This window comes from Rhizobium bangladeshense (assembly GCF_017357245.1).
Taxonomy (GTDB): domain Bacteria; phylum Pseudomonadota; class Alphaproteobacteria; order Rhizobiales; family Rhizobiaceae; genus Rhizobium; species Rhizobium bangladeshense.
This window is the reverse complement of sequence record NZ_CP071612.1, coordinates 346,298-403,511: the sequence shown is the minus strand read 5'-3', so window position 1 is coordinate 403,511 and position 57,214 is coordinate 346,298. Positions and strand designations below refer to the sequence as shown.

The 57,214-nt window shown below is 62.7% G+C and carries 54 protein-coding genes (1 of these 54 only partly in view); 39 read left to right on the top strand and 15 right to left on the bottom strand.

The features are described from left to right. The first annotated feature begins 88 nt into the window (after positions 1-88). Positions 89-421 carry a LapA family protein gene (locus J2J98_RS01965; RefSeq protein WP_064707777.1) on the top strand — a complete coding sequence of 111 codons (333 nt, stop codon included), beginning with the start codon at positions 89-91 and terminating at the stop codon, positions 419-421. 20 nt (positions 422-441) lie between these two features. Here the strand turns inward: J2J98_RS01965 and J2J98_RS01960 are convergent, their stop codons facing one another. Beyond that, on the bottom strand, positions 442-876 hold the full coding sequence (locus J2J98_RS01960; protein ID WP_207602218.1) for a GNAT family N-acetyltransferase: 435 nt from the start codon (positions 874-876) through the stop codon (positions 442-444). A gap of 62 nt (positions 877-938) precedes the next feature. After that, a complete protein-coding gene (locus J2J98_RS01955; RefSeq protein WP_207602217.1) occupies positions 939-1,394 on the bottom strand; it encodes an SRPBCC family protein in 456 nt (151 codons plus the stop codon). A gap of 354 nt (positions 1,395-1,748) precedes the next feature. On the opposite strand from J2J98_RS01955, the gene J2J98_RS01950 reads away from it, so the two are divergent. The 5 genes from J2J98_RS01950 (at position 1,749) to olsB (ending at position 7,522) form a co-directional block, all read left to right on the top strand. Continuing rightward, complete coding sequence (locus J2J98_RS01950) at positions 1,749-2,843, top strand: class I SAM-dependent methyltransferase (protein WP_207602216.1); 1,095 nt, start codon at positions 1,749-1,751, stop codon at positions 2,841-2,843. Further along, complete coding sequence (locus tag J2J98_RS01945) at positions 2,840-3,700, top strand: TrmH family RNA methyltransferase (protein ID WP_207602215.1); 861 nt, start codon at positions 2,840-2,842, stop codon at positions 3,698-3,700. The genes J2J98_RS01950 and J2J98_RS01945 overlap by 4 nt, the downstream gene beginning before the upstream one ends. Next, entirely contained in the window at positions 3,697-4,200 is a 504-nt protein-coding gene (gene lspA / locus J2J98_RS01940) for a signal peptidase II (protein WP_064711757.1), read from the top strand. The genes J2J98_RS01945 and lspA overlap by 4 nt, the downstream gene beginning before the upstream one ends. A 55-nt stretch (positions 4,201-4,255) precedes the next feature. Next, positions 4,256-6,535, top strand: a complete 2,280-nt coding sequence (locus J2J98_RS01935; protein ID WP_207602214.1) for a PAS domain-containing hybrid sensor histidine kinase/response regulator — start codon at positions 4,256-4,258, stop codon at positions 6,533-6,535. 108 nt (positions 6,536-6,643) lie between these two features. Continuing rightward, the gene (gene olsB / locus J2J98_RS01930; RefSeq protein WP_064707770.1) at positions 6,644-7,522 is read left to right on the top strand and encodes a l-ornithine N(alpha)-acyltransferase; all 879 of its coding nucleotides are present in this window, start codon (positions 6,644-6,646) and stop codon (positions 7,520-7,522) included. Between the two features lie 268 nt (positions 7,523-7,790). On the opposite strand, the gene J2J98_RS01925 is transcribed toward olsB, so the two are convergent. After that, positions 7,791-10,073 (bottom strand): NADP-dependent malic enzyme, encoded by a 2,283-nt coding sequence (locus J2J98_RS01925; RefSeq protein WP_138394286.1) that lies wholly within the window; start codon positions 10,071-10,073, stop codon positions 7,791-7,793. 113 nt (positions 10,074-10,186) lie between these two features. Between J2J98_RS01925 and mutS the strand changes: the two genes are divergently transcribed. The 4 genes from mutS to murJ all read left to right on the top strand — a co-directional run bounded on the left by mutS (position 10,187) and on the right by murJ (position 17,820). Beyond that, complete coding sequence (gene mutS / locus J2J98_RS01920; protein WP_207602213.1) at positions 10,187-12,913, top strand: DNA mismatch repair protein MutS; 2,727 nt, start codon at positions 10,187-10,189, stop codon at positions 12,911-12,913. An 11-nt stretch (positions 12,914-12,924) separates the two neighbouring features. Next, complete coding sequence (locus J2J98_RS01915) at positions 12,925-13,200, top strand: hypothetical protein (RefSeq protein WP_064707767.1); 276 nt, start codon at positions 12,925-12,927, stop codon at positions 13,198-13,200. 122 nt (positions 13,201-13,322) lie between these two features. Further along, positions 13,323-16,229, top strand: coding sequence for a [protein-PII] uridylyltransferase (locus tag J2J98_RS01910; protein WP_207602212.1), 2,907 nt, complete (start codon positions 13,323-13,325; stop codon positions 16,227-16,229). A 10-nt stretch (positions 16,230-16,239) separates the two neighbouring features. Continuing rightward, entirely contained in the window at positions 16,240-17,820 is a 1,581-nt protein-coding gene (murJ, locus tag J2J98_RS01905) for a murein biosynthesis integral membrane protein MurJ (RefSeq protein ID WP_207602211.1), read from the top strand. 4 nt (positions 17,821-17,824) lie between these two features. Here the strand turns inward: murJ and J2J98_RS01900 are convergent, their stop codons facing one another. Further along, positions 17,825-18,253, bottom strand: a complete 429-nt coding sequence (locus J2J98_RS01900) for a YcbK family protein (RefSeq protein WP_064707764.1) — start codon at positions 18,251-18,253, stop codon at positions 17,825-17,827. A gap of 191 nt (positions 18,254-18,444) precedes the next feature. On the opposite strand from J2J98_RS01900, the gene J2J98_RS01895 reads away from it, so the two are divergent. The 16 genes from J2J98_RS01895 to trmB all read left to right on the top strand — a co-directional run bounded on the left by J2J98_RS01895 (position 18,445) and on the right by trmB (position 32,573). After that, positions 18,445-18,843 (top strand): VOC family protein, encoded by a 399-nt coding sequence (locus tag J2J98_RS01895; RefSeq protein WP_207602210.1) that lies wholly within the window; start codon positions 18,445-18,447, stop codon positions 18,841-18,843. Between the two features lie 193 nt (positions 18,844-19,036). After that, entirely contained in the window at positions 19,037-20,101 is a 1,065-nt protein-coding gene (gene trpS / locus J2J98_RS01890; RefSeq protein ID WP_207602209.1) for a tryptophan--tRNA ligase, read from the top strand. A gap of 108 nt (positions 20,102-20,209) precedes the next feature. Next, positions 20,210-20,701: a universal stress protein gene (locus J2J98_RS01885; RefSeq protein ID WP_004679831.1), complete on the top strand. Its 492-nt coding sequence runs from the start codon at positions 20,210-20,212 to the stop codon at positions 20,699-20,701. Positions 20,702-20,810: 109 nt separating this feature from the next. Beyond that, on the top strand, positions 20,811-21,377 hold the full coding sequence (locus tag J2J98_RS01880) for a NifU family protein (protein ID WP_064707761.1): 567 nt from the start codon (positions 20,811-20,813) through the stop codon (positions 21,375-21,377). 87 nt (positions 21,378-21,464) lie between these two features. Continuing rightward, on the top strand, positions 21,465-22,127 hold the full coding sequence (tsaB, locus tag J2J98_RS01875; protein ID WP_207602208.1) for a tRNA (adenosine(37)-N6)-threonylcarbamoyltransferase complex dimerization subunit type 1 TsaB: 663 nt from the start codon (positions 21,465-21,467) through the stop codon (positions 22,125-22,127). Positions 22,128-22,129: 2 nt separating this feature from the next. Next, on the top strand, positions 22,130-22,624 hold the full coding sequence (locus J2J98_RS01870) for a GNAT family N-acetyltransferase (RefSeq protein ID WP_064707759.1): 495 nt from the start codon (positions 22,130-22,132) through the stop codon (positions 22,622-22,624). An 81-nt stretch (positions 22,625-22,705) separates the two neighbouring features. After that, complete coding sequence (locus J2J98_RS01865) at positions 22,706-23,134, top strand: Fur family transcriptional regulator (protein WP_064707758.1); 429 nt, start codon at positions 22,706-22,708, stop codon at positions 23,132-23,134. Positions 23,135-23,161: 27 nt separating this feature from the next. Continuing rightward, positions 23,162-23,959 carry a lyso-ornithine lipid O-acyltransferase gene (gene olsA / locus J2J98_RS01860; RefSeq protein WP_207602207.1) on the top strand — a complete coding sequence of 266 codons (798 nt, stop codon included), beginning with the start codon at positions 23,162-23,164 and terminating at the stop codon, positions 23,957-23,959. 48 nt (positions 23,960-24,007) lie between these two features. Next, positions 24,008-25,429 (top strand): tRNA (N6-isopentenyl adenosine(37)-C2)-methylthiotransferase MiaB, encoded by a 1,422-nt coding sequence (gene miaB / locus J2J98_RS01855; protein ID WP_207602206.1) that lies wholly within the window; start codon positions 24,008-24,010, stop codon positions 25,427-25,429. Between the two features lie 18 nt (positions 25,430-25,447). Next, complete coding sequence (locus tag J2J98_RS01850) at positions 25,448-26,500, top strand: PhoH family protein (protein WP_064707756.1); 1,053 nt, start codon at positions 25,448-25,450, stop codon at positions 26,498-26,500. Beyond that, a complete protein-coding gene (gene ybeY, locus J2J98_RS01845) occupies positions 26,500-27,015 on the top strand; it encodes an rRNA maturation RNase YbeY (protein ID WP_064707755.1) in 516 nt (171 codons plus the stop codon). Before J2J98_RS01850 ends, ybeY begins: the two co-directional genes overlap by 1 nt. After that, complete coding sequence (locus tag J2J98_RS01840) at positions 27,012-28,157, top strand: hemolysin family protein (RefSeq protein WP_064707754.1); 1,146 nt, start codon at positions 27,012-27,014, stop codon at positions 28,155-28,157. Before ybeY ends, J2J98_RS01840 begins: the two co-directional genes overlap by 4 nt. A gap of 111 nt (positions 28,158-28,268) precedes the next feature. Next, entirely contained in the window at positions 28,269-29,873 is a 1,605-nt protein-coding gene (gene lnt / locus J2J98_RS01835) for an apolipoprotein N-acyltransferase (RefSeq protein ID WP_207602205.1), read from the top strand. A gap of 150 nt (positions 29,874-30,023) precedes the next feature. Next, positions 30,024-30,443 (top strand): helix-turn-helix domain-containing protein, encoded by a 420-nt coding sequence (locus tag J2J98_RS01830; RefSeq protein ID WP_064707753.1) that lies wholly within the window; start codon positions 30,024-30,026, stop codon positions 30,441-30,443. Between the two features lie 178 nt (positions 30,444-30,621). Beyond that, complete coding sequence (gene metK / locus J2J98_RS01825; RefSeq protein WP_064711766.1) at positions 30,622-31,875, top strand: methionine adenosyltransferase; 1,254 nt, start codon at positions 30,622-30,624, stop codon at positions 31,873-31,875. After that, positions 31,872-32,573, top strand: coding sequence for a tRNA (guanine(46)-N(7))-methyltransferase TrmB (trmB, locus tag J2J98_RS01820; RefSeq protein ID WP_207602204.1), 702 nt, complete (start codon positions 31,872-31,874; stop codon positions 32,571-32,573). Before metK ends, trmB begins: the two co-directional genes overlap by 4 nt. Positions 32,574-32,781: 208 nt before the next feature. Here trmB and J2J98_RS01815 read toward each other — a convergent pair whose 3' ends face one another. Together J2J98_RS01815 and J2J98_RS01810 are read right to left on the bottom strand one after the other, a co-directional pair. After that, the gene (locus J2J98_RS01815; protein WP_008524631.1) at positions 32,782-33,039 is read right to left on the bottom strand and encodes a BQ00720 family protein; all 258 of its coding nucleotides are present in this window, start codon (positions 33,037-33,039) and stop codon (positions 32,782-32,784) included. A 47-nt stretch (positions 33,040-33,086) separates the two neighbouring features. Beyond that, positions 33,087-33,512, bottom strand: coding sequence for an Hsp20 family protein (locus tag J2J98_RS01810; RefSeq protein ID WP_064693551.1), 426 nt, complete (start codon positions 33,510-33,512; stop codon positions 33,087-33,089). A gap of 281 nt (positions 33,513-33,793) precedes the next feature. Between J2J98_RS01810 and J2J98_RS01805 the strand changes: the two genes are divergently transcribed. Beyond that, positions 33,794-34,738, top strand: coding sequence for a nucleoside hydrolase (locus J2J98_RS01805; RefSeq protein ID WP_207602203.1), 945 nt, complete (start codon positions 33,794-33,796; stop codon positions 34,736-34,738). A 39-nt stretch (positions 34,739-34,777) separates the two neighbouring features. Here the strand turns inward: J2J98_RS01805 and grpE are convergent, their stop codons facing one another. Further along, positions 34,778-35,413, bottom strand: a complete 636-nt coding sequence (gene grpE, locus J2J98_RS01800; protein ID WP_064707749.1) for a nucleotide exchange factor GrpE — start codon at positions 35,411-35,413, stop codon at positions 34,778-34,780. A gap of 112 nt (positions 35,414-35,525) precedes the next feature. Next, complete coding sequence (hrcA, locus tag J2J98_RS01795; RefSeq protein ID WP_207602202.1) at positions 35,526-36,614, bottom strand: heat-inducible transcriptional repressor HrcA; 1,089 nt, start codon at positions 36,612-36,614, stop codon at positions 35,526-35,528. A gap of 124 nt (positions 36,615-36,738) precedes the next feature. On the opposite strand from hrcA, the gene rph reads away from it, so the two are divergent. The 4 genes from rph to hemW are packed head-to-tail and all read left to right on the top strand — an operon-like array spanning position 36,739 to position 39,735. Continuing rightward, positions 36,739-37,458, top strand: coding sequence for a ribonuclease PH (gene rph / locus J2J98_RS01790; protein WP_064707747.1), 720 nt, complete (start codon positions 36,739-36,741; stop codon positions 37,456-37,458). Next, on the top strand, positions 37,455-37,880 hold the full coding sequence (locus J2J98_RS01785; protein WP_138394296.1) for a VOC family protein: 426 nt from the start codon (positions 37,455-37,457) through the stop codon (positions 37,878-37,880). Before rph ends, J2J98_RS01785 begins: the two co-directional genes overlap by 4 nt. Beyond that, positions 37,881-38,525: an RdgB/HAM1 family non-canonical purine NTP pyrophosphatase gene (gene rdgB / locus J2J98_RS01780; protein ID WP_207602201.1), complete on the top strand. Its 645-nt coding sequence runs from the start codon at positions 37,881-37,883 to the stop codon at positions 38,523-38,525. It abuts the gene before it with no gap. Positions 38,526-38,532: 7 nt separating this feature from the next. Continuing rightward, positions 38,533-39,735: a radical SAM family heme chaperone HemW gene (hemW, locus tag J2J98_RS01775; protein WP_064707744.1), complete on the top strand. Its 1,203-nt coding sequence runs from the start codon at positions 38,533-38,535 to the stop codon at positions 39,733-39,735. 65 nt (positions 39,736-39,800) lie between these two features. Here the strand turns inward: hemW and J2J98_RS01770 are convergent, their stop codons facing one another. The 5 genes from J2J98_RS01770 to mutM all read right to left on the bottom strand — a co-directional run bounded on the left by J2J98_RS01770 (position 39,801) and on the right by mutM (position 45,604). Further along, positions 39,801-40,883, bottom strand: a complete 1,083-nt coding sequence (locus J2J98_RS01770; protein WP_207602200.1) for a saccharopine dehydrogenase family protein — start codon at positions 40,881-40,883, stop codon at positions 39,801-39,803. A gap of 174 nt (positions 40,884-41,057) precedes the next feature. After that, the gene (gene dnaA / locus J2J98_RS01765) at positions 41,058-42,608 is read right to left on the bottom strand and encodes a chromosomal replication initiator protein DnaA (protein WP_138394497.1); all 1,551 of its coding nucleotides are present in this window, start codon (positions 42,606-42,608) and stop codon (positions 41,058-41,060) included. Between the two features lie 838 nt (positions 42,609-43,446). Continuing rightward, positions 43,447-43,725: a 30S ribosomal protein S20 gene (rpsT, locus tag J2J98_RS01760; RefSeq protein WP_064693542.1), complete on the bottom strand. Its 279-nt coding sequence runs from the start codon at positions 43,723-43,725 to the stop codon at positions 43,447-43,449. Positions 43,726-43,916: 191 nt separating this feature from the next. Beyond that, entirely contained in the window at positions 43,917-44,690 is a 774-nt protein-coding gene (locus J2J98_RS01755; protein ID WP_207602199.1) for an enoyl-CoA hydratase, read from the bottom strand. Between the two features lie 23 nt (positions 44,691-44,713). Beyond that, positions 44,714-45,604: a bifunctional DNA-formamidopyrimidine glycosylase/DNA-(apurinic or apyrimidinic site) lyase gene (gene mutM / locus J2J98_RS01750; protein ID WP_064707741.1), complete on the bottom strand. Its 891-nt coding sequence runs from the start codon at positions 45,602-45,604 to the stop codon at positions 44,714-44,716. A 148-nt stretch (positions 45,605-45,752) separates the two neighbouring features. On the opposite strand from mutM, the gene ubiE reads away from it, so the two are divergent. From ubiE to J2J98_RS01710, 8 genes are all read left to right on the top strand, one after another. Beyond that, positions 45,753-46,529 carry a bifunctional demethylmenaquinone methyltransferase/2-methoxy-6-polyprenyl-1,4-benzoquinol methylase UbiE gene (gene ubiE, locus J2J98_RS01745; protein ID WP_064707881.1) on the top strand — a complete coding sequence of 259 codons (777 nt, stop codon included), beginning with the start codon at positions 45,753-45,755 and terminating at the stop codon, positions 46,527-46,529. A 48-nt stretch (positions 46,530-46,577) separates the two neighbouring features. Continuing rightward, positions 46,578-48,152: a 2-polyprenylphenol 6-hydroxylase gene (ubiB, locus tag J2J98_RS01740; RefSeq protein WP_064707740.1), complete on the top strand. Its 1,575-nt coding sequence runs from the start codon at positions 46,578-46,580 to the stop codon at positions 48,150-48,152. 194 nt (positions 48,153-48,346) lie between these two features. After that, positions 48,347-49,924, top strand: a complete 1,578-nt coding sequence (locus J2J98_RS01735) for an aromatic amino acid lyase (protein ID WP_207602198.1) — start codon at positions 48,347-48,349, stop codon at positions 49,922-49,924. 109 nt (positions 49,925-50,033) lie between these two features. Continuing rightward, on the top strand, positions 50,034-51,413 hold the full coding sequence (locus J2J98_RS01730) for a dihydroorotase (RefSeq protein ID WP_207602197.1): 1,380 nt from the start codon (positions 50,034-50,036) through the stop codon (positions 51,411-51,413). After that, on the top strand, positions 51,410-52,690 hold the full coding sequence (locus tag J2J98_RS01725; protein WP_207602196.1) for a Zn-dependent hydrolase: 1,281 nt from the start codon (positions 51,410-51,412) through the stop codon (positions 52,688-52,690). The genes J2J98_RS01730 and J2J98_RS01725 overlap by 4 nt, the downstream gene beginning before the upstream one ends. Next, positions 52,671-53,768, top strand: a complete 1,098-nt coding sequence (locus J2J98_RS01720; RefSeq protein ID WP_207602195.1) for a thiohydantoin desulfurase — start codon at positions 52,671-52,673, stop codon at positions 53,766-53,768. Before J2J98_RS01725 ends, J2J98_RS01720 begins: the two co-directional genes overlap by 20 nt. A gap of 3 nt (positions 53,769-53,771) precedes the next feature. Next, entirely contained in the window at positions 53,772-54,101 is a 330-nt protein-coding gene (locus tag J2J98_RS01715; protein ID WP_207602194.1) for a TfoX/Sxy family protein, read from the top strand. Between the two features lie 62 nt (positions 54,102-54,163). Further along, positions 54,164-55,825, top strand: coding sequence for a thiourocanate hydratase (locus J2J98_RS01710; protein WP_207602193.1), 1,662 nt, complete (start codon positions 54,164-54,166; stop codon positions 55,823-55,825). A 14-nt stretch (positions 55,826-55,839) separates the two neighbouring features. On the opposite strand, the gene J2J98_RS01705 is transcribed toward J2J98_RS01710, so the two are convergent. After that, on the bottom strand, positions 55,840-56,226 hold the full coding sequence (locus J2J98_RS01705) for a VOC family protein (protein WP_138394307.1): 387 nt from the start codon (positions 56,224-56,226) through the stop codon (positions 55,840-55,842). Further along, positions 56,223-57,214 carry the 3' portion of an MFS transporter gene (locus J2J98_RS01700; RefSeq protein ID WP_138394308.1) on the bottom strand. Its footprint extends 259 nt past the window's final position, so 992 of the gene's 1,251 nt are visible here — the last part of the coding sequence; its start codon lies off the right edge, out of view — the gene reads right to left on this strand; it ends in the stop codon at positions 56,223-56,225. The genes J2J98_RS01705 and J2J98_RS01700 overlap by 4 nt, the downstream gene beginning before the upstream one ends.

The following is a 57,214-nucleotide window of genomic DNA, read 5'->3' as shown; positions in this document are numbered from 1 at the left end:
CTGCTACAGCGTCCTTTGCGCATGTTGCATGCGTGGCGCTGGCGCAGGAACGCGCCCGGTATAACAGGCGCAAGCGTGGAGACCTGAAATGGCCAAGAAGATCGTCAACCTTTTGATTCTGCTGCCGCTCGGCGTCATCCTCATCGTCTTCTGCGTCGCCAACCGACAGAGCGTCACGCTCGCCTTCAATCCGTTCCGGCCAGACGACCCGGTGCTCGCGGTCTCCGCGCCCTTCTTCGTCTTCCTGTTCATCGCGCTGATATCGGGCATGCTGATCGGCTCGGCCGCCACCTGGTTCAGCCAGGGAAAACACCGCAAGCGCGCCCGTACCGAGGCCAAGGAAGCCATTCGCTGGCAGGGCGAGGCCGACCGCCACAGGACCCGTGCAGAAGACATCGCCAGCCAATTGCCGTCGCGGTAAGATTGCCTTTCACAGGCGCGTCAAACCGGGTGGAAGCTCAGCTCCTCATAATCACCTTCCGGCGAGGCGCCGTTGCCGGTCACCGCAAAACCGCGGGAAAGGTAGAAGGCCTTCGCGCGCCGGTTCTTCACCAGGCATTTCAGCCGGTACTTATGTTGCGGCCATTCCGGCAGCGCCTGCAGCAGGGCCGTGCCGGCGCCGAGACCCTGGAATTCCGGCCTTATATAGAGCATGTGGATGAAATCGTCCTCCGGCCAGAGTGACAGGAAGCCGGCAAGGCCGCCATCGGCATGGTCGCAGACGAAGATCGTCTCACCATTGGTATGAGCGGAAAAATCCTCGCGGTGGAATTTGCCGGGATCGACCCAGACGAATGTCTGGCGCCGCACGGAAAGATAGATATCCGCGAGCATTTCCTGGTCTTCCGCCCGCGGCGGCCTGATGTTCCATGTCATGATGCCGGGATAACAAAGGTTCCTGCCCGCGCCAAGCCTAAAGCCGAGGCGCTCGGCGGCATTCAGCCGGTCGCAGCCTTCGCGACGACGGCGGCGTTGAAATCCGAAAAGAACCCCACGGCGAGCTTCTGCGAAGTCGAATCGAGCAGACGCGCGCCGAGCTGTGCGAGCTTGCCGCCGAGCTCGGCCCTGGCGCGGTAATACAGGATGGTCTCGTCGCCCCTCTCCTCGAGCACGATATCGGCGCTGCCCCTGGCGAAGCCGGCAATGCCGCCCTTGCCTTCCGCCGACAGCGTATAGCTCTTCGGCGCATCGACATTGGACAGCGTCAGCAGCCCATGGAAAGTGGCGGACAGCAGACTGAACTTCACTTTGATCGTAGCCTCGAAAGCGTCTGGCGACAGCCGCTCGATGCGCTGGCAGCCCGGGATGCAGCCGCGCATGATTTCGGGATCGTTGAGCGCTGCCCAGACGAGGTCCCGCGGCGCGGCGATCAGTTCTTCGCCGGTGAAATCCATTCGATGGTCCTATCTCGATTCGGTCGATTTATCCCAAGGGGAAAGCCTTTTGCCAAGGCGTGAGAAAATGATATCCGGCCGGCTTGCGATCCGGTGCGTGGAATTGGAGGGTGCTACAAGTCCAACGTCCTCATCCTGGGCCGCGGTTCGCATCCGCTGCGCTTCCGTACCTTCGCCGCCGGCCACAGCTATGTAGTGACAATCGGTTGCGCGCGCAGGCCTCCGGAGTTTGAAATAAAGCCCGCGCCCCTGCGCAGTTGATCCGGTACGGTTTTCTGGGCTACTGCATAATTCCAGGTCCTGCCGAGGACGCAGCCCTATCACGCCACCCCGAAAGAGACGCGGAAGAGCACGTTGAAACAGAGAGAGAGCCGGCCGGGCCAGAAGAAGACATCAGCCCCCGCCGGTGAGGGCCGGAGGGACGCTCGGGCCGGCCGGCCGCCGAAGCCGGTCGCGCCTGCCGCTGCTCGCGGGTCGGCGCGCGAGGCTTTAGCCCCTGTCGCAGCCGGGCGTTTGTTGATGACCCGCACCGGCGAGCGACCGGTGGAACGCGTGCCTGTCATTCTCGAATCACTCGGCGCCGGCGATTTCCACCTGATCGACAGCGGCGACGGCCAAAAGCTGGAGCAATACGGCCCCTATCGCATCATTCGCCCGGAAGCGCAGGCGCTGTGGCGGCCTTCGCTGGCGCCCCAAATCTGGGAGAAGGTCGATGCCGTCTTCACCGGCGATCCCGATGAGGAAGGCACCGGCCGCTGGCGCTTCCCGAAGGCCGCACTCGGGGAGACCTGGCCGCTCAATCTGCTCGGCGTCGATTTCCTCGGCCGCTTCACCTCGTTCCGACATGTCGGCGTCTTCCCCGAGCAGATCGTCCACTGGAGCTGGATGAAAGAGGCGGTCGAAAAGGCGGGCAGGCCGCTGAAGGTACTCAATCTCTTCGGTTATACCGGCGTCGCTTCGCTGGTCGCCGCCGCAGCCGGCGCCGAGGTCACCCATGTCGACGCGTCGAAGAAGGCGATCGGATGGGCGCGTGAGAACCAGGCGCTCGGGCACATGGAGAAGCTGCCGATCCGCTGGATCTGCGAGGATGCGATGAAATTCATCCTGCGCGAGGAGCGCCGCGGCAGCCATTACGACATCATCCTCACCGATCCGCCGAAATTCGGCCGCGGCCCGAATGGCGAAGTATGGCATCTGTTCGAGCATCTGCCGCTGATGCTCGATGTCTGCCGCGAAATTCTCTCCCCGAAGGCGGCCGGCCTGGTGCTCACGGCCTATTCGATCCGCGCCAGCTTCTATTCTATCCACGAGCTGATGCGCGAAACGATGCGCGGCGCCGGCGGCGCGGTCGAATCCGGCGAGCTGGTCATTCGCGAGGCTGGCCTCGACGGCAAGACGCCGGGCCGCGCGCTTTCCACCTCCCTCTTTTCCCGCTGGGTGCCGAAATGACCAAGGATTTCCACGATCAGGGACCGCGCAGGGTCGGCCAGGTGAAGGAAGTCACCTCGCTCGCCAATCCGATCATCAAGGATATTAAGGCGCTGACGAACAAGAAGTCGCGGGAGGAAAGCGGAACTTTCCTCGCCGAAGGGCTGAAGCTTGTCATCGATGCGATCGAGCTCGGCTGGACGATCCGAACGCTGGTCTATGCCAAGGCCGCCAAGGGCAAGCCGCTGGTCGAGCAGATGGCGGCCAAGACCGTCGCATCGGGCGGTCTGGTGCTCGAAGTCAGCGAAAAAGTGATCGCTTCGATCACCCGGCGCGACAACCCGCAAATGGTCATCGGCATCTTCGAGCAACGCTGGACGCCGCTTAGGGGCGTCCGGCTGCAGGAGGGCGAGACGTGGGTGGCGCTCGACCGGGTGCGCGACCCTGGCAATCTCGGCACCATCATCCGCACGGCCGATGCCGCCGGCGCGTCCGGTATCATTCTGATCGGCGAGACGACCGATCCCTTCTCGCTTGAAACCGTGCGGGCGACCATGGGCTCGGTGTTCGCCGTTCCCGTGGCGCGGGCGACGCCGGAGGAATTCCTGGCCTGGCGGAAGTCGGCCGGCGTTTCCGTCGTCGCCACCCATCTGGCCGGCGCGGTCGACTACCGTACGATCGACTATCGGAGGAAGCCCACAGTGCTCCTGATGGGCAACGAACAATCCGGGCTGCCGGACCAGCTTGCCGGAGACGCCGATGCGCTTGCCCGCATTCCGCAGCAGGGCCGCGCCGATTCGCTGAACCTCGCCGTCGCCACCGCTGTCATGCTTTTCGAGGCGCGCCGCCATCTCCTCTCACTTACCGAGGGCAAATGACCGAACCGACGCATGCACGCCCCGCGCTGTTTTCTCGCCCGGCGCCGATCCTCTTCTTCATCTTCTTCGCCGTTCTCATCGACCAGGCCGTCAAGATCGCCGTCGATCACTATCTGCCGCTGCAGCAAGCCGTTCCCGTCGTTCCGATGCTGGCGCTCTACCGCACCTATAATCTCGGCGTCGCCTTTTCGATGCTATCTGGCATGGACGGCTGGTTCATCGTCGGGATGCGGCTCGTCATCGTCGCCTTCGTCATCTGGCTGTGGTACCGCACGGCAAAAGACCGCTGGCTCGCCCATCTCGGCTATGCGCTGATCATTGCCGGCGCGATCGGCAATCTTGTCGACCGCTTCGCCTACGGGCATGTGATCGACTACATCCTGTTCTACACCGAAAACTGGTCCTTCGCGGTGTTCAATCTCGCCGACAGTTTCATTACCATTGGCGCCGGCTGCGTCATTCTCGAGGAGCTGCTGCTGCCGAAAAAGGCCGGCCGCTAAAATCTTATCGAATTCCTGAAGGCATTCGGAACGGGCCTCATGTTAGGCAGATAGCATGCAGAGCCTGGGACAGTTGCAGGAAAGATTGTCCGCCGCCTTCGGCGGACCCGTCGCCAAGCCGCTTGAGGAGCGGATGGGGCAGCCCTCCCCGCGACCGCGCACAGCGGCACCTGCGGAAACCGATGAGCGTCAAGGAGCGGCCCCGACACGGCGCCTCCTGTTCTACTGGCTGGGCGGCGCCGGCCTCCTTGCCGCGACGATCCTCATGCTGCTTGCTCATGCCGGCGACCCGCTGCTGCTCTCAGGCGGCCTTGTCGTTCTCGGCCTCGCGGTCATCGCCAGCTACGCCGTCCTGATGGTTCGCCGTCGGAGATCAATCAGGTCCGGCCGCCAGACCCGGCCGGAGTGGAACGACGGCGCAAAGCTGTTTGCCGATGTGCACGACGTGCTCGGCGACATCACCGTCAGCCGCAGCATGGACCGGCGCATCATCTCCGCCAACGACACGTTTCGCCGCCTGACCGGACGGCTGCGTCCGGAAGGACGCACCTGCGAGGAGATCGGCCTCGCCTTCCGGCCCGGCCCCGTCCCGCATTGTTACGATGTCGAGATTTCGACACCGGAAGGTCAGCGCATCTTCCTCTGGCGTGACGTCGTGACCCGCGATCCCGCCAATGGCCGCCTGCTGCTGCAGAGCGTTGCCCGCGACGTCACCGAAGAGCGGCTGATCGCGCAGAGCCGCGAGGAGGCTCGCCAGAAGGCCGAATATAACAGCGCCGCCAAATCCAGGCTGCTAGCCACCGTCAGCCACGAAGTGCGCACGCCGCTATCGGGCATCCTCGGCATGACGCACCTGATTGCCGAGACGCGGCTGACGCAGGAGCAGCAGAATTATCTCGCGAGCATCCGCCAATCCGGCCACGCGCTGACGCAGCTCGTCGAGGACCTGCTCGATTTTTCCACCATCGAAGTCGGACGCTTCGAGCTGCATCCGCGCTCGGAATCGCTGCGGAAGCTCCTGGAAAGTGTCGTCGAAATGCTCGCCCACCGTGCGCATGAAAAGGGTATCGAGATCGGCGCCACGGTGTCGTCCGACGTGCCGGAGAATATGAGCTTCGATGCGGCGCGGCTGCGCCAGGTTCTGTTCAACGTCATCGGCAATGCAGTGAAGTTCACCCAGGCCGGCGGCGTCTTCATCCGCGTCCTGCTCGACGCAGGCGACCTTTTGATCACCGTGGCCGATAGCGGTCCCGGCATGACGGCGGAGGAGCAGGCGCGCGTTTTCGGCGAGTTCGAGCAGGGCGGCACCATTGCCGACAAGAGCAGCGGCACCGGGCTCGGCCTTGCCATCTCCGCCCGCATCATGCGCGAATTCGGCGGCGCATTGACGGTTGCCAGCGAAAAGGGACTGGGCAGCACATTTTCGATCCGCTTCCCCGTCGACATCGGCAGCGAGCGGCCCGACCGGCGAAACACGCTGCTTGCCGGCAACAGCGTCGTGCTCTTGGCGCCGGCAGGTGCGGCGCGCACCGCCATCGCCGAGACGATCACCGCGCTCGGCGGCATCTGCCAGCTCGTTGCGGACGGCGAGACGGCACGGGCAAGGCTGCTCGGCATGGCGACCGGCGGCCGGCGGCCGACCGATATCATCGTCGACCATCGCATGTCGGCGGAGTTTTCGGCTCATCTCGCCGACCGCGCCGAAATCGCCGCCCTCGGGCTGCGCAAGGTTCTGCTCGTCAATCCGGAAGAGCGCAGCGCCCACCCGCTCGACCTGTTCGATGCCTGGCTCATCCGGCCTCTGCGGGAACAGTCGTTGATCGATGTGCTGCGCGGGCGCATGCGCGGCATGGAGAAGCGCGACGCGTTGAACGACAATCAGCCGGGCTTGGGCCCGCCCATGGCCGAGACGCTGGTTGCTGCACACGGCCTGCGCATTCTGCTCGGAGAGGACGATCCGATCAATGCAATGCTGGTGCGCGTCATGCTCGAAAAGGGCGGACACAAGGTGCATCACGTCGAAGATTTCGAGACGCTGCTCGATTGCGCCCTCGGCGAGGTAAATGAGCGGCCTGACATCATCATTAGCGATCTGTCGATGCCCGGCGGCAACGGCATCGACATGCTGGGGCGGCTGCGCGGCCACGAAAGGCGTCTTGATCTTGACCCGGTGCCGGTGATCGTACTCACCGCCGACAAGAGCGACGAATCGCGCCGCCAGGTCTTGCTCAACGGCGCCAACCGCGTCATGGTGAAACCGGTGGACCCGGTGCGGCTGCTGACGGAAGTTCAGGCGGTCGCAGCGCTTTCCGCCCGCCGGGCAGAGGCGCGGTAAGGCGCCGCCGAACCGACAGGCTTGTTGCGCCGGCAAATGCAATATGTCACTTTCCTGTCGTACAGAAGTGTTTTATGGCGTCGATAAGCCGGCAACGGGAGAATCGCCATGTCCTCCATTGACATTCTGAATCGTGACGTCACCGCAGAGACTGCACGGCCGTCGACGGCTGCCGGGCAGAAGGACGGCGACATCCTCGGCCGGATCGGCAATCTGGAAACCCGCCTTGCCCGCACGGCACGCGAGATCGATGCGGCGCAGGCCGTGCGCTACCGCGTCTTCGTCGAAGAAATGAAGGCGCAACTGCCGCCGGAGGCCATGCGCCGCGAACGCGATTTCGATGCCTATGATGCGTTCTGCGACCATCTTCTCGTTCTCGACCGTTCGCTCGAGGGCGATCCGGAAGACCAGATCGTCGGCACCTATCGACTGCTGCGCCAGGATGTGGCCACCGCCAATGGGGGTTTTTACTCGGCTTCCGAATTCGAGATCGAAAGCCTGCTCGCCAGGCATCCCGACAAGCGTTTCATGGAGCTCGGACGTTCCTGCGTGCTGCCGGAATACCGCACCAAACGCACCGTCGAGCTTCTGTGGCAGGGCAACTGGGCTTATGCGCTGAAGCACGGCATGAGCGCGATGTTCGGCTGCGCCTCGTTCCCCGGCGTCTATCTCGAAAGCCACGCGCTGGCGCTGTCCTTCCTCTACCACAATGTGCTGGCGAAGGACGAATGGGCGGTCGGCGCGCTGCCGCATCTCGCCCGCAACATGGATCTGATGCCGGCCGAGGCCGTCAACCCGAAGCGGGCGCTGATGGCCCTGCCTCCGCTGATCAAGGGCTATCTTCGACTTGGTGCGATGGTCGGCTCCAGCGCGGTCATCGACCATGCCTTTAACACGACCGACGTGCTGATCGTGCTGCCGATTTCCAGCATTTCCGACCGCTACCTGAACTACTACGGCGCCGACGCCGGCCGCTTTGCAAGCTGATCGCTTCGTCGCACTACCGTCTGGTAAAGGGCAACGGCTACCCCTCACCCTAACACTTGCCCGGGTAGAGCCACGGGTCTCGTACTGTCCTTCGGCCCCCCAAACGAGACGAGGGGACCGCCACACCAGACATGGATGGGGACGGAAAGGCCGCGGCATATCACCTCGCCCCGTTCGCCGTGCGAAGGTGGCGGCAGCCGGATGAGGGGCTGATCTCGCCGATCTGCCAGGCACAGAACACTGTCCCCTATGCGGGCGTGATAGCCCTCTACGAACCGCCATAGGCGGCGATCGCCGCCATGTTGACGATGTCGGAATCCTTGGCGCCCATCGAGGTGATCTGCACCGGCTTGTCCAAGCCGACGAGGATCGGGCCGATCACGGTGGAGCCGCCGAGTTCCTGCAGCATCTTGGTCGAGATCGATGCCGAGTGGAAGGCCGGCATGACGAGCACGTTGGCGGGGCCGGAGAGCCGGCAGAAGGGATATTGCTCCATTACCTTGCGGTTCAGGGCGACGTCGGCGGCCATCTCGCCGTCATATTCAAAATCGACGCGCCGCCGATCGAGGATCTTGACCGCTTCGCGCACCCGCTCGGAGCGTTCGCCCGAGGGATGGCCGAAGGTGGAATAGGCAAGCATGGCGACGCGCGGCTGATATCCCATGCGCCGCGCGAGGCCCGCGGCCTCTTCGGCGATATCGGCAAGCTCTTCGGCGGTCGGCATGTCGTGCACAGCCGTATCGGCGACGAAAACCGTGCGGCCGCGGCAGAGCGCCAGCGACACACCGATGACGCGATGGCCGGGCTTCGCGTCGATGCAGCGGCGCACATCCTCGAGCGCCGTCGAATAGTTGCGGGTGATCCCCGTCACCATGCCGTCGGCGTCCCCGAGCGCCACCATCGTCGCGGCGAAGTGGTTGCGATCGTTGTGGATCAGCCGCTGGGCGTCGCGGTGGAGGTAACCGTGACGCTGCAGCCTGGCATAGAGATAGTCGATATAAGCCTCGACGCGGGTCGAGATGCGGGCATTGACGATCTCGAATCCGGGCCGGTTGAGATCGATCCCGGCGCGCTCCGCCGTCGCCTGGATCAGATCCTCGCGGCCGAGCAGGATGGCGGTGCCGAGCTGCTGGTTGGCATAGGACATGGCAGCGCGCAGCACCTGTTCCTCCTCCGCCTCGGCAAAGACGATCCGCTTCGGGCGGCGACGGACACGCTCGTAGAGGCTGGCAAGCGTCGAGGCGATCGGATCGCGGCGCGCCGAAAGCTCGCGGGCATAACCGGCCATGTCGGTGATGACCTTGCGGGCGACGCCGCTTTCGATCGCAGCTTGCGCGACGGCGACCGGAATTGCCGAGATCAGACGCGGATCGAAGGGAACAGGGATGATATATTGCGGCCCGAAACGCGGCCGGTTGCCCTGATAGGCGGCGACCACGTCATCCGGCACGTCCTCACGGGCAAGGTTTGCCAGCGCCTTGACGGCGGCGATCTTCATTGCGTCGTTGATGGTGGAGGCGCGCACATCGAGGGCGCCGCGGAAGATATAGGGAAAGCCGAGGACGTTGTTGACCTGGTTGGGGTAGTCCGAGCGGCCCGTCGCCATGATGGCGTCGTCCCGGATGCGGGCGACCTCCTCCGGCGTGATCTCGGGATCGGGATTGGCCATGGCGAAGATGATCGGCCGGTCGGCCATCGAGCGGATCATCTTGGCTGAGAGGGCGCCTTTCTGCGACAGGCCGAAGATGACATCGGCACCGTTCATCGCCTCCTCCAGCGTGCGCGCATCGGTCTTTGCCGCGTGCGCCGATTTCCACTGGTTCATGCCCTCGGTGCGGCCTTGGTAGATGACGCCCTTTGTGTCGCAGAGGATGATATTTTCGGGCGCAAAGCCCATCGCCTTGATCAATTCGACGCAGGCGATCGCCGCGGCGCCCGCGCCGTTGCAGACGAGCTTCGTCGTCTTAAGGTCACGGCCGGTCAGTTCCAGCGCATTGATCAGGCCGGCGGCGGCGATGATCGCCGTGCCATGCTGGTCGTCATGAAAAACGGGAATGTCCATCAGCTCGCGCAGCCGGCTTTCGATGACGAAACAATCCGGCGCCTTGATATCCTCGAGATTGATGCCGCCGAAGGAGGGGCCGAGGAAGCGCACGCAGTTGATGAATTCGTCGACATTTTCCGTCTCGATCTCGAGGTCGATGGAATCGACGTCGGCGAAGCGCTTGAAGAGCACCGATTTGCCCTCCATGACGGGCTTGGAGGCGAGTGCGCCAAGATTGCCGAGGCCAAGGATCGCCGTGCCGTTTGATATGACGGCGACCATATTGCCGCGCGCCGTATAGTCATAGGCGGTCTGCGGATCGGCGGCGATCGCCTTGACCGGGACGGCGACGCCAGGGGAATAGGCGAGCGAGAGGTCGCGCTGCGTCGCCATCGGCTTCGTCGGATTGATCTCCAGCTTGCCGGGGCGGCCCATGGCGTGAAAGTCGAGCGCCTCCTGATCGGTCACCGAGGTCACCGGCCGGTCCTTCTTGTTGATATCGGGCATAAATCCTCCAACGTCCTGTGGGCGACGCTTCGCTCTTCCTCAAATGCAGTTGTCATCTATAGCGGCGCACGGATAGGGTTGGCACCTGTTTTTTTGGGAAAAACTGCACCTCCGTGAACGCACGAATAGACACCGGGAATGAAGCCTTTTCGGCTGCCGAGCTCGCCACGGCGGAAAGCCGCGCCTCGGCGACGCCGATGATGGAGCAATATATCGAGATCAAGGCGAACAATCCGGATTCGCTGCTCTTCTATCGCATGGGCGACTTCTACGAGCTGTTCTTCGAGGATGCGCTGGAAGCCGCACGCGCGCTCGGCATCACGCTGACGAAGCGCGGCCAGCACATGGGCCAGGATATCCCGATGTGCGGCGTGCCCGTGCATGCGGCCGACGACTATCTGCAGAAGCTGATCGCGCTCGGCTTCCGCGTGGCCGTCTGCGAACAGATCGAGGATCCGGCCGAGGCCAAGAAACGCGGCGCCAAATCCGTGGTCAAGCGTGACGTCATCCGCCTCGTCACGCCCGGCACCATCACCGAGGAAAAGCTGCTCTCGCCTTCGGAATCGAACTATCTGATGGCGCTTGCCCGCATCCGCGGCGGAGCCGAACCGGCGCTCGCGCTTGCCTGGATCGATATTTCCACCGGCGTTTTCCGGCTTGCCGAAACGGAAAGCTCGCGGCTGCTTGCCGACATCCTGCGCATCGATCCGCGCGAGCTCATCCTGCCCGACACGATCTTCCACGATGCCGAGCTCAAACCCGTCTTCGATGTGCTTGGCCGCACCGCCGTGCCACAGCCGGCGGTTCTCTTCGACAGCGCCAGCGCCGAAGGCCGGATCGCCCGTTATTTCGGCGTCTCGACCCTCGACGGCTTCGGCAGCTTCTCGCGCGCCGAACTCGCGGCGGCCGCAGCCGCCGTCGCCTATGTCGAGAAGACACAGATCGCCGAGCGGCCGCCGCTTGGAAAGCCGGAGCGGGAAAGCGCGGCTTCAACGCTCTTCATCGACCCGGCCACCCGCGCCAATCTGGAGCTTGCTCGCACGCTGTCGGGCGATCGCAACGGATCGCTCCTGAAGGCGATCGACCGCACCGTCACCGGCGGCGGGGCGCGGCTTCTCGCCGAGCGGCTGATGTCGCCGCTGACCGAACCCGGCCGCATCAATGCGCGGCTCGATTCGATCGGCTTTCTGATCGAAGAGCCCTCGCTCTGCGGCAAGCTGCGCGACACGCTGAAACATGTGCCCGACATGCCGCGCGCGCTGTCCCGCCTGGCGCTCGATCGCGGCGGACCGCGCGATCTTGCCGCCATCCGCCAGGGCCTCCAAGCCGCGGCAGGCCTTGCGCAGCTGCTCGATAGCGCGCTGCTGCCTGAAGAGCTCGGCGAGGCGCTGTCTGGTCTGAAAGCGCTTCCCGAGCCGCTGGAAGAACTGCTTGCCGAGACGCTCGCCGATGAATTGCCGCTGCTGAAACGGGATGGCGGCTTCCTGCGCGACGGCGCGAGCGCCGAACTCGACGAAGTCCGGGCGCTGCGAGACCAGTCGCGCCGCGTCATCGCCGGACTGCAATTGCAATATGCCGAGGAAACCGGCATCCGATCGCTGAAGATCAAGCACAACAATATCCTCGGCTATTTCATCGAGGTGACCGCCGGCAATGCCGGGCCGATGACGGAGACGGCGGAGGCGAAGGCCCGCTTCATCCATCGCCAGACCATGGCGAGCGCCATGCGCTTCACCACGACCGAACTTGCCGATCTCGAAAGCCGCATCGCCAATGCCGCCGATCGGGCGCTTACGATCGAACTCGAGGCCTTCAACAGGATGGCGGCGGCAGTCGTGGCGGAAGCCGAGGCGATCAAGGCCGGCGCCAGGGCGCTCGCGGTGATCGACGTCGCCGCAGGCCTGGCGCTGCTCGCCGAAGAGCAGGCCTATTGCCGACCGCAGGTCGACGGCTCGAAGATGTTTGCGATCGAAGGCGGGCGCCACCCGGTCGTCGAACAGGCGCTGCGCCGCCAGGCTGGCGGCCCCTTCGTCGCCAACAATTGCGATCTCTCGCCTAAAACCGGCGATCGCGATGGGGCGATCTGGCTGCTGACCGGTCCGAACATGGGCGGTAAATCGACTTTCCTGCGTCAGAACGCACTGATAGCGATCCTGGCGCAGATGGGTTCCTTCGTGCCGGCAACAACGGCCCATATCGGCATTGTCGACCGGCTTTTCTCCCGCGTCGGCGCCTCCGACGATCTGGCGCGCGGACGCTCGACCTTCATGGTCGAGATGGTGGAAACGGCGGCGATCCTCAATCAAGCGAGCGACCGTTCCCTCGTTATCCTCGACGAGATCGGCCGCGGCACCGCGACCTTCGACGGCCTTTCGATCGCCTGGGCCGCCGTCGAGCACCTGCACGAGGCCAATCGCTGCCGCGGCCTCTTCGCTACACATTTCCACGAGCTGACCGTGCTGTCGGAAAAGCTTGGCCGGCTATCGAACGCCACGATGCGGGTCAAGGAATGGGACGGCGACGTCATCTTCCTGCATGAGGTCGGGCCGGGCGCCGCCGACCGCTCATACGGCATCCAGGTCGCACGTCTTGCGGGGCTTCCAGCGTCGGTCGTGTCGCGGGCCCGCGACGTGCTCACCCGCCTCGAAGATGCCGACCGCAAGAACCCGGCGAGCCAGCTGATCGACGATCTGCCGCTCTTCCAGGTGGCGGTGCGCCGCGAGGACACGGCCCGCAGCCCATCGAAGGTCGAGGAGGCGCTGAAGGCGATGAGCCTCGACGACATGACGCCGCGCGAGGCGCTCGATGCGCTTTACGATCTCAAGAAAAAGCTGAAATAGGAGCGCAGCCGATGTTCATGGAGAAGCTGGTTCGCGAAACCGAGCGCCTGTCGCTCATCTGCTCCATGCTCGAAACGATGCGGCGCGCCGATGGAGACCGCAACGCGCGCGGCTGGACATCGCCAATCGGCCTGCTGAAAATCACTCACTCCTGCGCTATGATCGCTGAACTCGGAACGTCGATCGCCAAGGCGGGCTACCGCGAATGCGACAGGGCGACGCTCGAGGAGATCCAGCGCGAGACCCGGCAGGTGCTGTATTCGCTGCGTGCGCAGGTCGCAGTGTGAGGCTTTTCGGAAACGCCGCAGCTTGTGGCAAAGCTTCAGCATGACAACACCATTTCGCCAAATTTAAAGGTTCTTGCAGTATGAAGGCCCGTGTCAGTCGCCGGGCAAAGAGGTTATAGCGCATGCAGACGAAACGTGAGGCGAGCCCCAATCAGGCAGCCCGGCATGAACAGGAAACCACCCCTGTGAGCGCGACGCGCGACGTCGATTTCTCGGAGATCCTCGACGCCGAGCTGCTGCAGAAGCAGTGCGACGCCGTTGCCGAGGCAAATCGAAACCGGCCCGACATCATGCGCGCCGATCTTCTTGCCGCCCTGAAAAAGGCGAGCACGGAAGGACGGCAGAAGGCGCGCGCGGCTCTTGCAGCCGACGGAAGCGGTCTCAATTGCGCTTACCGGATTTCCTGGCTGCAGGACCAGATCATCACCGTCCTCTATAATTTCGCCACCACCCATATCTTTCCGCTACAGAAGGACAAGTTCGCGGTGACCGCCGTCGGCGGCTACGGCCGCGACACGCTGGCGCCGGGCTCCGATATCGACCTGCTCTTCCTCTTCCTGCCGAGGCCGGCGGAGGAGACGCACAAGGCGGTCGAATTCATGCTCTACGTGCTCTGGGACATGGGCTTCAAGGTCGGCCATGCCACCCGCACGGTGGAGGAATGCATCGCGCTCGCCAAGTCCGACATGACGATTCGCACCGCCATTCTTGAGATGCGCTATATCTGCGGCCTGCAGCGGCTGGAAACCGAGCTCGAGGCCCGTTTCGACAAGGAAATCGTCACCGGCACCGGCCCCGAATTCATCGCCGCCAAGCTTGCCGAGCGCGACGAGCGCCACCGCAAGGCGGGCGACACACGTTACCTCGTCGAGCCCAATGTCAAGGAAGGCAAGGGCGGGCTTCGCGACCTGCACACGCTGTTCTGGATCTCGAAATATTACTACCACGTGCGCGACCAGGCGGAGCTGGTCAAGCTCGGCGTCTTGTCGAAGCACGAATATCGCCTGCTGCAGAAAGCCGACGATTTTCTCTGGGCGGTGCGCTGCCATATGCACTTCCTGACAGGCAAGGCTGAGGAGCGTCTATCCTTCGACATCCAGCGCGAGATCGCCGAGGCCTTCGGCTATCATACCCGCCCTGGCCTTTCGGCGGTCGAGCGTTTCATGAAGCACTATTTCCTCGTGGCCAAGGATGTCGGGGATCTCACGCGCATCCTGTGCGCCGCGCTCGAAGACCAGCAGGCGAAGTCGATCCCGGGCCTCACCGGCGTCATCAGCCGCTTTACCCATCGCACCCGCAAAATTGCCGGCAGCGTCGAATTCGTCGAAGACCGCGGCCGCATCGCGCTCGCCGACGCCGATGTCTTCAAGCGCGATCCGGTCAGCATCCTCAGGCTCTTTCACGTCGCCGACATCAACGGGCTGGAATTCCATCCGGATGCGCTGAAACGCGTCACACGTTCACTCGCGCTGATCGACAACAGCCTACGGGAAAACGACGAGGCGAACCGCCTCTTCATGTCGATCCTGACGTCGAAGCGCGACCCGGCGCTAATTCTGCGCCGGATGAACGAGGCCGGTGTGCTCGGCCGCTTCATTCCTGATTTCGGCAAGATCGTCGCGATGATGCAGTTCAACATGTATCACCACTATACGGTCGACGAGCATCTGATCCGCACCGTCGAGGTTCTCTCGGAGATCGACAAGTCGCGGTCGGAGGATCTGCATCCGCTCGCCAATAAGCTGATCTCGGGAATCGAGGACCGCGAGGCGCTCTATCTCGCGGTTCTCCTCCATGACATCGCAAAGGGTCGCCAGGAGGATCATTCGATTGCCGGCGCCCGCGTCGCCCGCAAGCTCTGCGCCCGCTTCGGCCTGTCGCAGAAGCAGACGGAACTCGTCGTCTGGCTGATCGAGGAACATCTGACCATGTCGATGGTGGCGCAGACCCGCGACCTCACCGATCGCAAGACGATCATCGACTTTGCCGACCGCGTGCAGTCGCTCGACCGGCTGAAAATGCTTCTGATCCTGACGATCTGCGATATTCGGGCAGTCGGCCCCGGCGTCTGGAACGGCTGGAAAGGCCAGCTTCTGCGCACGCTCTACTACGAAACCGAGCTGCTGCTGGCCGGCGGCTTTTCGGAGGTCTCCCGCAAGGAGCGGGCCAATGCCGCCGCCGAGGCGCTGCGCGGCGCCCTCGCCGACTGGAGCCAGAAGGATCGCAACACCTATACCAAGCTGCATTACCAGCCCTATCTGCTCTCCGTACCGTTGGAAGACCAGCTCCGCCACGCCCAGTTCATCCGGCAGGCCGACAAGGCGGGCCAGGCGCTCGCCACCATGGTGCGCACCGACAGTTTCCACGCCATCACTGAAATCACCGTGCTGTCGCCCGACCACCCGCGCCTGCTCGCCGTCATAGCCGGCGCCTGTGCTGCGGCCGGCGCCAACATCGTCGACGCCCAGATCTTCACGACCTCGGACGGACGGGCGCTCGATACGATCCATGTCAGCCGCGAATTTGCCGATGATGCCGACGAGCTGCGCCGCGCCGGCACGATCGGACGAATGATCGAGGATGTTCTGTCCGGCCGCAAGCGGCTGCCCGAGGTCATTGCCACGCGCACGCGCAATCGCAAGAAAAGCAAAGCCTTCGACATTCCGCCCTCGGTCAACATCACCAACAGCCTGTCGAACAAGTTTACGGTCATCGAGGTCGAATGCCTCGACCGGCCGGGCCTCCTGTCGGAGATCACCGCCGTGCTCTCCGATCTGTCGCTCGACATCCAGTCGGCCCGCATCACCACCTTCGGCGAGAAGGTGATCGACACCTTCTACGTCACCGATCTCGTGGGCCAGAAGATATCGGGCGACAGCAAGCGTGCCAATATCACCGCCCGCATGAAGGCCGTGATGGCGGAGGAGCAGGACGAGCTGCGCGAGCGCATGCCCTCCGGCATCATCGCGCCCGCCGCCACCGCCCGGACATCGCCGGCAGCCGAAAAGAAAGCCGATTCCCCCGCATGAGCCAGCAAGCATGAGCCTCGTTAAAAAATTCGCGACCGTCGGCGGCGCCACGCTCGGCAGCCGCATCTTCGGTTTTGCCCGTGAAACGCTGATGGCGGCTGCCCTCGGCACCGGGCCGATGGCCGACGTCTTCTACGCCGCCTTCCGCTTTCCGAACCTCTTCCGTCGGCTATTTGCCGAAGGGGCCTTCAACGCCGCCTTCGTGCCGCTCTTCGCCAAGGAGATCGAGGCGAACGGCACGGACGGAGCCAAGCGCTTTTCGGAAGAGGTTTTCGGCGTGCTGTTTTCGGTGCTGCTCCTCATCACCATCGTGATGGAGCTCTCCATGCCGCTGTTGGTGCGCTTCATCATCGCACCGGGATTCGCCGACGATCCCGAGAAATTCTCGATCACGATCCGCATGGCGGCCGTGATGTTCCCCTATCTGATGTGCATGTCGCTGACGGCGATGATGAGCGGCATGCTGAATTCGCTGCATCATTTCTTCGCCGCCGCCATCGCGCCCGTCTTCCTCAACGTGGTGATGATCGGGGCGTTGTTTTATTCGCTCTACACCGGCGCCGATCCGCTGGCTACGGCCTGGTATCTTTCCTGGGGCGTTCTTGCCGCCGGGTTCCTGCAGCTCGCCGTCGTCTATGTTGGCGTGCTGGCAGCCGGCATGAGCATAGGCTTCCGCTTCCCGAAAATGACTGCGAATGTCAAGCGGCTGCTGATCCTGGCCGTGCCCGCCGCTGTGACGGGTGGCATCACACAGATCAATCAGCTGATCGGCCAGGCGATCGCCTCCTCCCGCGAAGGCGCGATCGCAGCCCTGCAATATGCCGACCGCATCTATCAGCTGCCCCTCGGCGTCGTCGGCGTCGCCGTCGGGGTGGTGCTTCTGCCGGAGCTTGCCCGGTCGCTGAAGGGCGGGGCGCTGCGCGAGGCCGCCAATCTGCAGAACCGCTCGATCGAATTCGTGCTGTTCCTGACCATCCCCGCCGCCTTCGCGCTCTGGATCCTCTCCGACGAGATCATCCGCGTGCTCTACGAGCGCGGCGCCTTCCATCAGGAAAACACCGCCGTCGTCGGCTCGATCCTGGCGATCTACGGCATCGGTCTGCCGGCCTTCGTGCTGATCAAGGCGCTGCAGCCGGGCTTTTATGCTCGCGAGGATACCAAGACACCGATGCGCTTCTCGGCGATCGCGGTCGCCACCAACTGCGCCACGGCGCTCACCCTCTTTCCCTATATGGGCGCGCCCGGCATCGCCGTTGCCGAAGCCACAGCCGGCTGGATCAGCACTCTGCTGTTATTCACCACGCTGTTGCGCCGCGGCCATCTCACATGGGAATGGACGCTGGCAAAACGCGCCGCGCTGCTGATCGTCGCTTCGGCCGTCATGGGCGCGGCGATCATCTTCCTCAAGCAATATTGGGCGCCCTGGCTCGCTTCTGACGCCTCGCTTCTGACCAAGATCGGTACGCTCGGCCTGCTGATAACAATCGCCATGCTCATCTATTTCGCCGCCGCCTTCCTGATCGGCGGAGCGGATCTGGGCATGATCCGGCGCAATCTCAACCGCAAGCCGACGCCGGCAAAGGATGCGTGAGCCCTTAACAATGGATCCATCGCCTTTGCGGCCCGATGTCGACATGGATGATGCCATTGCAATAGCTGCCGATGCCGCCAATGCCTGGCGCGCTTCTTGCCGCTGCAATGATGGTGCGTTCAGGAAGGCCCGGCACCCTGATATCGGCCGCCAGGCATTTTCCATGCAGGGAGCCGTGACGGCGAGGATGCGGCCTGTGACCGGACGTTACGATCGGTCGGCGGCCGGTCTTTACGGCGATATGCGACAGGATCGCTCGCAAGCGTATGGGAAAACAGCTGGCGCGAACGCTGACGGTCTGCACCGCGTAGGAGAGACGCGCCTCGTGGCGGGGAAGATGGGCGGCGTGCCTTTTGTCGTCTTGACTGAGGGCAGCCGTTGCTGATTGTAGGGCGAAAAGGCCTGCCATGGCGAGCAAACTGGGGTTCTGCATGGGTCCCTCCGATGGGCTGCTGCAGCGACCCCCATCGGACCGCCGGCGCCCGGCGGAGGATTTTCAGTTCAATAAAAGCTTTTCTGTGAAATTTTATACTCAATTTGGACTAAGTTAGCTGATCAATTCGGCTTAAAGATGAGCAATCCTCGCGTTCAAGGTGGAAAAAACATCCAAGTACAGGAGATCGCATGACGATCCAGTCCCTTTTCCTCGTCACCCTCGTCGTCGACGATTATGACCGTGCCAAGACCTTCTATTGCGACGGCCTCGGTTTCGATTGCCTGCAGGACGAGCCGCAACCGGAGGGAAAGCGCTGGGTGGTGGTGAAGCCCAAAGGCGGGGATGGCGCGGCTTTTCTGCTGGCGCAGGCGGCAACCGAGGCGCAGCGCGCCGCTATCGGCAACCAGACGGGCGGCCGTGTCGGGTTTTTCCTGAAGACCGACGATTTCGCACGCGATCACGCCGCAATGCTTGCAGCCGGCATACGCTTTCTGGAAGAGCCACGGCATGAGCTTTACGGCACTGTTGCGGTCTTTGCGGATCCTTACGGCAACACCTTCGATCTGATCCAGCATGCAGCAGGCTGAACCCCTTGATTGCGACCGGTTGCCCGTGCATAAGCCGCGGCGTTAGCAACACAGGCGAAATAGCCCGCTGCATAATTCCTAAATGGAATCGATTTAGGAATTATGCAGCAAATTGAAGTGTTACAGCGTCCTTTGCGCGTCTGAAAAGACGCGCGGCGCGCTGTAGGCCCTCCACCAGCCTATTGAGGACGACATGAGCGAATTCAAGAAACTCGTATTCTCCGGCGTGCAGCCGACCGGCAATCTGCATCTCGGCAATTATCTCGGTGCGATCCGCCGCTTCGTGGCGCTGCAGGAAGGCAATGACTGTATCTACTGCGTCGTCGACATGCATGCGCTAACGGCCCAGCTGGTGCATGACGACATGCCGAGCCAGACGCGCTCGATCGCCGCAGCCTTCATCGCCGCAGGCATCGATCCCGAAAAACATATCGTCTTCAATCAGTCGGCCGTGCCGCAACATGCGGAACTTGCCTGGATCTTCAACTGCGTCGCCCGCATCGGCTGGATGAACCGCATGACGCAGTTCAAGGACAAGGCCGGCAAGGACCGCGAGCAGGCTTCGCTCGGTCTCTATGCCTATCCGAGCCTGATGGCCGCCGACATTCTCGTTTACCGCGCCACCCATGTGCCGGTTGGCGAGGACCAGAAGCAGCATCTGGAGCTTGCCCGTGATATCGCGATGAAGTTCAACCTCGATTATGCCGAGCATATTCGCAAAAGCGGCTACGGCGTCGACATCACCGTCGGTGACGAGCCGGTGCATGCCTATTTCCCGATGGTCGAACCGCTGATCGGCGGACCGGCGCCCCGCGTCATGTCGCTGCGCGACGGCACCAAGAAAATGTCGAAATCCGATCCCTCGGATCTTTCGCGCATCAACCTGATGGACGACGAGGAGGCGATCTCGAAGAAGATCCGCAAGGCCAAGACCGATCCGGACGGCTTGCCGAGCGATGTCGACGGGTTGCATGGCCGGCCGGAAGCCGACAATCTGGTGGCGATCTATGCCGCGCTCGCCGACAAATCGAAGGCCGCGGTGCTGGCCGAATTCGGCGGCCAACAGTTTTCCGTCTTCAAGCCGGCGCTGGTCGATCTGGCTATTTATGTGCTGGCGCCGATCACCGGCGAGATGCGCCGGCTGATGGACGATACCAGCCATATCGACGCGATTCTGCGCAAGGGCGGCGAACGAGCCAGGGAGCGCGCCGAGGTGACGATGAAGCAGGTGCGCGACGTCATCGGCTTCCTCTACTGAAGCACATCTCCTCTTCTGCCCTGCGCCGAAGAAGAGGATCGCCCACAGGCAGTGGCGCACAAAAACTGCGCTTGCAATTTTTCCGCTTCGGGTGTCAGAGTCCGCGCCATGGTATCGAAGCGACTCTCACGGCTCGAAGGTCACCGGCGCAAATTCATGGCGGTGATCGACGGGACACCCGAATGCCAGCGCGCCGTTCATTATGCCGGCCGGCGCGCGAAGAATTCCAATGGCGGTCTGGTGCTGCTCTATGTGATCCCGAACGGCGACTTCCAGCAATGGCTCGGCGTCGAGGAGATAATGCGGGCCGAGGCGCGCGAGGAAGCCGAGGCAACCGTCGCAAAGATCGCCCAAATCGTGCGGGAGACGATCGGCATCGAACCTGAGATCGTCATCCGTGAAGGCAGCGCAGCCGAGCAGATCAACGCCGTGATCGAGGAAGACCGAGATGTCGCGATCCTCGTTCTTGCCGCCGGGTCGGCGAAGGAAGGTCCCGGACCGCTGGTTTCGTCGGTCGCCGGACGCGCGGCGGCGTTTCCAATTCCCGTGACCGTGCTGCCGGATACGCTGACCAACGAGGAAATCGACGCCCTCTGCTGAGCCTATTTCTTGAGTGCAAGTCTCTTGATTAGATCCGGCAATGGGCTTATCTTCTTTTGAAGAATTCTAAAGACGGCCGAGGTCTCGAGCCTGCCGCATGGAGAGCCAGATGTTCATTCAGACCGAAGCCACGCCCAACCCCGCCACACAAAAATTCCTGCCAGGCAAGGTCGTCATGGAAAACGGCACCGCCGAGTTCCGCAGCGCCGAAGAGGCTGAAGCCTCGCCGCTCGCCGCCCGCCTGTTCGAAATTCCCGGCGTCACCGGCGTCTATTTCGGCTATGATTTCATTTCCGTCTCCAAGGACGACGCGGAATGGCAGCATCTTAAGCCGGCTATCCTTGGCTCGATCATGGAGCATTTCATGTCCGGCAAGCCGGTGATGGGGGATGCTTCCATCCTTTCCGAGGACGCCGATGCCGGTGACGAGTTCTTCGATGAGAGCGATGAATCGATCGTGCTGACCATCAAGGAGCTTCTGGAGACCCGCGTGCGACCGGCCGTCGCCCAGGATGGCGGCGACATCACTTTCCGCGGCTTCAAGGACGGAAAGGTTTATTTGAACATGAAAGGCTCCTGCTCCGGCTGCCCGTCTTCGACGGCCACGCTGAAGCACGGCGTCCAGAACCTGCTGCGCCATTTCGTTCCCGAAGTGCAGGAAGTGATTGCCGCTTGAAAAGCACGAATTCGTCCGGCCGTCCATCCCAGGTTCGGCCGGCCAGTTTATGGTTAGGCGACAGTAGTTTTTTCGGAAATTGATGGCATGATCGTTCTGGCGCTCGACACCGCAGGTGTGGATTGCGCTGCCGCCGTTTACGACAGCGGCAGGAATACGGTGCTGGGGGAGGCATCGGACATGATCGGCAAGGGGCATGCTGAACATTTGATCGGGATCGTCGATCGCGCGCTGGATCAGGCGGGTATGACACTTTCTCAGATCGACCGCCTTGCCGTCACCATCGGCCCCGGCTCGTTCACCGGTATCCGCGTCGGCGTTGCCGCAGCCCGCGGTTTTGCGCTTTCGCTCAATGTGCCCGTCGTCGGCGTCACCACGCTCGAAGTCATGGCCGCCGCCGCGCGTGAGAAGACGCCCGGCCGCGCCGTGCTGGCGGCGATGGACGCCAAACGGGACGAAATCTATCTCCAGTCCTTCGCAGGCGATGGTTCCCCGCTTGATGCGCCGCGAGCGACAAGCGTCGCCGAGGCCCAGGCTTTCGCCGCCGGCTTCGACGGCGAGATCACCGGTTCGGCAACGCCGCTCCTGAAGGCCGGCGCCGGCGGCGATCACGCCAATGTCTTTCCGATTTCGATTGTCGCGCGTCTGGGTGCTGCCGCCCCTGCCGCTACCGGAAAGCCCAAGCCCCTTTATCTGCGCGGACCGGATGCCAAGCCGCAGGCCGGATATGCGATTGCGCGACGAGTGTGACCATGCTGGAAGCCTATCTGACGCTGAAGCCGGAATTCGAGATTATCGCCATGGAGCGCGAGGATTGCCGCGACGTCGCCCTCCTGCATGGTGAGCGTTTCGCCCGGCCCTGGGGCGACGGCGAATTCCACAGCCTGCTGTCGCAGGAGACCGTGTTCGGCTTCGTCGCGCGCCAGACCAATGCCATCCTGAAAAAGCCGCTTCCCGGCTTCATCCTTGCACGCCAAGTCGCCGGAGAGGCCGAGATCCTGACGATTGCCGTGCAGGCGAAGGTCGCCCGTGCGGGACTCGGCTGGCGCCTGATGCAGGCGGCAATGCGCGAGGCGCGGGCGCGTGGCGGCGAGAGTATGTTTCTCGAGGTCGACAGCGGCAATACCGCGGCGCTCGGCCTCTACCGCAAGCTCGGCTTTGAAAAGGTCGGCGAGCGCCAGGGCTACTACAGGCAGGAAAACGGCGCCCTTTCCACGGCGCTTGTCATGAAGCGCGTTCTTCGATAGTTCCCTGGCAGAGCATGACGTGCGGACCGGCGCAAACGCCGTACCGGCATTGTCGAAACGCGTTTATTTTGAAGGCAGGCCATGACCGACGTAGCCAAGACCCTCGAGGAGCTTTGCGCCGAACGCGGCATGCGCATGACCGAGCAGCGCCGCGTGATCGCGCGCATCCTCGAAGACTCGCAGGACCATCCCGACGTCGAAGAACTCTACCGCCGTTCGGTGAAGGTCGATGCGAAGATCTCGATCTCGACCGTCTATCGCACCGTCAAATTGTTCGAGGATGCCGGCATCATAGCCCGCCACGACTTCCGCGACGGGCGCTCGCGCTACGAAACGGTACCGGAAGAGCATCACGACCATCTTATCGACCTGAAGACCGGCGCGGTCATCGAATTCCGCTCGCCGGAGATCGAGGCACTGCAGGAGCGCATCGCCCGCGAGCACGGTTTCCGGCTGGTCGACCATCGCCTCGAGCTCTACGGCATTCCGTTGAAGAAGGAAGATCTCTGAAGCGATGGCAGCCCGGGAGTGCCGCATTTGATCGCCTGGCTGCGTATCGCCTTTGCTGCGGTCGTCATCCTTGCCGTCAGCATCGTGCTCATGCCGCTGCAGGTGCTGGCGCTGCGATTCGACTGGCGGCTGCGCCGGAGACTTCCGCGCCTCTGGCATCGCATCGTCTGCTATTGCCTCGGCATCCGCGTCCGCGTGAAGGGCAGGCTGGAAGGCCGCCGGCCTCTGATGCTTTGCTCCAACCATTCGTCCTGGCTTGACATCATGGTGATGTCTTCGGTGGCCGACGTCGCCTTCATCGCCAAGATCGAGGTGCGCGACTGGCCGATCTTCGGCACCCTCGCCAAGCTGCAGAAAAGCGTCTTCGTCGTGCGCGAGGAGAAGCGCAAGACCGGCCATCAGGCAAATGAGATCGCCGGGCGCATGGCCGACGGAGAAATCGTCGTGCTCTTTCCGGAGGGCACGACGTCGGACGGCAACCGGCTGCTCGAGGTCAAATCCTCGCTGTTCGGCGCCGCTGCGATGGCCGTGCCATATTCGCCGACCGGCACGGTCGTGGTGCAGCCGGTGGCGGTCGTCTACACAAGGGTGCACGGCATTCCCATGGGGCGCTATCACCGCCGGCTCGCCGCCTGGCCCGGCGATCTCGAGCTCCTGCCGCATCTCATCGATATCGTCAGATGCGGCGCGATCGACGCGGAAGTTTCCTACGGCGAAGCGGTGGAATATCGCGCCGATACCAATCGCAAGGAGGTGAGCGCGACGATCGCCTCGCGCATCCGCAACCTGCTGAACATAAGCCTGCGCGGTCGCGATGTGGGCTGAGCCGAGAATCCCTTTTCTCTTGCGGCAAAAACCACTAAATAGCGCGTCATGACACAGGACAGCGCCCTACTCCAGGCCCCGGAAGCAACGCCCAGCGAGGGCTTCCGCGATGGCTCCAACAGCCGCAAGGTCTTCATCAAGACCTATGGCTGCCAGATGAACGTCTATGATTCCACGCGCATGAGCGATGCGCTCGCCCGCGACGGCTACGAGCCGACGGAAGACATGGAAGAGGCCGATCTCGTCCTGCTCAACACCTGCCATATAAGAGAGAAGGCGGCCGAGAAGGTCTATTCGGCGCTCGGGCGGCTGCGCGAGATGAAAAAGAAGAAGGCAGCCGATGGCCGGGAGATGATGATCGGCGTGACCGGCTGCGTCGCCCAGGCCGAAGGCGAGGAGATCTTGCGCCGAGCGCCGGCCGTCGACGTCGTCATCGGCCCGCAGACCTATCACCGGCTGCCGGAAGCGCTGCGCCAGGCCAAGCAGGGTCGCCGCGTCGTCGATACGGAATATGCGATCGAGGACAAGTTCGAGCATCTGCCGATCGCCGAGAGCCGGAAGATCCGAGCCCGCGGCGTCACCGCCTTCCTGACGGTGCAGGAGGGCTGCGACAAGTTCTGCACCTTCTGCGTGGTGCCCTATACGCGCGGCTCGGAAGTGTCGCGGCCGGTCTCGCAGATCGTCGAGGAGGCCGAAAAGCTCGTCGAAGCCGGGGTGCGTGAAATCACCCTGCTTGGTCAGAACGTCAATGCCTGGCATGGCGCTGGGCCGCGAGGCGAGGCGTGGAGCCTCGGCGACCTGCTCTACCGCCTCGCCGAAATCCCCGGCCTTGCGCGGCTGCGGTATACCACAAGCCATCCACGCGACATGGACGACCGGCTGATCGCGGCCCATCGCGACCTCAGGGCGCTGATGCCCTATCTGCACCTGCCGGTGCAATCGGGCTCCGACCGGATCCTGAAGGCGATGAACCGGCGCCACACGGCTGCCGAATATCTCACGCTGATCGAGCGCATCCGGGCGGTGCGGCCCGACATCGCGCTGTCCGGCGATTTCATAACCGGCTTTCCGGGGGAGACAGACGCGGATTTTGAGGATACACTGAGACTTGTGGAGGAGGTGCGCTACGCGCAGGCCTTCTCGTTCAAATACTCGACACGGCCGGGCACGCCCGGCGCGGAACTGAAGGACCAGGTGCCGGAAGAGATCAAGGCAGAACGGCTGGAACGCCTGCAAGCGCTTCTTTTGAAGCAGCAGCAGGAGTTCGCCGAATCCTGCATCGGCAAGGAGATCAATCTGCTGCTCGAAAAGCCCGGCCGCATGCCCGGCCAGCTGATCGGACGTTCTCCCTGGCTTCAATCCGTGAATGTTGATGCAAAAGCATCGCAAATCGGTGACATTATTAAAGTGCGAATCACCGGAACCGGAACGAACAGCCTGTTTGCCGAACGCGCAGAGGCTGCGGTCTAACCCAAGGAGCCCGACCGCTTGAACGGACAAGAATTGGTTTCTTCTTCACCGCGCCACCCCCGCACGCCGAGCGACACCAATCACTTCGTCCTGACGTTCGAGAACAATCGGTTCGCCAGCGAACTCTTCGGCCAGTTCGACCAGAACCTCAAGCTGCTCGAGGAGCGGCTGAACATCGATGCGCGGGCGCGCGGCAATTCAGTCGTCATTTCGGGCGATGTCGTAACCACCAATCAGGCGCGGCGCACGCTCGATTATCTCTATGAAAAGCTTCAGAAAGGCGGCAGCGTGGAACGATCCGACGTCGAGGGGGCGATCCGCATGGCAGTGGCCGCCGACGACCAGCTCAGCCTTCCCACCATGGAGCGCAAGGCCAAGCTGACGATGGCGCAGATTTCGACCCGCAAGAAGACGATCATCGCCCGCACGCCGACGCAGGACGCCTATATCAGGGCCCTGGAGCGCGCCGAGCTCGTCTTCGGCGTCGGCCCGGCCGGCACGGGCAAGACCTATCTCGCCGTCGCCCATGCTGCCCAGATGCTGGAGCGTGGCGCGGTCGAAAAGATCATCCTGTCGCGCCCGGCCGTTGAGGCCGGTGAGCGCCTGGGCTTCCTGCCCGGCGACATGAAAGAAAAGGTCGACCCCTATCTTCGCCCGCTCTATGACGCGCTCTACGACATGATCCCGGCCGACAAGGTCGATCGGGCGATCACCGCCGGCGTCATCGAAATCGCCCCGCTCGCCTTCATGCGCGGCCGCACGCTCGCCAACGCCGCCATCATCCTCGACGAAGCGCAGAATACGACGTCGATGCAGATGAAGATGTTCCTGACGCGTCTCGGCGAAAATGCCCGCATGATCGTCACCGGCGACCCGAGCCAGATCGACCTGCCGCGCGGCGTCAAATCCGGCCTCGTCGAGGCCCTGGAGCTGCTGAACGGCGTCGAGGGCATCTCCATCGTGCGCTTTAAGGACACCGACGTCGTGCGCCACCCGCTGGTCGGCCGCATTGTCAGAGCCTATGACGCCACCTATCTTGTCGAAGCCGAAGACGTCGGCCGGCAGGACTGATGGCCGAACTCGACATACAGATCAGCATCGAGAACATCGGCTGGCCCGGCGAGGAAACGCTGCTGGTTTTTTGCGAGCGCGTACTCGGCGCGGCGGTGGTCTATCTCCGCGACAGTGAGAAGCAGCCCTTTCCCAAGATGCCGCCCGAGGTCTCGCTCGTTTTTACCGACGATGCCTCGATCCAGGACATCAACGCCGAATGGCGCGGCAAGGACAAGGCGACCAACGTGCTCTCCTTTCCCGCCTTTCCGGTTCAGCCCGGCAAGATGCCGGGTCCGATGCTCGGCGACATCATCATCGCCCGGGAGACGGTGGAGCGGGAAGCCCAGGAGCTCGAAAAGAGTTTCGACGACCACCTGACCCACCTTCTGGTGCACGGTTTCTTGCATCTTCTCGGCTACGACCATATGAATAATGCTGAAGCCGAAATTATGGAGGGGCTGGAGACTCGCATTTTGGCGCAGCTCGGCCTATCTGATCCCTACGAGGGTCAAGACCTTAAAATGGAACCATGAGCGACTTTACGACGAAGCCGGCGGCAGACGCCAAGGACTCCGAGCCATCCTCTTCCTCTGACGAGGCGGGCAGTAGTAGTCGGCCATCCGGCCGATCCCAATCCTTCTGGTCGCGCGCCGCCCGCATTCTCCGCCCGCAGCAAGGCTCGCGGCTGCGCGAGGATCTTGCCGACGCGCTGATGACCGATGCGGCCGGCGACGACGCCTTCTCGCCCGACGAACGGGCAATGCTGCACAATATCCTGCGCTTTCGTGAAGTGCGCGTCGCTGACGTGATGGTGCCGCGCGCCGATATCGAGGCGGTGGACCAGAACATCACCATCGGCGAGCTGATGATCCTTTTCGAGGAATCCGGCCGCTCCCGCATGCCCGTCTATGCCGATACGCTCGACGATCCGCGCGGCATGGTGCATATCCGCGACCTGCTCTCCTATGTCGCCAAGCAGGCGCGCAACAAGCGACGCGGCCCGGCAAAGCCGGCCGTTGCCGGGCCGGCGATCGAAGTCGCGCCCGAGAACATCCAGAAGCCCTCGCGCTCGGCCAAACCGAATTTCGATCTTGCCCGGGTCGACCTGCAGAAGACGCTGGCCGAGGCCGGCATCATCCGCAAGATCCTGTTCGTGCCGCCGTCGATGCTGGCCTCCGACCTCCTGCGCCGCATGCAGGTAAACCGTACGCAGATGGCCCTCGTCATCGACGAATATGGCGGCACCGACGGTCTCGCCTCGCATGAGGACATCGTCGAAATGGTGGTCGGCGACATCGACGACGAGCATGACGACGAAGAGGTGATGTTCAAGCGCGTGGCAGAAGACGTCTTCGTCGCCGACGCCCGTGTCGAGCTGGAAGAGATCGCCGAAGCGATCGGACCGGATTTCGACATTAGCGAACAGGTCGATGAGGTCGATACGCTGGGCGGGCTGATCTTCTCCGCGCTCGGCCGCATCCCCGTCCGCGGCGAAGTCGTCCAGGCCCTGCCGAATTTCGAGTTCCACATCCTCGATGCCGATCCGCGCCGCATCAAACGGCTGCGGATCACCCGCAAGCGCCATGCGATCCGCCGCCGCGCCAAGGAGGCTGGCGACATCACTCCGGGATCCGAGGCCGGCGACGACCGGCCGTCCGGATCGACCGCGAACTAGCGCATCAGCCAAAAAATGGGAATCGATTTACAGGCCGACGCGTAACAGGACAAAGAGCCGCTTTTTTGAAAGACTGCGAATGGGGTTGATTCGCAGTTGATGGGAGTGCGCATGGAGCGGCTTGCGGACAAGGTTATCCTCGTCTGGGGGTTCAAACGGCCGTTGCTAGCCGTCGCCGCCGGCGCTTTCGCCGTGCTGGCGCTGCCGCCTTTCGGCTTCTTCGCGGCGATGTTCGTATCTTTCACGCTGCTCGTCTGGCTGGTCGACGGGGCAGCCGCTTCCCCTGAAAGCGGCCTGATCGGCAGGCTATGGCCGGCTTTTACCGTCGGCTGGCTGTTCGGCTTCGGCTATTTCGTCGCCGGCCTCTGGTGGCTCGGCCATGCGTTGCTGGTCGATTCGGAGGAATTCGCCTGGGCACTGCCCTTGGCAATCCTCGGACTGCCGGCCTGCCTTGCAATCTTCTATGGATTGGCGGTCGCCCTTGCCCGGATCGTCTGGTCTGACGGCATGGGACGGATCGCCGCACTTGCGGCTAGCTTCGGCCTGATGGAATGGCTTCGGAGCGTGATCCTCACCGGTTTTCCCTGGAATGCCATCGGCTATGGCATAATGCCCGTTCCGCTGATGATGCAGTCGGCGCATGTGATCGGGGCAATGGGGGTGACGACACTTGCTGTCTTCGTCTTTTCCGCGCCCGCCCTTGCCGGAACGCGGCAGGGCGCGAAGCCAGGGATCGCGCTCGCCGCCGTGCTGTTTGCCGCCCATATCGGTTACGGTGCCTATGCGCTTTACCTTGCGCCGCGGCCAGACCCATTGCCAGAAGACAAGCGGCCGGTGGTGCGGCTGGTGCAGCCGGCCATCGACCAGTCGGCCAAGATGGACAATGACGCCGACCGCAACGCGATCTTCGAGACCCATCTGAAGCTTTCGGCGGAAGCGCCAAGAAATGGCGGACGCAGGCCCGACATCATCGTCTGGCCGGAAACCTCGATTCCCTTCATCCTCACCGACAACCAGGATGCGCTGACGCGGATCGCCGATACGCTCGATGACAACCAGATCCTGATCGCCGGCGCCGTGCGCGCCGAGGAGATGGGACCGGGCACGCCGGTGCGCTATTACAATTCGATTTACGTGATCGACGGCCGCGGCCAGATCATCGCCGCCTCCGACAAGATGCATCTCGTGCCTTTCGGCGAATATCTGCCCTTCGAGGATATGTTCACCGCACTCGGCGTCCAGAATGTCGTCGAGATTCCGGGCGGGTTTTCGGCCGCCGCGAGCCGGCACCTGCTGGCGCTACCCGGCGGCCTCAATCTATACCCGCTGATCTGCTACGAGATCATCTTTCCGGGCGAAATGACCGGCGACATAAAAGACGCCAACGCGCTCCTTAACCTCACCAACGATGCCTGGTTCGGCATCACGCCCGGACCCTACCAGCATTTTCAACAGGCCCGCGTTCGAGCAATCGAGACAGGCCTGCCGCTGATTCGCGATGCCAACAACGGTATTTCGGCGCTGGTGAATGCGCATGGGGAAATTGTTGCAGGCCTCGATCTTGGTGAGACCGGCTTTATTGATGCAACTGTTGATGGGCTCGGCAACAGGTTCGGCACCACATACCCCCACCAGACATACTTCTGGTTGACCGAAGCACTGCTGATGTTGATTGCGCTAATTTCTCGCGGAGGTTTTATTTTAGGGTTGAATTGACCAAAAACCCCTAAAATTGCATAGTGGTGTCAATCGGCGTTCTTAACGTATGTTTATCGGCGGGTTCCCGCTGCTTACAACGTGGCGTTTTGGGATGGATCAGGGGCATGCCGGTTAGAAACAGTTGAAATTCGTAGCTAGGGCACGACCATGATTGAAAACAAGAAGAAGCCGAATCCGATCGATATCCATGTTGGCAGCCGCATTCGCCTTCGCCGAACGATGTTGGGCATGAGCCAGGAAAAGCTTGGCGAGAGCCTCGGCATCACCTTCCAGCAGATCCAGAAATATGAGAAGGGTACCAACCGCGTCGGCGCAAGCCGTCTGCAGAACATCTCGAGCATTCTCAACGTTCCGGTCTCCTTCTTCTTCGAGGATGCGCCCGGCGAACATGCGGGCGCCGTCGGCGGCATGGCCGAAGCGTCCAGCTCGAATTACGTCGTAGACTTCCTCTCCTCTTCGGAGGGCCTGCAGCTCAACCGCGCCTTCGTCAAGATTTCCGATCCGAAGGTTCGCCGCAAGGTCGTGGAACTGGTCAAGGCGCTCGCTGCCGAAGCCGACGCAGACTGATCCGACGCTCGTTACAAAATGGAAAGGCGGTCGAAAGGCCGCCTTTTTTGCCTTTTTCGGGCAAAATTTGTCACTTCGCCGCAGATATAAAGATATATTTATGTCCTTGTGCGCTTGTCATCGGCGCTCGAACTGAGTACCTACTAGCTGGCTTTTATTCTTTGAGGGGAATCCCGGAATGCGCGCGAATTATCTCTTTACCAGCGAATCTGTTGCCGAAGGTCATCCGGACAAAGTGTGTGACCGCATCTCCGACGAGATCGTCGATCTGGTCTACCGCGAAGCGGCCAAGACCGGCGTCAATCCGTGGGGCGTGCGCATTGCCTGCGAAACGCTGGCGACGACGAACCGCGTGGTCATCGCCGGCGAGGTCCGCCTGCCGCCGAGCCTTATGAAGAAGGACAAGGACGGCAAGGACGTCATCAATCCCTCGAAGTTCAAGGCCGCAGCCCGCCGCGCCATCAAGGACATCGGCTACGAGCAGGACGGCTTCCACTGGAAGAAGGCAAAGATCGACGTGCTCCTGCACTCGCAGTCGGCTGACATCGCCCAGGGCGTCGACAGCGCCGCCGATCAGCAGGGCGACGAGGGCGCCGGCGATCAGGGCATCATGTTCGGTTACGCCTGCAAGGAAACCCCGGACCTCATGCCGGCTCCGATCTATTATTCACACAAGATCCTGCAGCTGCTCGCTGTCGCTCGCAAGAAGGGCGACGGTGAAGTCGCCAAGCTCGGCCCCGACGCCAAGAGCCAGGTGACCGTGCGCTACGTCGACGGCAAGCCGTCGGAAGTGACGTCGATCGTGCTTTCGACCCAGCACCTCGATGACAGCTGGGATTCCAAGAAGGTCCGCGCGGTCGTCGAACCATATATCCGCGAAGCGCTCGGCGAATTGAAGATCGCCGATGATTGCAAGTGGTACATCAATCCGACCGGCAAGTTCGTCATCGGCGGACCGGACGGCGACGCGGGCCTCACCGGCCGCAAGATCATCGTCGACACCTACGGCGGTGCCGCTCCGCATGGCGGCGGTGCATTCTCCGGCAAGGACACGACGAAGGTCGACCGTTCAGCCGCCTATGCCGCCCGCTACCTCGCCAAGAACGTCGTCGCCGCCGGCCTTGCCGACCGCTGCACGATCCAGCTCTCCTACGCCATCGGCGTCGCTCAGCCGCTGTCGATCTATGTCGACCTGCATGGCACCGGCAAGGGTGTTTCGGAAGACCAGGTCGAAGCTGCGATCCGCCAGAATATGGACCTGTCGCCGTCGGGCATTCGCCGCCACCTCGACCTCAACAAGCCGATCTACGCCAAGACTTCGGCCTATGGTCATTTCGGCCGCAAGGCCGGCCGTGACGGCTCGTTCTCCTGGGAGCGCACCGACCTTGTCAAGGCACTCAAGGAAGCCGTCAAGACCAAGGCTGCTGCATGACGGATATGGAACGCCGGGGCCGGGCGACCGAAGCCTTTTTCGGTCGCCGCAAGGGAAAGGCCCTGCGCGAGCAGCAGGCCGAAACGCTGAACAGCCTGCTCCCGGTATTCCTCGTCGATCTCTCGGCGGCTCCCCCGGAGCCGCTGACTTCGCTTTTCCCGGTTCCGGTCACCACATTGCGGCTGGAAATTGGTTTCGGCGGCGGCGAACACCTGATCCATCGGGCGCTGGAGAGGGCTTCGACCGGTTTCATCGGCGTCGAGCCCTTCGTCAACTCGATGCAGAAGCTTCTGTCACGTATCGGAGAGACGGGTGCCTCCAATATCCGGGTCTATAATGACGATGCGACGCAGTTGCTCGACTGGCTGCCGGACGGCGCGCTCGACCAGATCGATCTGCTCTACCCTGATCCATGGCCGAAACGGAAGCATTGGAAACGCCGCTTCGTCTCGAAGACCAATCTCGACCGCTTTCATCGCGTGCTGAAGCCCGGCGGGCTTTTCTGTTTCGCCTCCGACATCGACACCTATGTGAATTGGACGCTGATCAAATGCCGCGACCATGGCGGCTTCGACTGGGTGGCCGAAAACGCGGCAGATTGGCTGACGCCCTATGAGGGCTGGCCGAGCACGCGCTACGAGGCAAAGGCGCGCCGCGAGGGCCGCTCCTCCGCCTATCTGACCTTGAGGAAGATCTGAGCCCGCAACCACTCAGTGCGGGTGTTGAAGCAATGAGTGGCGGCCCGAGAAGACCGCGCGGGATAAATCCGCCGCTCCCTTCAAAGATCAGCTATGGAAACCTTGAATCAAGGTGGTGCGCAGATGTCATGGCAGGACTCTCGACCGCGGCAAATCGAATGATGCAGCGTGCCGGGCGGCGAAAAAACGCAACCGACGTAATTGACGGTCAGTGCAGACTGACCGTCTTCAATTCGTCTTCGGCAGCCTTGAAGAAGGTGCTGGAGCGGTTGTCTGTCAAAAGGATCGGCGTGCCGTCGGCGCCGAAAAGTGCCCACAGATCGACGTTCGGATCGATATCCGGCGCCTCGGGGAAGCACTTGGCGACCTCTTCGGTGCGCATCTTTCTGATGTAGGCGACCTCGCCGTTGCCGATGTGGGCAAGCTCGGATTTGGTCAAGTGAGACGTGGCTTCTTTCATCAACATTCCTGTTCCTCCGGGAGAAGGGACCAACGGTTCGACAAACCGTTGTGCTACTGTGAGACCGAAATGTTAATTTTCTTGACCATGCGGGCGGGTTCCGGACGAATTAGATCGACGGAGAGCAGACCGTTCTTGAGGCCGGCGCCGAGCACCTGCATGCCGTCGGCAAGAACGAACGTCCGCTGGAACTGGCGGGAGGCTATGCCGCGATAGAGATAGTCCCGCTCGCCCTGATCCAGCTGGCGGCCGCGGATCACAAGCTGATTCTCCTCGGTGGAGATATCAAGTTCCTCCTCGCTGAAGCCGGCGACTGCAAGGGTGATGCGCAGACGTTCCGGCGCGCCGCTATCGGCGGCGATGCGTTCGATGTTGTAGGGCGGGTATCCGTCGCTCGCCTTGGAAATGCGCTCCAGCGTCTTTTCCATGGCGTCGAAGCCCAGAAGCAACGGGCTGGCGAAAGGGGTAATACGGCTCATCTCTTTTCAAGTCCTTGATGCAAGCGACCATCCCGGACCTCAAGCGCAGCATCCGGATGCCGCTAATATGGGGACATCATCCCGGCGCTGCAAGGCGGACGCCGCCCTCCCGATTTAAACTTCTCTCACTTCTAAAAATGGCGGCGCCCGCCTCCTTGCTTGACAAAGGGCTTGCTGGCTCGCATCAAAAACATGCCCGCGCGGAATGTGTCGATTTGTGACGGAAATGAAGAGATGGTGTCGGCGGGGACAACCGGCATGGCGACGATAGGACAGTAGGAATGGCAAGCGTGAGAAAGATCATCATCGACACCGATCCCGGCCAGGACGACGCGGCTGCCATCATGCTTGCCTTCGGCAGCCCGGATGAGCTTGATGTGCTGGGAATTACGACGGTCGCAGGCAACGTGCCCCTCTCTCTCACCAGCCGAAATGCGCGCATCGTCTGCGAGCTCTGCGGCCGGCCGGAAACGAAGGTTTTCGCCGGCGCCGACAGACCGATCGCCCGCAAACTAGTGACAGCAGAACATGTACACGGCAAGACCGGCCTCGACGGCCCCATTCTCGACGAGCCGACATTGCCGCTGCAGCCCGTCCATTCCGTCGACTTCATCATCGAGACGCTGCGCCGCGAGCCGGAGGGTACAGTGACACTCTGTACGCTCGGGCCGCTCACCAATATCGGCATGGGCTTCCAGAAGGCGCCGGACATCGTCGCCCGCATCAGGGAGCTGGTCATGATGGGCGGCGGCTTTTTCGAGGGCGGCAACATCACGCCAGCCGCCGAATTCAACATCTATGTCGATCCCGAAGCCGCCGATATCGTTTTCCGCTCGGGCGTGCCGATCGTGATGATGCCGCTTGACGTGACGCACCAGCTGCTGACCCGCAAGGACAGGGTAAAGCGCATCGCCGAGATCGGCACGGCGCCGGCAAAGGCCATGGTCGAAATGCTGGAGTTCTTCGAACGCTTCGACATCGAGAAATACGGCTCCGACGGTGGGCCGCTGCACGACCCCACGGTCATCGCCTATCTGTTGAAGCCGGAACTTTTCCAGGGCAGGGACTGCAATGTCGAGATCGAGGTCCGGTCCGAACTCACCGTCGGGATGACCGTCGTCGACTGGTGGCACGTGACCGAGCGCAAGCGCAATGCCAAGGTGATGCGCCATGTCGATGCGGACGGTTTCTTCGATCTGCTGATCGAACGCTTCGCCCGCATCTGATTTTGTTTTCCTTCTCCAAGATGGAGAGGGAAAAGGACCTCAGGCGTCCTTCTCGTCGAAGACGGAATTGGTTTCTGCCTCGACCGGCTTCGGGCCGCCCTTGGCGACGCCGACCATGGCCGGGCGCAGTACGCGCTCGCCGATGGTGAAGCCGGCCTGTACGACCTGGACGACGGTATTGTTCGGTACTTCGGGGTTCGGCACCTCGAACATGGCTTGATGAAAATTCGGATCGAATTTCTGACCGACCGGCTCCAGCTTGCGAACGCCGTGGCGCTCCAGCGCAGAGAGCATTGAGCGCTCGGTCATCTCCACACCTTCGATGAGCGTGGTGAGGCCGGCATCGGCCGCGGCCTTAGCCTCCGGAGAGATAGCGTCCAGCGCCCGGCGCAAATTGTCCGAGACGGCGAGCATGTCACGGGCGAAGCTGGCGACGGAATAGGATTTTGCATCCTTCACCTCGCGCTCGGTGCGACGGCGCAGATTATCCATCTCGGCGGCAAGGCGGAGATAGCGGTCACGCAGCTCGGCGTTTTCGGCTTTCAGGAGCTCGAGCGGATCCGGCTGGCTTGCCTCCTCCTGCTCGACAGTAGCAGTCTCGACGTTGACGGCAGTGTCGGCTGCGGCATCGGCCGCAGTTGCGTCAGGTCCGTTTTTCGTCGTTTCATCGGTCATGACGGTCTCCGGTTGGTGTCTTCAGATGCGCCCGATATCGAGGTTTGGCCGGAAAAAATCAAGTCTGCGTGACGAAGAAGCGAAAAATCCGCAGCCTTCGTCAGCGATGGCGTCAAAGCGGATTGCGCGACAGGCGTGAGACGAGCTGGGCGGTGTAGTCCACCATCGGCACGATGCGGGAATAATTGAGCCGCGTCGGGCCGATGACGCCGACGGCGCCGACAATCCGGTCGTCATCGTCGCGATAGGGCGCAACGATGAGCGACGAGCCGGACAACGAGAAGAGCTTGTTTTCCGAGCCGATGAAGATGCGCACGCCCGAACCACTTTCGGCGAGACTGAGTAGCTCGATGAGGCTGTCCTTCTTTTCGAGATCGTCGAACAGCATGCGCAGCCTGTCGAGATCCTCTGCGCCGGCGAGGCCTTCGAGCAGATTGGCGCGGCCGCGGATGATCAGCTGGGCCGGCTTTCCTTCGTCGGGGCTGCCGGCCCAGACGGCGATGCCGCGCTCGACAAGATCGCGAGAGAGCGCATCGAGCTCGTGACGGACGTCATCCTTCAGTCGGCTTAGTTGCTTCCTAAGCTCCGGCAGCGTCTGACCGGACATATGCGCATTGAGGAAATTCGCCGCCTCCGTCAGCTGCGAGGTGGTGATGCCTGCAGGCAGTTCGATGATGCGGTTTTCCACCTGGTCGTGATCACCGACGAGCACGGCGAGCGCCTTTGTCGGTTCGAGCCGGATGAACTCGACATGCTTGAGCACCGGATCGCTTTTCGAGGTGATGACGAGGCCGGCCCCGCGCGAAATGCCGGAGAGCATGCGGCTTGCCTCATTCATCATGGATTCCACCGGATTGCCGCTACTCTCGGCCCGCACCTGGCGATCGATATTGGCGCGGTCCTCGGCAGAGAGATCGCCGACCTGCATGAAGGCATCGACGAAAAAACGCAGGCCAACCTGTGTCGGCAGCCGGCCGGCGCTGACGTGCGGGGAATAGATGAGGCCGAGCTCTTCGAGATCGCTCATGACGTTGCGAACCGAGGCCGGCGAGAGCGACATCGGCAGGAGACGCGACAGATTGCGCGAGCCGAGCGGCTCGCCGCTTTCGAGATAACCTTCGACGATGCGGCGAAAAATTTCTCTGGAACGCTCGTCCAGCGCAGCGACGGCATCCGAAACCGACGTCGACCTGATGCCCATGAACCTCTCGATCCTGCTGATGATGTTTCCCGAAAATATAGTCAAACTCGCCCTCGTGGCAAAAGGGAATTTGCAAATAGGCGCCGCCAATCGTAGAAGCGGTCAGCAACTCCAGGAGATAAGAATGCGGCCTTCAGGCAGAAAAACCGACCAGATGCGCAAGGTCTCGTTCGAGCGCAATTTTTCCAAGCATGCGGAAGGCTCCTGCCTGGTGAAATTCGGCGATACGCATGTGCTCTGCACGGCTAGCCTTGAGGACAAGACGCCGCCATGGCTGCGCAACACCGGCAAAGGCTGGGTCACGGCGGAATACGGCATGCTGCCGCGGGCGACCGGCGAGCGCATGAAGCGAGAGGCCGCCGCCGGCAAGCAGGGCGGCCGCACGCAGGAAATCCAGCGGCTGATCGGCCGCTCTCTGCGCGCCGTCATTGATCTGCAGGCGCTCGGCGAGCGGCAGATCACGCTCGATTGCGACGTCATCCAGGCCGATGGCGGCACGCGGACGGCGTCGATCACTGGTGGCTGGATCGCGCTTTACGACTGCCTGAAATGGATGGAAAGCCGCAACATGATCAAGGTCGACCGGGTCCTGAAGGATCATGTCGCCGCCATCTCCTGCGGCGTTTTCGCCAGTCAGCCGGTCATCGACCTCGACTATCTCGAAGATTCGTCGGCCGAGACCGACGCGAATTTCGTCATGACCGGCGCCGGCGGCATCGTCGAAATCCAGGGAACGGCCGAAGGCGCGCCGTTCAGCGAAGAGGAATTCACCTCGCTGATGCGGCTTGCCAAGAACGGCATCGGCGAACTGGTGGCGCTGCAGAAACAGGCGATTGCGGGATGAACCCCATGCTGGAAGGCATGTTGGAAACGGCGCTCTACGCGCGGGACCTCGACCGGGTCGAGGCGTTCTACGAGAACGTCCTCGGACTTGAAAAGATCACCCGCGCCGGCAACCGTCATGTGTTCTTCCGCTGCGGCCCCGGCGTTCTCTTGATCTTCAATCCGGAGGAAACGGTAAAGCCTCCGGCGCCGGAAGCGCTGCAGGTGCCGCCGCACGGCACGACCGGCCAGGGCCATGCCTGCTTTCGGGTGTCCGGTCGCAACATAGATGCGATGGCCGAACGGCTGAAGGCGGCTGATGTCGCGATCGAATCCGAGGTGCACTGGCCGAATGGCGGCCGCTCGATCTATTTCCGCGACCCTGCCGGCAACAGCCTGGAATGCGCGGAGGCAAAAATCTGGGGCATCGAACAGGATAGCTGAATGCGCAAGCTCGAAACCAAAACCATCGTCGTCGCCAGCCACAATGCCGGCAAGATCCGCGAGATCCAGGAACTGATCGGACCGCTCGGTTTCACCGCCAAATCCGCCGCCGAATTGAATTTCGTCGAACCTGACGAGACCGGTACGAGCTTCGAGGAGAATGCGACGATCAAGGCGGTCGCCTCTGCCAAAGCCGCCGGAATGACGGCGCTTTCGGATGATTCCGGCCTGGTCGTCGACGCGCTCGGCGGCGATCCCGGCGTCTACACCGCCAACTGGGCGGAGAAGGCGGACGGCACGCGCGACTTCGACATGGCGATGGCCAAGGTGGAAAAGGCGCTGCAGGATGCCGGCGCCACGACGCCTGAACAGCGCAGGGCGCGTTTCGTCAGCGTGCTCTGCCTTGCCTGGCCGGACGGGCATACCGAGCTTTTCCGCGGCGAGGTCGAAGGCAATGTCGTTTGGCCGCCGCGCGGCACGCAGGGCTTCGGCTACGACCCGGTCTTCCAGCCCGAGGGTTACGACGTCACCTTCGGCGAAATGAGTGGCGAGGAGAAACACGGTTGGAACGTCGGCAAGCCGCAGGCGCTGTCGCACCGGGCACGCGCCTTCAAACTTTTTGTCGAAACCTGCCTGGAGGCATAAGTCGGACGTGGGCAATTTCGACACGCCAAGCCTTTCACGCGATGCCGCGCTCCTGCCCGATACCGGCGAGCCCGGCTTCGGCGTCTATGTGCATTGGCCCTTCTGCGCGGCTAAGTGTCCCTATTGCGACTTCAACAGCCATGTACGGCATCAGCCGGTGGACCAGGAGCGCTTTGCGGCCGCCTTTCTGAAGGAGATGGCCGCGGTCCGGGCGATGAGCGGTCCGAAGACGGTGACGAGCATCTTCCTCGGCGGCGGCACGCCGTCGTTGATGAAGCCGGAGACGGTGTCCGCCATTCTCGACGGCATCGCGCGGCACTGGCATGTTCCCGCCGGCATCGAGATCACCATGGAGGCCAACCCGTCGAGCGTCGAGGCCGAACGGTTTCGCGGCTATCGGACGGCCGGGGTCAACCGTGTCTCGCTCGGTGTACAAGCTCTGAACGACCGGGATCTGAAATTCCTCGGGCGGCTGCATGACGTGGCCGACGCGCTGAAGGCGATCCGCCTGGCCCGCGACATCTTCCCGCGTATGTCCTTCGACCTCATCTATGCCCGGCCGGACCAGACGGTCGAAGAATGGGAAAGGGAGCTGAGGGAGGCGATCTCCTATGCCGTCGACCACCTCTCGCTGTATCAACTCACCATCGAGGAAGGCACGCCCTTCTACGGTCTGCACAAATCAGGCAAGCTGATCGTGCCGGATGGTGAGCAATCTGCCCTGCTCTACGAGGCGACGCAGGAGATTACGGCGCGCGAGGGCATGCCCGCCTACGAGGTTTCCAACCATGCGCGGCCGGGTGCCGAAAGCCGCCATAACCTCACCTACTGGCGTTACGGCGATTATGCCGGCATCGGCCCGGGCGCGCACGGCCGGCTGACGCGCGGGCATGAGAAGATCGCGACGGCGACCGAGCGCAAGCCGGAAGCCTGGCTCGAGATGGTAGAGCGCGATGGCCACGGCATTCTCGACCAGGAGCGGCTCGGTTTCGAGGAACAGTCCGACGAGCTGCTGCTGATGGGACTGCGCCTGCGGGAAGGCGTCGATCTCGCCCGCTGGCAGCAGCTTTCGGGCCGTGAGCTCGACCCGAAACGCGAGGAATTCCTGCTCGAACATAAATTTGTGGAGCGGATCGGCAATTCGCGCCTGCGCTGCACGCCATCGGGCATGCTGATCCTCGATTCCGTCGTGGCCGATCTCGCCTGCTGACTGAAAGAACCACTGTGCTTGCGGCGCGGCGGTTCGACATCTGCCGCCGCGCCTGACGGCGTTCCTCAGCGGTGGCTGGTCGCGCCCGACTTGAAAAGGCTGCCGGTCGGCGTCTTCAGGAACATATCCAGCGGTATATGCTCCTGGTGCAGGAAGCCGGTCGCCGGCAACAGGCCGTCGCGGACCATTTCAATGACGGCGACGACGGAGGCCGACGTCGTCCAGGCGATCGCCGTGCGGCGGGCGCCGGCGATCTCGATCGGGTAGTAGGCGCGCACGAACTCCTTGCGGCGCAGGCTGCCGTTCTCCGTGCCCTCGGCCGCGACATGGACGTAAACGACGTCGTCTTCGACTGGCGGCTTGGCATTGGTGAGGATCTCGCCAGCGAGCTTGCGCTTGTCACGCATCAGCAGCTCATGGAAGAAAAAGTTCATCAGCTCCATATGGCCGGGATACCGCATGGTCTTGTAATCGAGATTGTCGATCTTGCCGAGCATAGTGTCGCACATAGTGCCGAGACCTCCCGAGGTGGTGAAGGCTTCGAGCTTGACGCCGCCGACATAGATCGTCTCGTGCCACTCCATCGGTGAGACGAGCTTGCGCACGCCGCCCTCTATCACCTCGCAGTCATTCAGATATTCGTTGACGACGCCTTCCGGCGACCAGTTGAAGGCATAGCCGAGAAGACCGGTAGGATGCTGCGGCAGGGCGCCGACGCGCATGCGGATCGACCGGCAACGATCGAAGCCGTCGGCGAGGCTTGCGCCAACGACACCAACGAAACCGGGTGCGAGGCCGCATTGCGGCGCCATCAGGCCGCGGGCTGTCTTCGAGAGTTCGATGATGAAATTGGTGGTCGGGACGTCTTCGGTCAGATCGAAATAATGGATGCCGGCAAGATGGGCGGCGCGGGCCAATTCGATATTCAGGTGATAAGGGAGGCAGGACAGCACCGCCTCAACAGTTGCGAGCAGTTCGCCGATCACTTGAGGGTCGGAAATATCGCCGGTGCGGCACGTGAAGGGAACATCGCTGAGCGGCAGTTGCGCATCGACGCCGATCACCTCGAAACCGCCTTCATGCAAAAGTGTCGCCGCCAGCCGTCCAACCTTGCCGAGGCCGAGGACGGCGATCTTTCTAAAACTCATTCAATCCTCCCGCGCGCCCTTTTCGGCGCTTCTTTCGTCTTATGTCTTCGTCATCCCAAAGCCGCCGCGCCTTCGGCCGGCGTCGTTGGGTGGCTGGAGGTATAGAATAAAGGCTGGTCAAGGAAAACGGCCGGAATCGCTCCCGGCCGTCGAATCCATTGGAAAATCCGTCGACTATTCGTTGATCAGCCGCTTCAAAAGCTCGATTTCGTGCGAAAGCTTGGTATCGCCGGAAATCAGCTCCTCGATCTTACGCACTGCATGCAAAACCGTCGTGTGATCGCGCCCGCCGAAGCGGCGGCCGATCTCCGGGAAAGAGCGCGGCGTCAGCGTCTTCGACAGATACATGGCAATCTGGCGCGGCTTGACGATGACACGGGTGCGGCGATTGGAGACCAGCTCCTGGCGCGAGACGTTGTAGTGCCTGGCAACGATGCGCTGAATATCCTCGATGCGCACGCGGCGCGGCTCACCGGAGCCGACGAGATGAGCGAGCAATTCGTCGACGCGCTCGATCGACAGGTTCGGCTCGAAGGAGCGGCGGAAGATCAGCTGATTGAAGGCGCCTTCAAGTTCGCGGCCGCTGGCAGTGATGTTGCGGGCGACGTGCTGGAGCAGTTCAGCGGGAATTTCGAGCGACGGATCTTCGAGCCGGGCCGCAGCGAGACGACGCTTGAGGATCTCGAGACGCATTTCATAATCCGGCGCGTCGAGTTCGATCGCAACGCCGCCCTGCAGGCGCGAGCGAACGCGCGGGTCGAGCGACTCCAGCTCCCATGGCGCGCGGTCGGCGGCGACGACGACCTGCTTGGCGCTGTCGAGCAGCATATTCAGCAGATGGCAGAATTCATGCTGGATCATCTTGCCTTGCAGGAACTGCATGTCGTCAATGATCAGGAGATCGATATTGCGCAAGGAATCCTTCAGCGTCAGCGCGTCGTTGTCGCGGATCGCCGTGGCGAAGCGCCACATGAAATATTCGGCCGTCAGATAGACGACGCGCAGTGCCCGCGGGTTCTGCACCGCCGCGTTGGCGATCGCCTGCAGGAGATGGGTCTTTCCGAGCCCGACCGTCGAATGGACGAAGAGCGGATTGAAACGTACTGCGCCGGAGCCGGCTTCCGCGATCGTCTTGGCAGCCGCAAGCGCGACGCGGTTCGAGCTGCCTTCCACGAAGGTATCGAAGGTGAAGCGGCTATCGAGCGGCGAGCCGAAGAGCGGCGTGCCAAGGCTTGCGGGCCTTGCGGCCGCAACGGCCGAAACTGCCTGCTGGACGGCATGACCGGCCGGTTGGGCGCTTGGCGGCCGGCGCGTCTGGGCGGGAGCAGCCGGCTCGGGCTGGACCACCTCGTCGACGGTCTTCATGCCGCTGCGCGTTGCCGTGCGCACCAGGATTTCGATCTTCAGGATTTCCGGATCTTCGGCCTGGAACAGACCGGTGATGAGATCGAGATAACGATTGTTGATCCACGACTTCAGGAAGGTCGTGGGAACCGAAAGGCGAACAACGCTCTTCGATACCGAATGCAGTTTCAGCCTTGCAAACCAGCTGGCATAGACGTCAGGACCGACCTGCGCCTTCAAGCGCGCGCTGACGCGCTCAAACAAAATGCTCTGCTTCATTTCCGCCTTTGCTTCTCCCACCTCAAGGCGAATGGAGCCGAACGTCTGCGGTGCCGCATCCCCATTGTCGAGCCCGCCCGCCGTCATCGTATTCATCTGCATAATGCCGCCTTTCAATTCCATCGGCCGGCCTCCGCTAAAACAGCCGCCCGATCATTCCCCGCTTTGACGGGCTGGCGGCATCCTCATGAAGCCACTCGCCTGCCGGTTCACTCAAACACGGCACAGAAGCCCGTTGCAGGTACCGCGTTCATGCGGCGCCTTCATCGGCTTTCCGTGCCAGGCTGTCGGTCAATCCTCGTCTTCGGCCGACCAGCCCGAACGCAATATTACTATCCCCTATCCGGCGGCCGCACGTTAAACGTGTGGTTGCCGCAGGCACAAAACATCCCTGCCCGTAACAGCCACGTTACGGCCCAAATCGGTCAAGTGCTTGAAAAAACGGAAGCGCAGGGCTCCGTAACAGATGGCACAAACTTATCGCCCTGCCGACGTGGCAGTTAAGACCGAGCTCTGCAGGTGATGTCCGCGCCCTCTGTTGGACGCCATTTAGGCAGGATCAAATGGCAAGATCAACGATGAATTTTACGCAAAATTAAGAAGCGGCCATTGACTCAGCCCGCCCTTTTCGGGCGTCACACCAGCGTCAAAAAAGAATCGCTTTTGAATCAAGGAGATTCCCCTTTCGGGCTATTTTGACACGCAAAGAAAGAAAAAAAATAAAAATCTTCTTGACTCGCCCATGCCCCCGCGAGCGTGGGGCAGAGTCGCGCAGTGCGGAAGCATCCTTGCGCAAGATATTGTTTTTGCAGGATTTTTCCTGTCATGGCGTTGACACGAAACAGTCGTGCAATTAACCACGAAGAGGCCATTCAGCGGAATCGAAAAAGCCCGGTAAAATTACCGGGCTAATCATAACGAGGAGGTCGTAAATGAAAGATTACGCGGTCGCGGTGACCGAAAGAGCCTTCACACGAGCGGCCAGGCGAGAGACCTTGCGCGATGCCGTGTTGGAGTGGAGCACGCCCTTGCTGGCGGCGCGGGCAAGCTCCGGCTGGGCGGCCAGGAAAGCCGCCTTCGCCTTGTCGGCGTCACCGGATGCGATTGCCTCTTCGACCTGGCGAACGAAAGTGCGAACGCGCGAGCGACGAGCCTTATTGACGTCGGTACGGCGGGCGATCTTGCGGGTCGCTTTTTTCGCCGAAGTTGTATTGGCCATGGATGCCTCTCTCAAGAATTCGAACAAACTCCGCCATTACCGCGGGCCCTGCGGCCACCAAATCCAGCAATGCGGGAGCAATCGCGGAAAACCAGAGCGGCTTTCCGAACCGTGGGCGGGCATATAACCCTAAAGCCGGCCCACGTCAACGCGGATTTTCAAGCTTTCCAGCCGGAAGCGCCGAAAAGCATTCAACGGTGCTTGAAGGCAGGTTTACGCTTCTCAATGAAGGCGGTCATGCCTTCCTTCTGATCATCCGTGGCAAAGAGGCTGTGAAACAGGCGGCGCTCGAACCGCAGACCTTCCTCCAGCGTCGTCTCGAACGCGCGGTTGACCGCCTCCTTGGCCATCATAACCGAAGGCTGCGAAAGCGACGCGATCCTTTCCGCCGCGGCAAGAGCCTCCTCGATGAGACGCTCGGGCGCCACCACACGCGAAACGAGTCCCGATCGTTCCGCCTCGGTCGCGTCCATCATGCGGCCGGTCAGGATCAGATCCATAGCCTTCGCCTTGCCGACGGCGCGCGTCAGCCGCTGCGAGCCGCCCATGCCGGGAATGACGCCAAGGGTGATCTCGGGCTGGCCGAACTTCGCGGTCTCCGAGGCAATGATGAAGTCGCACATCATGGCGAGTTCGCAGCCACCGCCGAGGGCAAAACCGCTGACGGCGGCGATCACCGGCTTGCGCGCCTTGGCGACGTCATCCCAGCCGCTGATGAAATCACTCTTATAGATATCGGCGAACTGAAGCGACTGCATCTCCTTGATATCGGCGCCGGCGGCAAAGGCGCGCTCGGAACCGGTGAGCACGATCGCGCCGATGGATTCGTCCTCATGGAAAGCGGCATAGGCCTGCTTCAGCTCCCTCAGCACGGTAGAGTTCAGCGCGTTCAGCGCCTGCGGGCGGTTCAGCGTGACGAGGCCGACATTGCCTAGTGTTTCGACGATCAAGGTCTCGTAAGCCATGCTGTTCTCCCGGTTTCTCACTGTTACTTCTGGCAGGCGGCGCAATAGAAGGTGGAGCGACCCGCCTGCACGATACGGGCGACCGTACCGCCGCAGCCGGGCGTGCCGCAAGCCTCACCTTCGCGATCATAGACGGAGAAGGAATGCTGGAAATAGCCGAGCGATCCGTCGGCCTGGATATGGTCTCGCAGCGACGATCCACCGGCGGCGATCGCATCGGCGATGACGTCGCGGATCGAGACGACCAGCAGGTCGAGCTGCTGTTTCGGCCGCCCGCCCCGCGTCACCAGCGTGCCGGCAGCACGCAGCGGCGACAAATGCGCGCGCCACAGCGCCTCGCATACATATATATTGCCGAGACCGGCAATATTCTTCTGGTCAAGCAGCGCGCTCTTCAGCGGCTGCGCCTTATCCCGGAAGCGTTCGGCCAGATAAGCTGCGCCGAGTTCGTTTCCCGTCGGCTCCGGACCGAGATCGCGGAAGAATGGATGGGCGGCGAGATCGGCGCGTCCGACCATATCCATGAAGCCGAAGCGACGCGGGTCGTTGTAGATGACGCGGCGCGCGCCGTTCGGCCCCTGCAGATGAAAGACGACGTGATCGTGTTTCTCGTCCTTCGAGCGGGCGTGGTGGAATTCGCCCGGCATTGCGGAGGCGGCGCCCTCCTCGATGCGAAAGGAACCGGACATGCCGAGATGAGAAATCAGCGTGTTGCCGTCGTCGAGATCGACCAGCAGATATTTGGCGCGGCGGCCAAGGCCGACGATGGTGCGGCCGGAAACCCTGTCCGCCAGAGCATTGGGAAAGGGGAAGCGCAAATCCCTCCGCCGCAGTTCCAGCTCGGCGATGAAAGCCCCCTCCATCGCCGGCGCCAGGCCGCGTCTGACCGTTTCGACTTCTGGCAATTCCGGCATCTTAACCCATCTATATCGAACGTGTTTCAACCGAGGACGATGTGCGCTATAGCGCCAGTGTGCCGCGGAGAGCGCGGTCCAGTGATAACGTCGCGCGTGGCCTTTCGCTATGGTCGCCGCGCCGATCTTCAAGGAATGGAGCAGCCTGATGTCAGAAAGCCGCACTTCCGCCGATGGCGGCATGGAGACCTCCTACGGCTTCCGCGAGGTGGCTGACGGCGAAAAGCAGGGTCTGGTCAACCAGGTGTTCCACAAGGTCGCCAAGCGCTACGACATCATGAACGACGTGATGTCGGCGGGCATGCACCGGGTCTGGAAAGATGCGATGATCTCGGCGCTCAACCCGCGCAAGGAGCCGGGCTACAAGGTGCTCGACGTTGCCGGCGGCACCGGCGACATTGCCTTCCGCATCGTCGAGGCCTCGGGCAGGCAGGCACATGCGACCGTACTCGACATCAACGGCTCGATGCTCGGCGTCGGCGCCGAACGGGCGGAAAAGAGGAAGCTTTCCGGCAATCTCACCTTCATCGAGGCGAATGCCGAGGAGCTGCCTTTCGGGGCCGCCAGCTTCGACGCCTATACGATCGCCTTCGGCATCCGCAACGTGCCGAGGATCGACAAGGCGCTGTCCGAAGCCTATCGCGTGCTGAAACGAGGCGGGCGGCTGCTGGTCCTGGAGTTTTCGGAAGTCGATATGCCGCTTCTCGACAAGGTCTATGATGCCTGGTCATTCAACGCCATTCCCCAATTCGGCAAGGCGATCACCGGCGATGCCGAGCCCTACCAATACCTGGTGGAATCGATCCGCAAGTTCCCGAACCAGGAGAATTTCGCGGCGATGATCCGCCAAGCCGGGTTTTCCCGCGTCACCTACACCAATTATACCGGCGGCATCGCTGCACTCCATTCCGGCTGGAAGCTCTGAGGGAATGAAGGAAAAAAAGACGAACCTCCCTCGGCGGGGCACTTCAGCATGAGCACTTTCGGAGCCTATTTCCGCCTTTGGCGCGTCGGCTGGGTGCTCGTGCGCGAGGGCGTCGTGTCGGCTCTGCCGTCCGAAGGCCTGCCGCCTTCGGTCGCGCTTGCCAAATCCTTCGTCACGATTTTCGAGCGCAGCAGGGCGCGGCATCAGAAGCGCAGCGACCGTCTGGCGCAGGCCGTCGAGCGGCTCGGCCCTTCCTATGTCAAGATCGGGCAATTCCTGGCGACGCGGCCTGACGTCGTCGGCGTCGAATTCGCCAACGACCTGTCCCAGTTGCAGGACCGGATGGCCTTCTTTTCCTCTGCCGCCGCAAAGGCGAACATCGAGGGATCGCTCGGCCGGCCGATCGGCGAACTCTATGCCAGCTTCGGCGAGCCGATCGCCGCCGCCTCGATCGCGCAGGTGCATCCGGCCGAAGTCGAAACACCCGAAGGCCGAAAGAAGGTCGCCGTCAAGATCGTCCGGCCCGGCGTTCGCCAGCGTTTTGCCCATGACATCGAGGCAATGTACCTCGTCGCCCATATGCAGGAGCGTTTCATGCCGTCCAGCCGGCGGCTGAGGCCGGTCGAGGTGACGAAAACGCTGGAACAGACGACGAAGGTGGAGATGGATCTTCGCCTGGAGGCGGCAGCGCTTTCCGAGATCGCCGAAAACACCGACAGCGATCCCGGCTTTCGCGTGCCGAAGGTCGACTGGGAGCGCACGGGCCGCGACGTCATCACCATGGAATGGATCGACGGCACGAGGATGTCCGATGTCGAGGGGCTGCGCGCGGCCGGCCACGATCTCAACCTTCTCGCCGATACGCTGATCCAGTCCTTCCTGCGCCACACGCTGCGCGATGGCTTTTTCCATGCCGACATGCATCCAGGCAATCTCTTCGTCGATGCCGGCGGCATGATCGTCGCCGTCGACATGGGCATTGTCGGGCGGCTCGGCAAGAAGGAGCGACGGTTCCTCGCCGAGATCCTTTATGGCTTCATCACCCGCGATTACGTCCGTGTTGCAGAGGTGCATTTCGAGGCCGGCTACGTGCCAGGCCACCACAATGTCGAAAGCTTCGCCCAGGCGATCCGGGCGATCGGCGAGCCGATCCATGGGCAGCCGGCCGAAACGATCTCGATGGGCAAGCTCCTGACACTTCTTTTCGAAGTGACCGAACTCTTCGACATGGCGACACGGCCGGAGCTGGTGATGCTGCAGAAGACCATGGTCGTGGTCGAAGGCGTGTCACGCATGCTCAACCCGCGTTTCAATATGTGGAGGGCCTCCGAGCCTGTCGTCGGCGACTGGATCCGCACCAATCTCGGACCGAAGAGGATTGTCACCGACATCAAGGACGGGCTGAAGGCGGCGGTCAAACTCGCCGAGGCCGCACCTGAAATCGCAGCGAAAACCGAGAAATTCCACCACGAGCTGCTGCATATGAGCGAATACGGCCTTCGTTTCGACGATCAGACGGCCGAGGCGATCGGCAAGGCTGAGGCGCGGCACAACCGCTCGGGCAGGATCGCGCTCTGGGTGATCGCATTGACGCTTCTCTATATTGCCTGGATGCTGAGCTGACGCTTGTCAAAAACATGCGGTGTTCGACATTTGAGATATCCCATGTCAGGGAAGGCTCGCCTAGTTTCGTAATCAGAGCAGATGACGAAGGTGTGAAGGATTCCAGGCGACGTCGTGCTCTGACTCTTTCGGTGGAACAGATCCGGATCTGAGGCGACCCGTCCCAGATCACTCCGTTCTAGGAGATACGGCACATGAAGCACGAACGCCTCGGCATCGAACTTTCCGGACGGCCGCTCGGTTTTGCCGAGATGGTTGCGATCGGAGCCGGCAAGGCGACCGTTTCGGCTTCGCCGACCGGCATGGCCCGCATCGCGATTGCCCGCGAGATCGTCGAGGACGCGATTGCCGCCGGCACGCCGGTCTACGGATCTACGACGGGCGTCGGCGCCATGAAGGATGTGGAATGGTCGGGGGATGAACTCGACACTTTCAATCTCGGCCTGGTGCGCGCCCATCACTTCGGCACCGGCACGCCCTTTTCCTGCAATGTCGTGCGCAATGCCATGGCGATCCGCGTCAACACCGCGCTGACCGGCCAGGTCGGCTGCACGCCGGAGCTGATCCACGCCTATATCAGGATGCTCGAGGCCGATCTTATCCCGGTCGTGCGCCGCACCGGCTCCATCGGCTGCGCCGATATCGGCCTGATGGGGCAGATCGGCGCGGTGCTGACCGGCGTTGGCGAGGCGGTCTACCGCGGCAACCGGATGCAGGCGGCCGAGGCTTTCCGGGCAGCAGGGCTGGAACCGGTGCGGATGGCGCCGCGCGACAGCCTGGCTTCGCTCAGCGTCAATGCGGTGAGCTTTGCGGCGGCGGCGGAAACGACGCGCAATGCGGCGGCCTCGATCCGTATCCTGCTCGCGACGGCAATGATGGCCGCCGGCGCGCTCGGCGCCTCCCGCGATCCCTGGAAGGCGGTCCGCCACGTCGGCACGGCGCGCGAGGCGCTGATCGGCGCCTGGCTCTGCAACGCGTCGGACGAATGGGACTGGCCCGTTGCAACGCATGTGCAGGATCCGCTCAGCCTGCGTATGATCGCCCAGGTGTTCGGGGCCGTCATTGAAAATCTGCTTTCGACCGGCCACAAGATCCTCGCCGCCACCGGACGCTCGGACGACAATCCGGTCGTCGTCGAGGGGCGGGTGATGACGTCTGGCGGTTCGCTTCCGCTCGATGTGACGATCCTGCTCGAATCGGCCGCACTCTGCATGGCGCATGCGGCCCGCAACGCCTTCAACCGCTGCGTCATCCTCGGCAACGGCCAGCGACGCGATCTGCCGGTCAACCTCGTACCGCCGGGACGGATCGCCACCGGCTTCGGGCCGATCATCAAGCTTGCCGGCGAGATTTTCTCGCGTGTCTTGTCGATGTCCAGCCCCGTTTCGGCGCAGTCGCTGGTCGTCGCGGCCGGCCTGGAGGACGAGGCCGCCTTCCTGCCGCTGGTCATCGAACGCTTCGAGCGGCAGATGCAGGCGCTGAAGCGCCTCGCGGCACTCGAGGCGCTGTTGTCTGCCCAGGCGATCGACATCCTCGGCGATGAACCGAAGGGGGTGGCCGGCATGCTCTACGAGGTCGTGCGCAAACATGCGGCCTTTTATACAGTCGACCGGCCGCTTTCCGCTGAAGTGGAGGCGATCGAGGAAGAGCTTGGATCGGATGACTTTCTCGCCAAACTGACCGAGCAGGTTCCGATCGCCTCCTTCGACGATTTCTTTGCACTCGGCTCGCCAGAGCCCGTCGAAGAACGGCTGACCAGCCGGGCAGGATGATCGCGGGCAAGGCCCAAAATCCGGATCCTGCCCTACATTAATTCGGTCGGGGACATGATGCTGTCCGAGAGCCGGCAACGGCCTGACTTCAGTCTAGGGAGCAAGCGGCATGGACTTCGATCTCGTTTTGCAGGGCACGGTGGTGCTGCCGGACCGCATCGTCGAAAAGGGTTATGTTGCCGTGCACGCCGGCAAGATTGCCGAAATTGGCCTCGGCGTCCCGCCGGCGGCGCGCGAACGGCATCTGCTCGGCAAAGCGCTGATCCTTCCCGGCGCCATCGACGCGCAGGTGCATTCGCTGTCCCAGAGGGATCAGGAGGATTTTATCTGGTCGACGCGCTCGGCGGCGGCCGGCGGCGTGACCACGATTGTCGACATGCCCTACGACGAGGGTAATCTCGTCTGTTCGGCGGCGGCGGTGAAGCGGAAGATCGAACATGCGAGCCCACAGGCGCGCGTCGACTTCGCGCTTTACGGCACCGTCGATCCGCAGGAAGGTCCGGCGCGGATTCCCGAAATGGTCGAGGCCGGCGTCGCCGCCTTCAAGTTTTCGACCTTCGGCACCGATCCCAAACGATTTCCGCGCATTCCGCCTGCCCTGCTCGACGCCTGTTTTGCTGCAATCGCGCCGACCGGTCTGACGGCAGGCGTGCACAATGAAGACGACGAGGCGGTGCGCAGCTACATGGAGCAGGTCAAGGCAAGCGGCATCACCGACTGGCGGGCGCATGGCCTGTCGCGGCCTGCGATTACCGAGCTTCTGGCGATGCATACGATCTTCGAGACCGGGGCCAATACCGGCTGCCCCTCGCATGTGGTGCACTGCTCGCTCGGGCGCGGCTATGACATCGCCCGCGCCTATCGCCGCGACGGTTTTGCCGCGACCGTCGAATGCTGCATCCATTACCTGACGCTGGACGAGGAAAACGACGTGAGGCGTCTCGGCGGCAAGGCGAAGATCAATCCGCCGCTGCGGCCGCGCGCCGAGGTGGAGAGGCTCTGGCGGAAGGTCGCCGAGGGCGATGTCTGGCTGGTCTCGACCGATCACGTCAGCTGGTCGGAAAACCGCAAGACCAATCCCGACATGCTCGCCAATGCATCCGGTGTTCCCGGTCTCGAGGTGATGGTGCCGCTTTTCGTCAAGGGCGCTCTCGAACGCGGCATTCCCCTGACGTGGGCCGCGCGGCTGATGGCCGAGAATCCGGCCAAGCATTTCCGGCTCGACCACATCAAAGGGGCGCTGACATCAGGCAAGGACGCCGATATTACGGTGCTGGAGCCGCGGGAAAGCATCTACGATGCGTCTGCGAGTGGCAATAATGTCGTCGGCTGGAGCCCCTATAACGGCATTCGCCTGCCCTGGACCGTCTCCGCCACCTATCTGCGCGGCGAAAAGATCGCCGAGGGCGGGAAGGTGCTGGCAGAGCCCGGCACTGGCCGGTTCGTCCGGCCGCCGCCGCGCCAGGTCATTTCGGGAGCAACCGCATGAACCGTAATCTTCCGGTTAATGCCGGCCGGATCGCTGAAGATATCGAGGCGCTTGCCCACATCACCGAGCCGGGGCACCCCTGGACGCGGCGGGCCTTCACGCCGCTCTTTCTGGAAGGCCGGGCCTATATCGAGGCGCGGATGAAGGCGGCAGGGCTGGAAACGCGGATCGACGCCGCCGGCAATCTGATCGGCCGGCGCACCGGCAGGAAACCCTGGCTCGGCACGATCATGGTCGGCTCGCATTCCGACACAGTGCCGGACGGCGGCCGCTTCGACGGCATTGCCGGCGTGATCTCGGCGCTTGAGGTGGCGCGGGCGCTCCATGACCACGGCATGGAACTGGACCATGATCTGGAGATTGTCGATTTCCTTGCCGAAGAGGTCAGCATCTTCGGCGTCTCCTGCATCGGCAGCCGCGGCATGACCGGACAGTTGCCCGAAGCCTGGCTGTCGCGGGCGAGCGGCGGTCTCGACCTTGCCGGCGGTATCGCCCAAGTGGGAGGGGAGCCTGGCGTGCTGGGACAGCAGAAGCGGCCCGATCTGGCAGGCTTTCTGGAGCTCCATATCGAGCAGGGGCCGGTGCTCGAAGCTGAAAGGGAGGATATCGGCATCGTCACGGCGATATCGGGCATCACCCGCATCGAGATCACCATCGAGGGACGGGCCGACCATGCCGGCACGACGCCGATGGACAGGCGGGCCGATGCGCTGGTGGCCGCCTCGCAGCTGGTGCTCGACATCCGCAATGCTGCTGCCGAGCTTGCCAGGACGCCGGGGCATTTCGCCGCGACGGTCGGCGAGTTCAGGATCGAGCCGAATGCGGCCAATGTCGTACCGTCGAAGGTCGTGCTGCTGATCGACGGGCGCGCTGAAATCCGCGCCGATATGGACGCCTTCAGTCGCTGGCTCGCGGGCCACGTCGAAAAGCTGGCGCCCGCTTACGGCGTGACGATCGAGGCGCCGAACCAGGTTTCCGACAATCTGCCGACGCCCGCCGATGCCGCGCTGCTTTCGACGCTTGAAGCTGCCTGCGAACGCGTCGGCGCGAAATATCGGCGCATGGCCTCCGGCGCCGGACACGACACGGCCTGGATTGCCAAGGTGGCGCCGGCGGCAATGATCTTCGTGCCCTGCCGGGAAGGTCGCAGCCATTGCCCTGACGAATGGGCCGACAACGACGATATCGCGCTCGGCGCAGCCGTGCTTTTCGAGGCGGTGCGCGAGATGGACAAGGATTCGAAGCGGGAGACGGCCAATGGGACGCATATTGGTTGAGAAAGACGTCGAGGCGGCCGTCAAAGGCGGCTCCGTCTATGCCGCCGGCGGCGGCGGCTGGGCCGATCATGGGCGGATGCTCGGGCTTGCGGCCGTCACCATCGGCAAACCGGAACTGGTCTCGATCGACGAGTTGAAGGATGACGACTGGATCGCCACGGCGGCCGCGATCGGCGCGCCGGCCTCCACCACGCCCTGGGAAATGCAGGGCGTCGATTATGTGAAGGCGGTGCAATTGCTGCAGGAGGCGCTGGGCGAGAAACTTTCCGGGCTGATCATCGGCCAGAACGGCAAATCCTCGACGCTGAACGGCTGGTTGCCGTCGGCGATCCTCGGCACCAAGGTGGTCGATGCCGTCGGCGATATCCGCGCCCATCCGACGGGCGACATGGGCTCGATCGGCATGGCCGCTTCGCCCGAACCGATGATCCAGACCGCAGTCGGCGGCAACAGGGCCGAGAACCGTTATATCGAACTCGTGGTGAAGGGGGCGACGGCGAAGATCTCGCCGGTGCTGCGCGCCGCCGCCGATCAATCGGGCGGTTTCATCGCCAGCTGCCGCAATCCGCTCAGGGCTTCCTATGTCCGCGGCCATGCGGCGCTCGGCGGCATCTCGATGGCACTGGCGCTCGGGGAAGCCATCATCGCGGCGGAAAAGCGCGGCGGATCAGCCGTCATCGAGGCGATTTGCAAGACGACGGGCGGACAAATCCTCACCGAAGGCGTCATCGCCCGCAAGGACGTCGTCTACACCAAGGAGGCCTTCGACATAGGCACGATCACCGTCGGCTCGGGCGAAAAAGCCGTGACGCTGCATGTGATGAACGAATATATGGCGGTCGACGACGCGGGTGGCGGGCGGCTTGCGACCTTCCCCGCCGTGATCACCACGCTGTCGCCTGAGGGCGAGCCGCTGAGCGTCGGCCAGCTCAGGGAAGGCATGCACGTCTTCATCCTGCATGTACCGATGGACATCATTCCGCTGTCGGCGAGCGTGCTCGATCCGACAGTATATCCCGTCGTCGAGAAGGCGATGGGAATCGAGATCGCCCGCTATGCACTGGAAACGAAGGCCTGAACGATGGCGCGCGATCCGGGCCTCGAAGAACTGCTGCGTGAGGAACTCGGCGATCGTTCTGGCCTCAGCGAAAAATCCATGTTCGGCGGCCGGGCCTTCCTGCTGAACGGCAATCTCCTCTGCGGCGCGCGCAATGATGGCATGCTCGTCCGTCTCGGCAAGGGCAATGACGACTGGGCGCTGGCGCTGCCGGGCGTAACCCAGATGTTGATGGGCACGCGAGTCATGCACGGCTGGCTGCGCGCCTCCGCCGAGGCTTATGGCGACGATGCGTTGAGACGGCGTCTGCTCGATGGCGCGCTTGCCTATGTGGAATCGCTGCCGGACAAATGAGAGCATTCCCTCTCCTCCCCAGCGGGAGAAGTGAAAGCAGAGAACAAAGCGAGGAACCCACGATGCCGAAGGCCAATCCACGCCATCCGAAATTTCCAATTCCCGGCGGGCCGGACTTGCGCGCCAAGGGCTGGCGGCAGGAGGCGCTGCTGCGGCTCCTCGAGAACGTGCTCGCCGTCGGCGAGGATCCCGACAATCTCGTCGTCTATGCCGCGCTCGGCAAGGCCGCTCGCAACTGGTCGGCGCATAAGGGCATCGTCAAGGCACTGACCGAAATGGACGAGGATCAGACGTTGCTCATCCAGTCCGGCAAGCCGATCGGGCTGGTGCGCACCCATGCCAAGGCGCCGCTCGTCATCATGGCGAACTGCAACATCGTCGGCCAATGGGCAAAGGCCGAAGTGTTCTACGAGCTGCATCGCAAGGGGCTGATCTGCTGGGGCGGGCTGACGGCCGGCGCCTGGCAATATATCGGCAGCCAGGGCGTCATCCAGGGCACTTACGAGATTTTCATGCGCATCGCCGAACGGCGCTTCGGCGGCGATCTCCATGGCCGGTTCGTGCTGACCGCCGGTCTCGGCGGCATGGGAGGGGCGCAGCCTCTCGCCGGCCGCATGGCGGGTGCTGCGATCCTCTGCGTCGACATCGATCCCGAGCGGGCGCGCAAACGCCAGCAGATCGGCTATCTCCAGGAGATCGCCCCCGACCTCGATACTGCCCTTGAAATGATCGATGCGGCGGTGAAGGACAAACAGGCGCTGTCCGTCGGGCTCGTCGGCAATGCGGCGGAGGTCTATCCGGAGATCGCGCGCCGCGGCATTGTGCCCGACATCGTCACCGATCAGACCTCGGCGCATGATCTTGTCTATGGCTATGTGCCGAAGGGTATGAGCCTCGACCAGGTCAAGGGTTTGCGTGATGACGGCCAAGGGCAATTGATGGCGGCAAGCCGCGCGTCGATCGTCGAGCATGTGAGCGCGATGCTGGAATTCCAGAAAAAGGGTTCCGAAGTCTTCGACAACGGCAACCTGATCCGCACGCAGGCCCGCGAGGGCGGCGTCGCCAACGCCTTCGATATTCCGATCTTCACCGAAGCCTATCTGCGGCCGCTGTTTGCCCGGGCAATCGGGCCGTTTCGCTGGATGGCGCTCTCGGGCGAAGAGAGCGATATCGCCCGCATCGATGATCTGCTGCTCGAGATGTTTCCCGACAACAAGATCATCACCAACTGGATCCGGCTGGCACGCGAGCACGTGCCCTTCGAGGGGCTTCCGGCGCGCATCGCCTGGCTCGGCCACGGCGAACGCACCGCACTTGCCCTCCGCGTCAATGCGCTGGTGGCGAGCGGCGAGCTGAAAGGCCCCGTCGCCTTCTCCCGCGACCATCTCGATGCCGGCGCCATGGCGCATCCCAATATCATGACCGAGCGGATGAAGGACGGCTCCGACGCGATCGCCGACTGGCCGCTGATCGATGCGATGATGCTCTGCTCGTCGATGGCCGATCTCGTCGTCGTCCATTCCGGCGGCGGCGGATATGCCGGCTATATGACGAGTTGCGGCGTCACCGTCGTCGCCGACGGCACCGAAGCCGCCGATGAACGACTCGACCATGCGCTGACCAACGACACAGCCCTCGGCGTCATGCGTTATGCCGATGCCGGGTACGAGGAGGCGCTGGACGAAGTGGCGAAGAAGGACGTGCCGTATATCCGCCTTGGTTGATGTGAGGCGTTACGTCAGACAATCGAGTGAGAGACCTCGATAAGATTGCCGTCGGGGTCCCTGAAATAGACCGAGCGCAAGCGTCCTGTCGCGCCGGTGCGCTCGACCGGACCTTCTTCAACCGCAACGCCTGAGGCCTGCAGGTGGGAGATGACATCAGCAAGCGGCGTTTCGGTGATGAAGCAGAGATCGCCGGAGCCAGGGACGGGATGTTTCGCCTTGGGTTCGAACTCATGGCCGGCCTGATGCAGGTTGATCTTCTGGCGGCCGAATTTCAGCGCCTTGCGGCCTTCCGCGAAGGTTTCGACCGACATGCCGAGGATACGGGCATAAAAATCGCAGGTGGCAGCAATATCGGCGACGGTCAGCACGAGGTGGTCGAGATGGTCGATGCGGATCATGCTTTTCTCCTCGCAAAGTGCTGGGCGACACAAGCTGACATAAAGGCCAGCGCCAGCATGGCAAGCGTGAAGAAGACAACGGCGGTCCAGCCCTCCACTGCGAAGAACCAGCCGCCGGCCGAACCGATGAGGCTGGAGCCGACGTAATAGGCCAGCATGTAGATGGATGAGGCATGTCCCTTATTGCCAAGGGCAAGCTTGCCGACGAGGCCGCTCGCGATGGAATGGCTCATGAAGAAGCCTGTGGTCAGCACGGTGATACCCAGGATGATCGATGGCAGCGAGGCAAAGAGCGTCACTGCGCTGCCGGCAGCCGTCAGTGCGAGGCCAAAGAGCAGCACTGGAAAGTGTCCAATCCGGTCGCCCAGCAAGCCGCCGATCGAGGCGGCGCCGATACCGAAGAGATAGACGGTGAAGATCAGGCCGAGTTCCGTCTGGTTCAGGCCGTAGGGAGGAGCCACGAGGCGGAAACCGGCATAATTGTAGATCGTCACGAAGGAGCCCATCGCAAGGAAGGCGATGGCGAAAATGAAGGGCAGCGCCGGATTTCGAAGATGGCCGAGCCAGGCCCTCGCGTGAAAACGCGGGTCGAGGCCGGGCCGGCGGAGGAAATTCCTTGACGGCGGCAGCAGGCCGATGAAGCCGATGGCGGCCGCAAGGCCGATGGCGCCGATGAGGAAGAGCGCCGGCCGCCAGCTGAAATATTCGGCGAAGATGCCGGTGAGCACGCGTCCGGACATGCCGCCGAAGGCCGTGCCACCGACATAGAGGCCCATGGTGGCGCCGAGGCCGCGCGGATCGACCTCCTCGGCAAGATAGGCCATGGCGACAGCAGGCACGCCGCCGAGAACGAGGCCCTGCAGGGCGCGGATCACGAGCAGCAGGTGCCAGTTCGGAGCAAAAGCCGTGGCGATTGTCAGTACAGCCGCACCGACCAGCGATATCGACATCAGGGTGCGGCGGCCAAGGCCTTCCGAGACGGCGGCGG

Coding starts and splice junctions, on each gene's coding strand:
- J2J98_RS01885 (WP_004679831.1), top strand. CDS start 20,210: ATGGTATCGAAGCGACTCTCACGGCTCGAAGGTCACCGGCGCAAATTC.
- J2J98_RS01910 (WP_207602212.1), top strand. CDS start 13,323: ATGCAGACGAAACGTGAGGCGAGCCCCAATCAGGCAGCCCGGCATGAA.
- J2J98_RS01755 (WP_207602199.1), bottom strand. CDS start 44,690: ATGGCTTACGAGACCTTGATCGTCGAAACACTAGGCAATGTCGGCCTC.
- metK (WP_064711766.1), top strand. CDS start 30,622: ATGCGCGCGAATTATCTCTTTACCAGCGAATCTGTTGCCGAAGGTCAT.
- grpE (WP_064707749.1), bottom strand. CDS start 35,413: ATGACCGATGAAACGACGAAAAACGGACCTGACGCAACTGCGGCCGAT.
- ubiE (WP_064707881.1), top strand. CDS start 45,753: ATGTCAGAAAGCCGCACTTCCGCCGATGGCGGCATGGAGACCTCCTAC.
- J2J98_RS01735 (WP_207602198.1), top strand. CDS start 48,347: ATGAAGCACGAACGCCTCGGCATCGAACTTTCCGGACGGCCGCTCGGT.
- rdgB (WP_207602201.1), top strand. CDS start 37,881: ATGCGCAAGCTCGAAACCAAAACCATCGTCGTCGCCAGCCACAATGCC.
- J2J98_RS01915 (WP_064707767.1), top strand. CDS start 12,925: ATGTTCATGGAGAAGCTGGTTCGCGAAACCGAGCGCCTGTCGCTCATC.
- J2J98_RS01785 (WP_138394296.1), top strand. CDS start 37,455: ATGAACCCCATGCTGGAAGGCATGTTGGAAACGGCGCTCTACGCGCGG.
- J2J98_RS01865 (WP_064707758.1), top strand. CDS start 22,706: ATGACCGACGTAGCCAAGACCCTCGAGGAGCTTTGCGCCGAACGCGGC.
- J2J98_RS01830 (WP_064707753.1), top strand. CDS start 30,024: ATGATTGAAAACAAGAAGAAGCCGAATCCGATCGATATCCATGTTGGC.
- J2J98_RS01815 (WP_008524631.1), bottom strand. CDS start 33,039: ATGTTGATGAAAGAAGCCACGTCTCACTTGACCAAATCCGAGCTTGCC.
- hrcA (WP_207602202.1), bottom strand. CDS start 36,614: ATGGGCATCAGGTCGACGTCGGTTTCGGATGCCGTCGCTGCGCTGGAC.
- J2J98_RS01870 (WP_064707759.1), top strand. CDS start 22,130: ATGCTGGAAGCCTATCTGACGCTGAAGCCGGAATTCGAGATTATCGCC.
- rpsT (WP_064693542.1), bottom strand. CDS start 43,725: ATGGCCAATACAACTTCGGCGAAAAAAGCGACCCGCAAGATCGCCCGC.
- J2J98_RS01900 (WP_064707764.1), bottom strand. CDS start 18,253: ATGCAGAACCCCAGTTTGCTCGCCATGGCAGGCCTTTTCGCCCTACAA.
- ubiB (WP_064707740.1), top strand. CDS start 46,578: ATGAGCACTTTCGGAGCCTATTTCCGCCTTTGGCGCGTCGGCTGGGTG.
- rph (WP_064707747.1), top strand. CDS start 36,739: ATGCGGCCTTCAGGCAGAAAAACCGACCAGATGCGCAAGGTCTCGTTC.
- lnt (WP_207602205.1), top strand. CDS start 28,269: ATGGAGCGGCTTGCGGACAAGGTTATCCTCGTCTGGGGGTTCAAACGG.
- mutM (WP_064707741.1), bottom strand. CDS start 45,604: ATGCCGGAATTGCCAGAAGTCGAAACGGTCAGACGCGGCCTGGCGCCG.
- lspA (WP_064711757.1), top strand. CDS start 3,697: ATGACCGAACCGACGCATGCACGCCCCGCGCTGTTTTCTCGCCCGGCG.
- J2J98_RS01965 (WP_064707777.1), top strand. CDS start 89: ATGGCCAAGAAGATCGTCAACCTTTTGATTCTGCTGCCGCTCGGCGTC.
- J2J98_RS01770 (WP_207602200.1), bottom strand. CDS start 40,883: ATGAGTTTTAGAAAGATCGCCGTCCTCGGCCTCGGCAAGGTTGGACGG.
- J2J98_RS01710 (WP_207602193.1), top strand. CDS start 54,164: ATGCCGAAGGCCAATCCACGCCATCCGAAATTTCCAATTCCCGGCGGG.
- J2J98_RS01960 (WP_207602218.1), bottom strand. CDS start 876: ATGACATGGAACATCAGGCCGCCGCGGGCGGAAGACCAGGAAATGCTC.
- J2J98_RS01880 (WP_064707761.1), top strand. CDS start 20,811: ATGTTCATTCAGACCGAAGCCACGCCCAACCCCGCCACACAAAAATTC.
- J2J98_RS01935 (WP_207602214.1), top strand. CDS start 4,256: ATGCAGAGCCTGGGACAGTTGCAGGAAAGATTGTCCGCCGCCTTCGGC.
- J2J98_RS01895 (WP_207602210.1), top strand. CDS start 18,445: ATGACGATCCAGTCCCTTTTCCTCGTCACCCTCGTCGTCGACGATTAT.
- J2J98_RS01730 (WP_207602197.1), top strand. CDS start 50,034: ATGGACTTCGATCTCGTTTTGCAGGGCACGGTGGTGCTGCCGGACCGC.
- J2J98_RS01945 (WP_207602215.1), top strand. CDS start 2,840: ATGACCAAGGATTTCCACGATCAGGGACCGCGCAGGGTCGGCCAGGTG.
- ybeY (WP_064707755.1), top strand. CDS start 26,500: ATGGCCGAACTCGACATACAGATCAGCATCGAGAACATCGGCTGGCCC.
- J2J98_RS01720 (WP_207602195.1), top strand. CDS start 52,671: ATGGGACGCATATTGGTTGAGAAAGACGTCGAGGCGGCCGTCAAAGGC.
- J2J98_RS01840 (WP_064707754.1), top strand. CDS start 27,012: ATGAGCGACTTTACGACGAAGCCGGCGGCAGACGCCAAGGACTCCGAG.
- miaB (WP_207602206.1), top strand. CDS start 24,008: ATGACACAGGACAGCGCCCTACTCCAGGCCCCGGAAGCAACGCCCAGC.
- J2J98_RS01705 (WP_138394307.1), bottom strand. CDS start 56,226: ATGATCCGCATCGACCATCTCGACCACCTCGTGCTGACCGTCGCCGAT.
- trpS (WP_207602209.1), top strand. CDS start 19,037: ATGAGCGAATTCAAGAAACTCGTATTCTCCGGCGTGCAGCCGACCGGC.
- J2J98_RS01925 (WP_138394286.1), bottom strand. CDS start 10,073: ATGCCCGATATCAACAAGAAGGACCGGCCGGTGACCTCGGTGACCGAT.
- J2J98_RS01810 (WP_064693551.1), bottom strand. CDS start 33,512: ATGAGCCGTATTACCCCTTTCGCCAGCCCGTTGCTTCTGGGCTTCGAC.
- dnaA (WP_138394497.1), bottom strand. CDS start 42,608: ATGCAGATGAATACGATGACGGCGGGCGGGCTCGACAATGGGGATGCG.
- J2J98_RS01725 (WP_207602196.1), top strand. CDS start 51,410: ATGAACCGTAATCTTCCGGTTAATGCCGGCCGGATCGCTGAAGATATC.
- J2J98_RS01955 (WP_207602217.1), bottom strand. CDS start 1,394: ATGGATTTCACCGGCGAAGAACTGATCGCCGCGCCGCGGGACCTCGTC.
- olsB (WP_064707770.1), top strand. CDS start 6,644: ATGTCCTCCATTGACATTCTGAATCGTGACGTCACCGCAGAGACTGCA.
- J2J98_RS01805 (WP_207602203.1), top strand. CDS start 33,794: ATGGCAAGCGTGAGAAAGATCATCATCGACACCGATCCCGGCCAGGAC.
- trmB (WP_207602204.1), top strand. CDS start 31,872: ATGACGGATATGGAACGCCGGGGCCGGGCGACCGAAGCCTTTTTCGGT.
- murJ (WP_207602211.1), top strand. CDS start 16,240: ATGAGCCTCGTTAAAAAATTCGCGACCGTCGGCGGCGCCACGCTCGGC.
- J2J98_RS01715 (WP_207602194.1), top strand. CDS start 53,772: ATGGCGCGCGATCCGGGCCTCGAAGAACTGCTGCGTGAGGAACTCGGC.
- tsaB (WP_207602208.1), top strand. CDS start 21,465: ATGATCGTTCTGGCGCTCGACACCGCAGGTGTGGATTGCGCTGCCGCC.